We start from the raw sequence: 53,837 nt of genomic DNA, 5'->3' as shown, positions 1-53,837 counted from the left end.
CGCGGAACGCCGCGAGGTCCTCCAGCCCCATCTGGGAGGGCCCGTCCTCGCCGATCGACACCCCGCCGTGCGATCCCACCAGGCAAATGCCGGCCCGGCTCACCGCCGCCATCCGGACGAAGTCGTACGCCCTGGTGAGGAAGGCGGCGAACGTCGCGGCGTAGGGGGTCCAGCCGCGGGCGGCCATGCCGATGGCGGCGGCCACCATCTGCTGCTCGGCGATGTAGAACTCGAAGAACCGCTCCGGGTGCGCCTTGGCGAACGCCTCCAGCTTCGTCGAGTCGGCCACCTCGCCGTCGAGCGCGACGACGTCGCCTCGCGCGGTGCCGAGCGCGGCCAGCGCCTCGCCGAAGGCGGCCCGCGTGGCCACCCGCTCACCCAGCTCGTATCTCGGCAGGTCGAGCGTGCCGCCGGCATATTGGTACGGCGTGGCCGGGGCGTCCGGCGGGGTGACCTTGACGGTGAGGGAACGCGGCCCGCCGAGCTCGTCGAGCGCCTGCTCGGCGTCCTCAAGCGGCTTGCCGTGCTTGCCCTCGCGGTTCTCCACGGCCGACACGCCGCGGCCCTTGCAGGTCCTGGCGATGATCGCCGTCGGGCGGCGCCGGGTCGCCCGGGCGTCGGCGAGCGCGTAGTCGATCTGGCCGGGGTCGTGGCCGTCGATCTCGATGGTGTGCCAGCCGAAGGCGCCGAGCCTCGCGGCGTACGCGCCGAGGTCCCAGCCGTGCCGGGTGGGGCCGCGCTGGCCGAGCCGGTTCACGTCGATGATCGCCGTGAGGTTGTTCAGCCCCTCGTGCCCGGCGTGCTCGAACGCCTCCCACATCGATCCCTCGGCGAGCTCGCTGTCGCCGCACAACACCCAGACGTGGTAAGGCAGGCGGTCCAGCCTCCGCGCGGTCAGCGCCAGCCCCACCCCTACCGGCAGGCCGAAGCCCAGCGAGCCGGTGGCCACGTCGACGAAAGGCACCTGGGGCGTCGGATGGCCCTCCAGGCGGCTGCCGCGCCTCCGGAAGGTCAGCAACTCCTCCTCGGTGACGACCCCGGCGGCCTTGAGCATCGCGTACAGGAGGGGTGAGGCGTGGCCCTTCGAGAAGACGAGATGGTCGTTGGCGGGGTTGGCGGGATCCGCGGCGTCGACGCGCAGGTGACGCGCGAGCAGTACGGCCATCAGCTCGGCCGCCGACATCGAGGACGTGGGATGTCCCGAGCCGGCGGCCGCGGCGGCCCGGACCGAGTCCACCCGGAGCTGGGCCGAGAGTTCGCACAGGAAGCGGTAGTCAAGCTCGTCCATCGCCCTCGACTACCCCGGTACGCCCCTTCGTATCGCCGCAAAAGGTGCGTACCGCGATATGTCAGAAATGTGGATCGTCAGCGGCGGCGCAGGCCGAGACCGGCGACGGCGGCGAGCCCGAGGCCCGCGGCGATGATCAGACGGCGGTGCTGCGACATCCACAACTGCACGCTGCGGCCGTGCGACCGCCGGTCGAAGCCGCCGTGCGCGCCGTAGTCCTTGTCCTCGTCCGCCGGTTCCCACAGGTTGGACACCCCGGTCGGCGCCTTCTCGCCGGTGAGCTGCGACTTCACTCCGGTTCTCGCGAGGTAGCGGTCGAGCAGCGCGGGCACCGCCCGCTGGCCCATGATCGTGGCGGCGGTCATCCCGCCGACCCAGTACTCCTTGCGCTCCGGGTGCTCGGCGGCGTAGACGAGGGCGTCGGCGGCGATCTCCGGCTGGTAGATCGGCGGCACCGGCTGCGCGTGCCGCCGCATGCGGTTCAGCCCCCAGTCGAACTGCGGGGTGTTCAGCGCCGGGAGCTGCACCACCGTGATCTTCACGCCCGAGTCCTCGGCGAGCAGCTCGGTCCGCACCGACTCGGTGAACCCGACGATCGCGTGCTTGGCGCCGCAGTACGCCGACTGCAGCGGGATCGACCGGTAGGCCAGGGCCGAGCCCGCCTGCACGATGACGCCCTTGTCGCGTGGCTTCATCATCTCCAGGGCCACCCGGGTGCCCCAGACATAGCCGAGATAGGTCACCTTGGTCTCGCGCTCGTACTCCTCGGGGGTGATCTCCAGGAACGGCGCGAACACCGTCGTGAACGCGATGTTGATCCACACGTCGATCGGGCCCAGCTCGGCCTCGGCCCGCTGGGCGGCCTGGCGGACCTGGTCGTAGTCGGAGACGTCGGCGGCGAAGGTCTTCCCGATGCCGCCCTCCGCTCCGACGTCCACGGCCGCGCCGGCGAGGCCCGCCTCTCCACGCGCGATGAGCGCCACCTTCGCGCCCTCCGCTCCGAGCTGCCGGACCACGGCGCGGCCCACGCCGCCGCTCGCGCCGGTCACCACGACGACCTTGTCCTTCAGGCTCACCTCGTCATCCTCTCGATTGCGGCCCGCCGCCCAGCCTCTTCTGCTTGCGTACGGCGGACGCCATGTAGATCGCGATGACCGCCATGATCGCCACGACGACCGCGGTCAGCACCCAGATGCGCCCGACGAAGGAAAGCACCAGAACGGCGAAGCAGAAGACCAATGCGAACGACGCGATACGGACGCGGATCACGTCCATCGGCGTCGCCTCCACCATGGGCTTGCCGGTCGGAGAGCGTTGTTCTTCGGTCATGGGGCCCCCTCTACCCTCGAATCCGGTTCACTATCGCCGTTGTGGAGCGATCCGGGACATAGCCGAGCACCCGCACCTCTCCGCCGAGCTCCCTGACCAGCTCCGCCTCGGGCAGCAGGTCGGGGTGGTAGTCGCCGCCCTTGACGTACACGTCCGGCCGCACGAGCCGCAGCAGCTCGGTCGGGCTGTCCTCGTCGAAGACGGTGATGTAGTCCACGCAGCCCAGCGCCGCGAGCACCGCCACCCGGTCCTCGCACCGGTTGATCGGCCGCTCCGGCCCCTTCAGCCGGGCCACGCCGTCGTCGCCGTTGACCGCGACGACCAGCACGTCGCCGAGCCGGGCGGCCTCCTCCAGGCAGGCGACGTGGCCGCGGTGCAGCACGTCGAAGCAGCCGTTGGTGAAGACGATCCGCTTGCCCTCGGCGCGGTCGCGCTCCAGGCACGCGGCCAGCCGCTCGGGCGGCAGCGCGGTGCCGGGGCGCAGCGCCTGCAGCAGGTCCTCATGGGAGCAGGCGGCCGTCCCCTGACGGCGCACCACCACGCTCGCCGCCGCCTGGCCGATGTCGGCGGCGAGATCGGGCTCCGCGCCCGCCGCCAGGGCGAGCGAGAACGCCGCCGTGAAGGTGTCGCCCGCGCCGATGCTCATCGTGTCGGGCGCGGGGGTCGCGTACGTGCGGTGCGGCTGCCTGCCGCGCCGGTGCAGCAGTGTGCCCTCGCCGTCCAGCGTGGTCACCACGAGGTCGGCGCCGGTGGCCTCGATGAGGTCCTCCGAGCGCGCGGACAGGAAGGCCACCCGGTCGTGGTCGTCCCCCTCGCCCAGCAGCCGCCGCACCTCGGCGTAGTTGGGCAGCACGGCCGTCGGCCGGCAGTCCCGCCAGGCGGCCACGTCGTGGGCGTCCACCACGAGGATCGGCGCGCCCCGCGATCCCTCGCTCCGGTCGATGCTGAGGTCGCACAGCACCCGGCGGACGTTCGGGGTGCACACCCCGCCGCCGTAGTCGCAGGCGATGATGACGTCCGCGTCCGCGGCGAGCCGGGTGATCTGCTCGATGAGGTCGCGCTCGGCCGCCTCCGGCAGCGGCGCCGCGTCCTCCTCGTCGTAGCGCGCCACGATCTGGCCGTCGGTCAGCACCCGGCGCTTGACCGAGGTCCGCCAGCTCCGCACGATGACCAGGCCCTCGATGTCGAGCCGTCCCAGGGTCGCGTTGAGCGTCGCCCCGGCGGGGTCGGCGCCGGTGACACCCACCATGTGGACCCGTGCGCCCAGGGCGGCCAGGTTCACCGCGGTGTTGGCGGCGCCGCCCGGCTGGTCCTCGATCTGCTCGACGGTCACCACCGGCACCGGGGCCTCCTGAGCCATGCGCTTCGTGTGGCCCCGCAGCCACGAGTCGAGCATCACGTCCCCGACGACGACGGCCGTGACTTCACCGAAACGGTTGAGCGTCTCTTCCGCCATACCTCGGCGGCTACCCCCGCAGACGCTGGGGAAACAACAGGCACGGCAGACCCGGCCGCGCGGTTTGGGGCCGCCGCACCGGGGTAACCGGGATCAGACGTCGCTCCACACGAGTGCTTCGCCGGGGGTCAGCCGGCGGGCCGGACGAATGGGGGGTGTCCGATGCACGACGGGACGAAGCGGGTGGTCGTCCGTCCGCGGGGCGGCTCGCACCCATGAGCGCGCTGCTCGTGGAAGGAGTCGAACGGATCGCGGTGTTGAGGGCCAACGCCCTCGGCGACCTGCTGCTGGCGCTGCCCGCCATAGGGGCGCTCAGGCGGGCCTACCCCGCCGCCAAGATCACCCTGCTCGGCCGTGAATGGCACGCACGGTTCCTGCGCGATCGCCCGGGCCCGGTGGACGAAGTGGTGGCGTTGCCGCCCATCGCCGGCGTCTCCTCCCCGCACGACGGGTCCGCCGCTCCCGAGGAGCTGTACGACGACCTGCGTCGGCGCAGGTTCGACCTGGCCGTCCAGATGCACGGCGGCGGGCGCAACTCCAATCCGTTCATCCGCCGCCTCGGCGCCCGGGTGACGGCCGGCCTGCGCACCCCCGACGCCGCGCCGCTCGACCGCTGGGTGCCGTACGTCCACTACCAGCACGAGACCCTGCGCTACCTGGAGGTGGCGGGGCTGCTCGGCGCGGCCGCCACCGAGATCGAGCCGAGGATCGCGGTCGTCAGAAAGGACTGGGCCGAGTTGAACCGCACGCTCGGCAAGGTGCCCCGGGGACTGGTGGCGATCCACCCGGGCGCGGGGGACCGGCGCAGGAGATGGCCGCCGGAACGCTTCGCCGAGGTCGCCGACCGCCTCGGACGGCCGGTGGTGGTGACCGGCGTCGAGGAGGAGCGAGAGGTCGTCGAGAAGGTCGTCGCGCAGATGCAGACCCCCGCGAGGGCCGTCGTCGGAGAGCTGTCCCTCGGCGGGCTCACGGCCCTGTACGCCGCCTGCGACCTGCTCGTCTCCAACGACACCGGGCCGCGTCACCTGGCGGCGGCGACCGGCACCCCCACCGTGGGGATCTACTGGTGCGGCAACATGATCAACTGGGGCCCGCTGAGCCGGGGGCACCAGCGGCCGCTGATCTCCTGGACGTCCGGCTGCCCGGTCTGCGGGACGCCCGCCGACCCCAAGCTGGGCATGCGGGAGTGCGGTCACCAGGACGTCTCGTGGGTGGGTGACGTGAGCGTGGACGAGGTGCTCGACCAGGCGTGGGAGCTGCTGCGATGAGTGCGGTCGCCCACAAGGCTCCCGCGCGGAAGTCCCCTTCGGAGCTCGCCGAGAAGGCCAAGGTCTTCGAGACACCGCCCGTCGAGCTGCGGCCCAGCGACCCGGGCGAGCCGGGCATCCGCCGCAGGCGCCGCGGGCGCGGGTTCAGCTACACCTGGGCCTCCGGCCGTCCCGTGAAGGACCGCGCCACCCTGCGCCGGATCAGGGCCCTCGCGATCCCGCCGGCCTGGACCGACGTGTGGATCTGCGCCCAGCAGAACGGCCACCTCCAGGCCGTGGGCACCGACTCGGCGGGCCGGCGGCAGTACCGCTATCACGACGAGTGGCGCAGGCAGCAGGACGAGGCCAAGTTCGACCACGTGCTGGAGATCGCCCGGCGGCTCCCGCCGTTCCGCGAGCGGGTCGCGCGCGACCTGCGCGGCGACGAGCTGAGCCGCGAGCGCGTGCTGGCCGCCGCCGCGCGCATGCTCGACATCGGATTCTTCCGGGTCGGCGGGGAGGAGTACACCGACTCCTTCGGCCTGGCCACGCTGAAGACCTCGCACGTGAAGTGCGGCGACGGCGAGGTCGTGTGCCGCTACCTGGCCAAGGGCCGCAAGGAGCGGGAGCAGGTGCTGGCCGACGCCGACGTGTGCGCGGTGCTGACGGCGCTGTCGAAGGGGCACCGGGGCGAGCTGCTGCGCTACCGCACCGACGAGGGCTGGGTGGACGTGCGGAGCGCCGACATCAACGCCTACCTGAAGGAGACGTTCGGCACCGACGTCTCGGCCAAGGACTTCCGCACCTGGCACGCCACGGTCCTGGCCGCGGTCGGGCTCGCCGTCTCCCGCCCCGTACGCAGCGGCGCGGGGCGCAAGCGGGCCGTCTCCCGGGTGATGAAGGAGGTGTCGGAATACCTGGGCAACACGCCGTCGGTCTGCCGCGCCTCCTACGTGGATCCACGTGTCGTCGCGCTGTACGAGAAGGGACGGACGATCCCTCTCGAACGGCTGGGCGAGGACACCGGCGAGGGCCGGCTCGCCACCCACGGGCCGGTCGAGGAGGCCGTCATCGAACTCCTGCGCGGAGCGCCCGCACGGCGGCGTTGACCACCTGGGCGGCGGGGACGGCGCTGTCGAGATGCGGGCCGTCGAGATGCGGGCCGTCCACCTCGTGCAGGACCGGGTGCCGCGGGTCCGCCGTGGACACGAGCACCGAGGGCGTCCGATAGGCCGCGGCGAGCCGCGTCATCGCGACGTCGCCGCTGATGACCAGCCGAGCCCCGGCGACCAGCGCGCACAGCTCCCGGAGCGACGTGCGGCCCGCGAGCACGATCTGCGGCGGCAGCACCGCCCGGGTCGCGACCAGCAGGGCCATCGGCCGCTCCCGCGAGCTGCCGGTTATCACGACGGGCAGGCCCTCGTCCGTCAGCATCCGCGCCACCTCGGAGAACCGGTCGGCGGGCCAGCGCAGCGACGTGCCGCCCGCGCCGGGGTGGATCACGACGGCCCCCGGCGCGGGGCTCGCGGTCAGGGGAGTGGGCAGCGCCGAGTCCTCGGGATCGGCCGGCACGCCGTGCCACTGGAGCAGCCGGCACCACCGCATCACCTCGTGCTCGCCCGGGTCCCACCACGGCCCCCTGATCCAGGGGACGTCCGGGTTGGCGTACGCCCACAGGCGCCGCGTGCCGAGGTCCAGCAGGATCCGGTGGCTGTGCGGCCCGCGGCCGTGCAGGTTGACGGCGAGGTCCGGCAGGAGCGGCGGGTGATCGGCGGCCTCCTCGCCTGGCCCGGGCCACGACAGCGGCGCGAGCCCGCACGCGGGCAGGATCCGGTCCACCGCGCCGGTCAGCGCGGCGAGCTCGCTCAGCTCCGGCGGGCAGGCGAGGACGACGCGCAGCCCGTGGCGGCGCAGGGCGCGCAGCGCGGGCACGACGGTGAGCAGGCCCCCGATGCCGCCGGAACGCAGCACGAGGGCCGTCGACGTCACCGGCTCACCTCGGGGATCGGCAGGATCAAGAAGCGCTCCTTTCCAGCTCCCGGGTGGACAGAACCCGGTCGTAGGCGGCCAGGGTCTCGGCGGCGATGCGGCTCCAGGCGTACCTCGCGCGGGCGCGGTCGGCCCCCGCGATGCCGTACGCCGTGCGCCGCACCCGGTCGTCGAGCAGCTTGCGCAGCGCCTTGGCCAGCACGGTGGGCTTGCGCGGCGGCACGAGAAGACCGGTCACGTTGTTGACCACCGTCTCCTTCTGGCCGCCGACCGCGGAGGCGACGACCGGGACGCCGCAGGCCATCGCCTCGAGCGCGACCATCCCGAACGGCTCATACCAGGGCACGGACACGACGGCGGCGGCCGAGCGCATCAGCGAGGGCAGCGTGTCGCGCTCGACCCGGCCCAGGAAACGGACCCGGTCGGAGACGCCCGCCTGGGTCGCGAGCCAGCGCAGCCGGGTGACCTCGGGGTCATGGTGCAGTTCGGCCGCCGGGGGGCCGCCCGCGATGACCAGCTCGGCGTCCCGCAGGTACTGCAGCGCCCGGATGGTGGTCTCCAGGCCCTTGCGCGGCACGAGCCGGCCGACCGACAGCAGGCGCGGGCGCTCCGGCCGTTCCAGAGGCTCGACGTGCGGATGGAAGGTGGTGACGTCCACGCCGCAGGGGACGACCCGGGTCGCGCGGCGCGGCACCCGCATGCGGATCAGCTCGTCGACCTCCTCGTTGCAGGTCGCGATGACGCCGTCGACCCGCCGCGCGATGTCGGCCTCGGCCTGGATGCGCTCCCGCGGGCTGGTGTCCCCCGGACCCTGATGACGCCGCTTGACGCTGCCGAGCGCGTGGTAGGTGTGGACGACCGGGATGCGCAGCTTCTCCGCCGCGGCGAGCGCGGCCAGCCCGCTCATCCAGAAGTGGCTGTGCACGATGTCCGGGCGGTCGAACAGCCACCGGTCGTGCAGCCACTTCCCGAAGTGGGGGATCCAGGGAAGGATCTCGTCCTTGGAAATCTCGGAGGCGGGGCCCGCGGGAACGTGGACGACGTCCACGCCCGGGCCGAAGGCGACGGTTTCCGGCAGGTCCTCGCGGTCCCTGCGGGTGTAGACGGTGACCTCGTGACCGGCGCGGGCGAGCTCCCGGGCGAGGGCGGCGACGTGGACGTTCTGGCCGCCGGCGTCGACACCGCCGAGGGTGGCGAGCGGGCTGGCGTGCTCCGAGACCATGGCGATCTTCACTGGGGGTTCCTCCAAGAGCGGCAGTGGCGAATACCCGGCTCGGGGGTCAGGGAGTCCAGGTGAGCAGGCCCGGCGACCGGAACGGGGGCGGCGGCCGGCCGGGGCGTGCGGAGGCCGCGGGCGCACGCATGGCGAGCCGCGGCGGGACGGTGGAGGGCGGGTGCGCGGCCCGCGAGGACGGTGGCGCGTGACCGGCTGCGTGATTGGCTGCGTAAGTGGCAGGGGATGGTGGAGGCGGCGCGGGTGGCGACACAGGGACCGGTGCAGGGGCCGGTGAAGGGAGTGCCCGCGGTCCCTCGCCCAAGGGCCGGCTCAGGGCGGGGGGAAATCCGGTGGCTTGTTCCCAAGACGCTCCTCCATCACGGCATGCTCACGCCAAGGAGGTACCTGCGTCTTAGGCACCAGGAACACTGACAACCATATCCACGCTCGCGCCCGTCAAACCAATGGTTTCGCCCGGAAAGGGCCGGGCAGCGCTAGCGATACGGAACCGAGGGGGACACGAGGGGAAGAGATGGAGACGCCGCACTATGTCGCGGCCCGCGTCCAGCGGGCTCTCGCGGAGGACGATCGGACCACCGAGCTGGGCATTCGGGTGGACGTACGAGGAGAAGAGGTCTACCTGCGCGGACAGGTCTCCTGTGACGAGCGGCGGCACCAGATCGAGAACGTCGCCCGGGAGGCGGCTCCGGGCCTGCGGGTGCACAACGAGATCACCTTGGTGGAGGTGCGGGAGCCGGGAGAGGAGGAACATCTGTGAGGGAGCTGCGGATCGCCGCTGTCGCCGACATCCATCTGGGCGAGGATCTGCGCGGCCACTATCGCAAGAAGATCGAGGGCATCGAGCGTCGCGCGGATGTGCTGCTGGTAGGAGGCGATCTGACCAGGCACGGCACGATCCCCGAGGCCCAGGTGGTCGCCGAGGAGCTGAGCGGCCTGCCCATCCCCGTCGTCGCCGTGCTCGGTAACCACGACTACCACTCCGACTGCGATCAGGAGATCATCGATCTCCTCCGTGACGCCGGCATCGTCGTCCTCGACGACGAGGGCACGGTCGTCCCCATCGACGGCGTACGACTCGGAGTCGCCGGAGGCAAGGGCTTCGGCGGCGGTTTCGCCGGGAAGTGCGCGAGCGAGTTCGGGGAGCCGGAGACCAAGGCGTTCGTCCGGCACACGAAGGAGATCGCCGAGCGGTGGCGGCGCGCGCTCAAGGAACTGGACGCCGACCACAAGATCGTGCTCAGCCACTATTCACCGGTCAAGGACACGCTGATGGGCGAGCCGCCGGAAATCTATCCGTTCCTCGGCAGCTACATGCTGGCGGAGGCGGCCGACGCCGAGGGCGCCGATCTCTTCATTCACGGTCACGCGCACGCGGGCACGGAAAAGGGCGTCACTCCCGGCGGCATCCGGGTGCGTAATGTCGCCCTTCCGGTCATCAAGCACGCGTACACCGTTTACTGCCTGAACGGCGACCATTGCTGAGTGCCCGGCCGTGAGACGGCGGCCGGCCTCCTTTGGCCGGCCGCCGTCTCGGTGTCCGCGAATAGCGTTGAGTGAGGTTGCGGCTAGGGATTGAAGATGCTGACGCCCCCGGGGCCGACGAGGAATCCGAGGACGATGAGGACGATCCCCCAGAGGATGTCCCGACGGGCCAGGATGACGTAGATCCCGGCGATGACCAGTACCACGGCGATGATCCAAAGCAGAGTAGCCATGGCCCTCCACTGCCCCTGCAAAGGGTCTCGTAACATCATCGAGCACTGGCACCGATCGAATTTGCCGCTGAAGCACCCATTGTTACGTTTGCTTGACAATATTCGGGCATCTGGTGATACATGACCACTTTCGGATATTTCCTGTCCAGCGAGGAGCATGACCCCAAGGAGCTCGTACGTCAGGCGAAACTCGCCGAGGAAGCCGGCTTCGAGGCGTTGTGGATCTCCGACCACTTTCACCCGTGGCTGGACGAGCAGGGCGAGAGCTCGTTCGTGTGGTCCGTCATCGGAGCCATCTCGCAAGCCACGTCGCTGCCGGTGACCACCGCGGTCACCTGCCCCATCATCCGCATCCACCCGGCGATCATCGCCCAGGCCGCGGCGACCGCGCAGATCCTGCTGGACGGCAGGTTCCGCCTGGGGGTCGGCACCGGCGAGGCGCTGAACGAGCACATCCTGGGCGACCAGTGGCCTCCGGCCGAGGAGCGCCAGCGCATGCTGGAGGAGGCCCTCGACGTCATCAGGGAGCTGTGGACGGGCGAGTTGGTGACCTACCACGGCGAGTTCTACGAGGTGGACACGGCCCGGCTGTACTCGCTGCCCGATCAGCCTCCGCCGATCTACGTCTCGGGTTTCGGGCCCAAGTCCGTCGAGCTCGCGGGACGGCTCGGCGACGGTTACATCCACACCGCGCCCGCGGCCGACATGGTCGAGGCGTTCCACAAGGCGGGCGGCGAGGGCAAGCCGTGCGCGGCCGGGCTGAAGGTGTGCTGGGCGCACGACGAGGCCGAGGGGCGCAAGACCGTCCACAGGCTCTGGCCCAACCAGGGGATCCCGGGCGAGGCAGCCCAGCTCCTGCCGCTGCCGCGGCACTTCGAGCAGCTCTCGCAGCTCGTCACGGAGGAGGCCGCCACTCAGTCGACGCCCTGCGGGCCCTCTCCCGAGGCGCATCTGAACGCGATCCGCGAGTACGTGGACGCCGGATTCGACGAGGTCTACATCTCGCAGATCGGCAAGGACCAGGAGGGGTTCTTCGAGTTCTACTCGACGCAGATCCTGCCCCGCCTCCGGGAACGGCACTGACGGGAGGCGCGCAGGAGCGCGGCCGCGGGCACCGCGGTCGCGCTCTTCTCGTCTTCAGTCCTGGTTCTTGACCAGGCGCAGCGACAGGAGCGGCTGGACGAACCACAGCCAGGCGCACAGCAGCGCCACTCCCGCGCCGACCAGCGCGGCGGGCCCCGGGCTGGTCAACGCGTCCAGAACCAGGGCGGTGGAGCAGGTCATCGACACGGCCAGGGCCAGCCCGCCGGCCACGCCCAGCCGGTTGGCCCGGCGCAGCAGCAGCTCCTTGAGCCCCGACCGGAACAGGATCCGGTGCTGGGTCGCCGGGGCGATCGTGCAGATCGACGCGACCGCCGCGCTGACGACCGCCAGGTAGAACAACCAGTTCCCGGTCGTGTCGATCTTGCCGAAGCCGGAGGAGAACGGCAGCGTCAGCAGGAACGCGAACAGCACCTGCACGCCCGTCGCGGCCACCCGCAGGCCCTGCAGAAGCTCGCCGAGCTCGCGGTCGACGCGCTCCTTGCGGCTCTCGCCGGTGTTCTCCAGAGGCTCGAGCACCTCGCTCATGCCTCCCCCCTCGCCTGGCTCATTCCGCGGCCTTCATCAGGCGCGCGTAGGCGAGCTGGAGCCAATCGGAGATCGCCACGGCCGCCATGGTGGCCCCGGCCAGCCGGGTCACCCTGGGGAAGAACACGGTGCCCGCCGCGTATCCTGTCGCGACCCACTGGGACAGGCAGAACGGGCAGGTCAGCAGCTCGCCCACGGCGTGCTGCAACCCGTGACCGCGGACCTTCTCCTTGAGCTCCGCCGGGCCGGAGAGGCCCTCGTAACGGGTGAAGGGAGCGCGGATGGGGCTGGTGACCGGGTCCTTCGCGAGCGTGCGCGAGAGCCGGTGCGTGAACAGCCCCATCAGCATGAGGTCCATCACCTTGATCTTCTCTGGGGGCCTGCGGCCCGTGAGCTTCGCGGCGGCGAGCAGCGCCGTGACGGCGCCGCCGTAGACCGCGAGAACCCGTGTGTACGAGGCCAGCGGACGGTTGTCCTCCCCCTCGTACTCGCGCTTGATCTCCTGGAGGGTCTCGGTCATGAGCGCGCCCTACCCGGGATTGTTTGCGGCGAACATGGCTGGGCAAGCGACGTGAGTGGGTAGTCACAGTCACGAAGTCACCGACGCGATTCTTGAGACGCTCAAGCGCGCCGGGGCCGGTCTCAAGGAGGCCGGGGTGCGGTTCGCCCTGGCCGGAGGCTGCGCCGGCTATGCGAGGGGCGCCGCGCCATCACTGCATGACGTCGACTTCGCCCTGGTCGAGGAAGACGTCCCGCTCGCGCTGAAAACCCTGGAGAGCCTGGGTTTCCGGACCGCGAAACCACCGGAGGACTGGCTGGTCAAGGCATTTGACGAGGAGGGGATCCTCGTCGACCTGATCTTCTCGCTGGCCGACAGGCCCGTGACCGAGGCCATGATCGCCCGAGCCGAGTCGATCAACACCGCCGCGTTGAGCCTGCCCGTCCTCGAAGCCACCGACCTTGTGATCTCCTGGATATTGCCGCTGTCCGAGCACGCCTGCGACTACGGCTCGCTGCTTCCCATGGTCCGCGCCATGCGGGAGCAGGTGGACTGGGACCGGGTCGCCTCGGTCGCCGCGCCGTCGCCGTACGCCTCGACGTTCGTCACGCTCCTGGAGCGGCTGCGCATCATCGCCCCTACGACACCGCGGCCGGACAGCACCTGGCCCTGAACGCCGCACTCCCGGATCCGCGTCCGGTCCGCGTTCCGCTCCGGTCCATGCGGAGGAGGGGCCGGGCGGGGTTCGGCTCGCCCGCGCAGAGAGGGGGCCGCGCTGTGACGGCGCGGCCCCCTCACACATGTCGCACGCGGGGACTGTCACTCACATGGACGAAGTGCGGGGGAAACGTCCGTAGTACTCCCCGACACGGTCCCGATAGCCCGGGTCGCTCATCGCCGTCTCGTGGAACTCCGGCGCATTCTTGATCTCCTGTTTGGTGCGGCTGACGAAGACCTTGCGGTCCTGGAAGTCGATCCTCGTCACCACACTCGCGGGAAGCATGACCTTCTTGCCGAAGATCCACGGGCCCGTGTCCACGACGATGTAGCTCTGGCCTGCCTCGTAGGTGGCCTCGTCCACGGATCCGATCTTCCCGTCCACGGCCTGCACGTCGTATCCGGCGATGTCCATCTGCTGTCCCGTGCCCGACACGGTGTCGGAGTACGACCAGAGATCGGGTGTCATGGTGGTCACTCCCTTCGTCGTCACTCCACGTACCCGAAGGGGAGAAGGGGAACATCCCGGACACGTAACGGCAGGACATGATCTGGTCGCGCCGTTTTTCCGGGCGCGGAGTCGCACATGGCGCGGAACACCTCCGGGTGCCGCTACTCTTGTGGTGCGGGCGCCGCTAGCTCAGTTGGTTAGAGCAGCTGACTCTTAATCAGCGGGTCCGGGGTTCGAGTCCCTGGCGGCGCACCAGATCCATCCTTCGCGACCTGCGGTTTCCCGGCGGCGACGCCTCGGGGGCCGCAGGTTTCGTTTTTCCCGGGTGGCCGGTGACGCGTGGACGTCGTGCCGCCGGAGCCGAGCGGAGCTGCCGCGCCCGGCGTCCGGGGTCACGGTGCGTGAGGGCCGAAGCGGGCTTGGCCCTGCAAGGGTGCGGTGCTGCAGGAACGAACTGCCTGCCACGCCTGCCCTGCTCGCCCTGCTTACCTTGCTCGCCCTGCTCGCCCGTGGGCTCCGGCAGGGTGAGCTGGCCGCGGACAGCGAATCGGACCTGCTGATCGGCCACGCGCGCCGCTGGACGACGCCGTGGCCGCCCGGCCGGCCCGTACGGTGATCCTGGCGGGCTGAGCGGCGCCGCCGGCGTCAGCGGGAGATCTCGTACCAGTGGTAGGGGATCGACCAGTCCCAGTGCTCGGTCTCCTCCTCCTGCTCGCGCGCCGGATCGGGCGCGTCGGGACCCCAGGTCAGCGCGTAGGCGACGCCGAACTGGGCGGCCCAATACCGCCCGAGCCGTACGAATCCCCGTCCAAGGGCGAAGATCATCCGCTTCGCCAGCGAGAACAGCATCGGGCACCACTCCTCGCACGTTCAGGCACGGCACCATGTGGCCCAGATCACTTGCATCTGGAAATAAAGATTTAATCTGGCTGAATCCCCCATGTAAATGGCCAGAGCGGTACGTCACCCAGTGCAGTGGCGTCCGGTCGTATGCGTGACCATCTCGCGGGAGGATGTCGGTCATGGCACCCTTCGAGATCGGTGAGACCGCCCTGGTGGTGGAGGTCCCCTCGGCCGAGCCCCTGGTCCGGGGCCTGCGGGAACGCTACGACCCCTCGGCGGCGTACGGCATGCCCGCGCACGTCACCGTCCTGTATCCGTTCCTCCCGCGCGAACGACTCGACGACGGTGTGCTCCGCGCGCTGCGTGACCTGTTCGCGGCGCGGCGGCCGTTCGAGGTCGTGTTCGGGGGAGTCGGCCGCTTCCCGGGTGCGCTCTACCTCGCACCCGAACCGGACGGCCCGCTGCGGGAGCTCACCGAGGCGGTGACGGCCTGCCGGCCGGAGGCGCCGCCGTACGGGGGCCGGTTCGGCGACATCGTGCCGCACCTCACGGTCGCGGAGGGCCTCGACGGCGAGGCCGCGGCCGGGCTCGCCGCGGACCTGGCGGCCGGGCTGCCCATGACGACGTTCGCCGGCGGTGTGACGCTGCGGGTCTTCGACGGCGAGGGCTGGAGAGCGGAGGGCTTCTTCCCCCTGGGGGAGCCGCCGGTGGCCGAGTTCGCCTTTCCCGGGCCGCTGCGCGACCGCCTCGTGGCCGCGATCCTGAACGGCGGCAAGACGGCCACCGCGGGCCTGCTCGCGGACTACGAGCACTGCGGCGATCCCCTCCCGGTCGCCGGCCGCTGGACGGCGCTGGCCGACTCCGCCGGGCGGCGGGTGGCGCTGCTGGAGACGACGCAGGTGCGGGTGGTGCCGATCCGGGAGATCGACGAGGCGTTCGCCCGTGACGAGGGCGAGGGGTACGAGACCGTCGCCCAGTGGCGGGCCGCGCACGAGCGCTTCTGGACCGGCCCGGAGATGTCCGCAGTCCTGGGCGGACCGCCGGTGATCGACGACGACACGCCGATCGTGGCCGAACGCTTCCGCCTGCTCGGTCTCCTCTGACCACCGTTCCCGCCCGCCTGTGGATAACGTCACGGCGGCGGCGGCCGGGGCTGACAGAATCGCTCGCACGACCGATCGGGGGAGGGCGAGCGGATGAGCGGCGGAGAGCGGGAGGGCGCGCGGCGGCGGTGGAGCCTCGGGCCGCCGGGCGGAGCCGCCTGGAGCTTTCCCTGGTCGTCGTCGGGCTCTGCGGGCCAGGCGGCGGAGGAGTTGGTGACCGGTCTGCTGTCCACGGCGCTGGAGGCGCGGCACCGCCACGACGAGATCGAGTTCCGGCGATGCGTGAAGATCCTCGCGCAGGGCCAGGGGCTGCGCGAGGTCGTGGACCGCACCCTGCTCGACGCCCTGAACCGGCATGTGACGCTCGCCTGGCAGGGCGGCTGGCAGCCCGCCGACGTCGTCCGGCTGGCGGGCCGGCGGCTGGAGGCCCGGCACGTCCGCCTCGTGACCGACGCCGTCGCGGCCGAGATGCGCGCCTACGCCGCGGCGACCGTGGACGACCGCTGGCTCGACCAGCTCGACGCCGTCGGCGCGACGGTGTGGTGGGGCCGCGACGAGGAGTACCTCCGTGACGACGGCGACAGGACCGCGATGGTCGCCTGCGCGCTCCGGGTGATCCATCTGCTGGCCATGCTGCCGCCGTTGGAGCGGCTGTGCCCCGTGCCGGGAACGGACCGCCGTACGCCCGGCGCCCGGGGCGGCGCCGTCGACGAACGGACGCTCGCCCGGGTGCGGGCCCTGCTGGCCAAGGCCGAGTCGACCGGGTTCGAGGCGGAGGCCGAGACGTTCACCGCGGCGGCGCAGGCGCTGATGGCCCGGCACAGCATCGACGCCGCGCTGCTCGCCTCACGGACGCCCGGCCCGGGAGGAGCCGGCCGTCCGGAGGGGCGGCGGCTGGGAGTCGACGCGCCCTACGAGGGCCCGAAGGCGATGCTGCTGGACGTCATCGCCTCGGCCAACCACTGCCGCTCGGTGTGGAGCCGGCATTTCGGGTTCGCCACCGTGCTCGGGTTCCCCCCGGACCTGGCCGCGGTGGAGGTGCTGTTCACCTCCCTGCTGGTGCAGGCCACGACCGCGATGAGGCTGGCCGGATCCCGCCGGGACGGCTTGGGCCGTTCCCGCACGCGGTCGTTCCGGCAGTCGTTCCTCGCGGCGTACGCCCAGCGGATCGGCGAGCGGCTGCGGGAGGCGACGGGGGAGGCGGTGCGGGAAGCGATGCGGGAAGCGGCCGCCGATGCCGGGCGCGACCTGCTGCCGGTGCTGGCGGCCAGGGAACAGGCCGTCGAGGCGAGGGTCGAGGAGCTCTTCCCGACGCTGACCCTGGTCGGCGCGGGCGCGGTCAGCAACCGGGACGGCTGGATCTCCGGCCGTGCCGCCGCCGACCGGGCCGTCCTCGACGTACGCCGGAAGCTCGCGGAGGGAGGAGGTTGACGGAACCCCACACCTGGGACCCCACACCTGGGACCTGGCGCCTGGGACCTGGCACCCTCCCGGTCGGGGCGCGATGGGTCGCGCAGGCGGCGGTGCGAGCAACCAACGCCCTGCCGCGTGACGGGGGGCGCTCAGACGACGGATCCCGTGGCGCCGTCGGTGAGCTCCCGGAGGATGTCCGCGTGCCCGGCGTGCCGCGCGGTCTCCTCGATCATGTGGATGTAGATCCAGCGCAACGAGAGTGCGGCGATCTCCTCGTGCGGCACCTCGTGGTCGAGCGGCAACCGGGCGGCGATGCGCCGCGATTCGGCGCACGCCTGCTCGTACGCCGCGATCAGGGACTCGATGGTGTCGTCGTCGCCGACCGCGAAGCTCCTTTCGGCGTCCTCCTCCGTGGGCGGCGCGGTGGCCTGATCCTGCGTCAGCACCCGGCCGAACCAGTTCCGCTCCACCACGGTCAGGTGCCTGACCAGCCCGGCCAGCGTCGTCGACGACGGCACGTGACGCCGGCGCACGTCCTGCTCGGACAGCCCTTGGGCCTTGCGGACGACCATCGCGCGGAGGAAGTCGAGGAACGCCTCCAGCACCTGCCTCTCGTCGGCGGTGGCGGCACGCACCACCGCCTGCGCCGGCTCGGTCGAAGGAAGAGTGGCCATGCCCGGACCGTACGGAGTGCGCCGAGACCCCGGCAAGAGCCCGTGCCCACGCTCTCAGCGAACCCGCGTCCCCGCGGGGACGGGCTCCGCGCTTTCCGGCACGGCCATGCCGCGTCAGCCGGAGGTGTCGTCGAAGTGGAGCTCTGAGGTGATGCGGTAGCGGTCGCCGCGATAGATGGAGCGGGTGAACTCGACGACCCGGCCGCCGGCCTCGCGGGCCGTGCGTTCGATGAGCAGGGCCGGAGCGTGCTGGGGGACGCCGAGCAGTTCGGCCTCGGTCTCGTCGGTGACGGTCGGCTCGATGCTCTGGGTGGCGCGGCGGACGTCGATGCCGAACCTCGTGCGCAGGAACCGGTAGAACGAGCCGGACACCATGTCGTCGGGCCGCAGGGACTCGACCAGACGGTGCGGCAGGTGGATGCGCTCGATCGCCATCGGCTCGTCGTCCACCAGGCGGAGCCGCACGACGCGCAGGACCGGGTCGGCGGGGGAGACCTGCAGGCGGTGCGCGAGCCGGGCGGTGGCCGGGGCAGAGTCGAACTCGAGGATGCGGCTGAGCCAGTTCCCCTCGGCGGCGGGGGCGTGGAAGGAGTCGTCGCCGGCCGCGAGGGGCTGGGTGACCTTACGGCGGCCGGTGAACGTCCCCCGCCCGTGCTCCCGCACGAGCATGCCCTGCCGTACGAGTACGTCGATCGCCGCACGGAGGGTCGGGCGGGAGACCCCGAGCTCCCGCGACAGGTCGCGTTCCGAGGGGATGGCGGTGCCGGGCTCCTTGTCGGAGATCAGGTCGAGCAGGACGTCTCTGACCCGGTCGCGCTTGAGGCCCGCTGGAAGTCTCTGCACGTCCTCGACCTTACCAGTAGTTGACCACTCCTCCGGTCAATGTGCCTGGGAATACCCCGAAATTTCGCCTCTTGACAGTCCAACTGGTTAAGACCACTCTCCTCTCAACGGTTTACCAATAACTGACCACTGGGAGGACCGATGAGGTACCGCCTCCTCGCCGCGGCGGCCGCGTTCAGCCTCGTGCTCGCCGGATGCGGTTCGGCGTCCGAGCCCGGGACATCCGGAGAGACCGGCACGACCACGCTGACCGTGTGGTTCATGCGCGACAGCCTGTCGGACGCGATCGTGAAGCGGTTCACGGACGACTTCCGGCGGTCGCATCCCGGGATCGCCCTGAACGTCCAGATCCAGGAGTGGGACGGCATCGGGCAGAAGGTCACCAGCGCCCTGGCCAGCAAGGACGCCCCCGACGTCATCGAGGTCGGCAACACCCAGGTCGCCGAGTACGCCGCGAGCGGCGGGGTCAGGGACCTCACCGGCAAGGTCGCCGATCTGGGCGGCTCCGACTGGCTGCCCGGCCTGGCCGAGCCGGGGAAGATCGACGGCAGGCAGTACGGCATCCCCTGGTACGCCGCCAACCGGGTGGTCATCTACAACAAGGACCTGTTCGCCAAGGCCGGCGTCACGGCCCCGCCGAAGACCCGCGACGAGTGGATCGACGTCACCGCCAAACTGAACAAGGGCGGTGTGCAGGGCATCTACCTGCCCGGCCAGAACTGGTACACCCTCGCCGGATTCGTCTGGGACGAGGGCGGCGACCTCGCCGTCAAGGAGGGCGACCGCTGGAAGGGCGTGCTCGACACGCCGCAGGCGCTCGCCGGGATGGCGTTCTACCGGCGCCTCCAGGCGCTCGGCAAGGGACCCAAGGACTCCGACGAGGCCAGGCCGCCGCAGGCCGACGTGTTCGGCAAGGGCGACGTCGCGCAGATCGTCTCCGCTCCCGGCGGCGCGGTCGCGATCGAGAAGGCCAACCCGGACCTCAAGGGCAAGCTCGGCTTCTTCCCGATCCCCGGCAAGACGGCGGACACGCCCGGCGCCGTCTTCACCGGAGGGGCCGACCTGATCGTCCCCGAGGCGTCCGCCCACCCGGACGAGGCGTACGAGGTGGTCAAGGCCCTGGCCGGGGAGAAGTTCCAGCTCGACATGGCCAAGGAGATGAGCTACGTGCCCAACCGCACCTCGTATGCCGGGGTGCTGAGCGGTGACGAGGCCACCGCGGCGATGGCGGCGGGGGCCGCGGCCGGGCATGCCACGCCGAACTCGCCCAACTGGGCGGCGGTGGAGGCCAGGAACGTCATCAAGGAGTACATGACCAAGGTGCTCACCGGAGGCGACGCGGCCACCGAGGCGAAGGCGGCCTCCGGGGTGATCACCACGATCCTCAACACCACGTCCTGACATGGTGCGCACCCTCGCCCGTACAACGGCCCGTCCCGCTCTCGTGATCGAGGCGAGCCCCCGCAGGAAGGGCGCGCTCTGGCCCTACCTGCTGGTGGCCCCGGCCGTGGCCGGCTTCGCGTGCCTGCTCGTCTACCCGCTGGCCCGCAGCATCGTGATCTCCTTCCAGCACTTCCGGCTGGGCGAGCTGATCAGGGGCGGAGCGGACTTCGCCGGGCTCGCCAACTACGCCGAGGCCCTCGGCGGGCCGGAGTTCTGGGCGGTCGTGCGGCGAACGTTCCTGTGGACCGCCGCCAACGTCGTGCTCATCATGGTGATCGCCACGGCCGTCGCGTTGATGCTGCCGCGCCTCGGGCGGCGGATGCGGCTGGCGGTCATGAGCGGGATGGTGCTCACCTGGGCCACGCCGGTGCTCGCCGCGACCACGATCTTCCAGTGGCTCTTCCAGTCGCGCCTGGGGGTGGTCAACTGGCTGCTGGTCCGCCTCGGATTCGACTCCTTCCACGACTACACGTGGTTCGCCGACGGCGGTGCGACGTTCGCGATCCTGGTCGCGCTGGTCGTCTGGCAGTCGGTGCCCTTCGCGGCGCTCACCCTCTACGCGGGGCTCACGACCATCCCCGGCGAGCTGTACGAGGCGGCCAGGATCGACGGGGCCGGGCCCTGGCAGGTCTTCGGCCGGGTCACGTTCCCGATCCTGCGCCCGCTGTTCGGCCTGATCACGTCGTTGGAGGTCATCTGGGTCTTCACCTGCTTCGCGCAGATCTGGGCGATCAGCAAGGGCGGCCCCGGAGGAGCCACGGCCACGCTGCCGGTCTACGCGTTCCAGATCGCGCAGTCGCTGCACCGGTACGACCTGGGGTCGGCCGTCTCCACGCTCACCGTGCTGATGCTGCTCGCGGTGCTGGTCGTCCACCTGCGCCGCATGTTCCGGGAGGAGGGAGCGTGAGGCGGGTCGCGTTCAACAGAGTCGCGCTCAACAGGGCCGCGCTGAACAGAGCCGCACTGAACGCCGCCGCCCTGGGTGTGCTGGCGGTGTCGGTGTTCCCCGTCTACTGGATGGTGATCACCGCGTTCAAGCCGACGGTCGACATCCTCACCGAGACCCCGGCGTTCTGGCCCGCCCGGCCGACCCTCGACCACTTCGCCACGGCCGTACGGGCCGCGGGGTTCTGGACGTTCTGGCGCAACAGCCTGGCCGTCACCGTCAGCGCGGTGCTGCTCGCGCTGGTCGTGGCGCTGCCGTCCGCCTTCGCCGTGGCCCGGTTGCGCTGGTCCGGACGACGCGGGTTCGTCCTGATGGTCTTCGTCGCCCAGACCGCCCCCTGGTCGGCGCTGCTCGTGCCGGTCTACATCATCGCCCGCGACGCGGACATGCTCGACCGGCTGCCGACGCTGACGCTCGTGTACTTCGTCACGACGCTGCCGTTCACGATCGTGACGCTGCGCGGCTTCATCGCGGGGGTCCCGCCCGAGCTGGAGGAGGCCGCCCTGATGGACGGGTGCGGCCGCGCCGAGGCGTTCCGCCGGGTGGTGCTGCCGCTGCTCGCGCCGGGCCTGATGTCCACGTCGCTGTTCGGGTTCATCACGGCCTGGAACGAGTTCGCCTTCGCCAACGCCCTCATGATCAAGGACCAGGGCGACCGTACGCTGCCGATCTGGCTGTCCGGGTTCAGCAACGTCTTCGGCACCGACTGGGGCGCCACCATGGCCGCCGCCACGCTGTTCATGCTTCCCGTCCTGCTCGTCTTCCTCGTGCTCCAGCGCCGCGTGTCCGCCGGGATGATCGCGGGCGCGGTGAAGGGATGACCCAGATGATGATCCCGCGGCCCCGCGAGGTGGCCGTGCTCGGGGGAACCGTCGCGCTCCACGACGGCCTCGTACGGCACGCGCCCGACGATCCCCGGCTCGGGGAGGAGGGGTATCGGATCGACGTCACCCCCGACGGCGCCGAACTCGCCGCAGGGGGGCCCGCCGGCCGCTTCTACGGCCTGCGCACCCTGGCGGCGCTCGGCCCCGAGGCGCCGCTGTGCCGGATCGCCGACCGGCCCGCGCACTCCTGGCGCGGGGTGATGCTCGACGTCGCCCGGCACTTCATGCCGAAGGACTTCGTGCTGCGGCTGATCGACCTGCTCGCGGTGCACCGGCTCAACCGGCTGCACCTGCACCTGACCGACGACCAGGGCTGGCGGCTGCAGATCAAGCGCTATCCCCGGCTCACCGAGATCAGCGGGGAGCACTACACCCAGGAGGACATCCGGGAGATCGTGTCGTACGCCGCCGACCGGTTCGTCACGATCGTGCCCGAGATCGAGATGCCGGGGCACGCCCAGGCGGCCATCGCCGCCTACCCCTGGCTCGGCAACCAGCCGTCGCGCCGCCTGCCGGTGCGGGACTCGTGGGGGATCAGCCCGCACGTGTTCAACCTGGAGGAGGCCGCCGTCGGCTTCTGCCGGGACGTGCTCGACGAGGTCATGGACCTGTTCCCCGGCGAGTACGTCCACCTCGGCGGCGACGAGTGCCCGCCGGACGAGTGGGAGCGCAGCGAGGCGGCGCTGCGGCGGATCGCCGAGCTCGGGCTGCCGGGCCCGGACGCGGCGCGGGCGTGGTTCACCGCCACCGCCGGCGCCCACGTGACCTCCCGCGGCCGGCGCCCGATCCACTGGTACGACGGGCCCGGAGGGGCTCGCGACGTGACGGCGATGACCTGGCTCGACCACGAGAGCGGCCCGCGGGCGGCGCTCGAAGGGTTCGACGTTGTGCTGGCCCCGCACACCAGCACCTACTTCGACTATCCCGCCGACGCCCCCGGGCCGCACGGGCGGATGCTCTCCCTCGCCGACGTCTACGGGTTCGCGCCGCCCGCGGCCCCGGAGGGGGCCGCCGGCCGGATCCTCGGCGTGCAGTGCCAGCTCTGGACCGAATACATGCCCACGCCCGAAGACGTCGAGGCGATGGCCTTCCCCCGGCTGTGCGCCTTCGCCGAGGTGGCCTGGGGCACGGCGGGGGACTACCGCGATTTCCTGCACAGGCTCACCCCCCACCTGGAGTCCCTGGGCGTCCGGCCGGGGCCGGGCATCCCCTGACTCCGTGACCACCCCCCACGAAAGGAAGACTGCGGTGTCACGAAAGCTCTTATGGGGCGGTCTCGCGGCCGTCCTGCTGGCCGCGCTGGTCGTGGCCCTGCCCGCGGAGGCGGCCCAGTCGCTGCGCCTGCGCTACAAGACCAGCGCCACCGGCGCCACCGCCGACCAGGTGGAGCCGTGGTTCGACCTGGTCAACAGCGGGACCACGGCGGTGCCGCTGAACACCGTGAAGATCCGCTACTACTTCACCGCGGACTCGCCGGCCCAGCAGTACCGTTTCGCCTGCTCATGGGCGGTCGTCTCCTGCTCGACCGTCACCGGCGCCTTCCAGACGATCTCGGGCACGGCCGCCGCCGACCGCTACCTGGAGGTCGGCTTCACCTCCGGCAGCCTGGCGGCCGGCGCCTCGACCGGCGACATGCAACTGCGCTTCTACCGGTCCGACTGGCAGACGATCCGGCAGAGCGACGACTACTCCTTCGGCCCCGCCCGGACGACGTACGGCGACTGGGACAAGGTCGCGGTCTACCAGGGCGGCACGCTGGTCTGGGGCGTCCCGCCCGCGGGCGTGACCGACCCCTCGCCGTCCCCGTCACCCTCCGCCTCGCCCTCCGCCTCGCCTTCGCCGGGCGGGCCCGGCGGCGGCAGCGGGGTCGTCTTCGACGACTTCGCCTACGCCTCCTCGTCCGATCCGCAGATCACCGCGCACAACTGGACCGTGCGGACCAACAGCGGCGGCCCCGGCGTCCCCGGAGCGAGCTGGCCGGCGTCCAACGTGAGCTTCCCCGTCGTCACCGGGAGCAACAAGGCCCTGCAACTGCGGGCGGCCACCGACGGCACCGCCGGGGGCACCTCGCAGGCCGAGTTCCTGCACCAGCGCAAGTTCTTCGAAGGCACGTACGCCGCGCGGGTGAGGTTCGCCGACGCCCCCGACAGCGGCCCGGACGGCGACAACATCGTCGAGACGTTCTTCACCATCACGCCCCTGGCGTACGACCTCGACCCGGACTACAGCGAGCAGGACTTCGAGTATCTGCCGAACGGCGGCTGGGGCGCGCAGGGCCCGATCATGTACACGACCACCTGGGAGACCTACCGCAACGAGCCCTGGCTCGCGGTCAACACGCACACCGAGCGGACGGCGAGCTACGCCGGCTGGCACGACCTCGTGCTTCAGGTCTCCGGCGGCTCGGTCCGTTACTACATCGACGGCACGCTGTTCGCCGAGCACGGCGGCGACTACTACCCCGAGACCCCGCAGTCGGTGAACTTCAACCTCTGGTTCATCGGCGGCGGGCTGCTGGGCAGCGCCACCCCGCGCGTCTACACCCAGCAGGTCGACTGGTTCTACTTCAGCAAGAACGAGGTCGTGGCTCCGGCCGACATCACCTCCAGGGTGAACGCCTTCCGGAGCGCCGGCACCACGTGGAAGGACACCGTGCCGATGCCGTAGCCGACGTCGCCCGGGCCCCGGCGTCCGGGGCCCGGGCCGTTCAGCCGAGCAGGTCGGGGTCGGAGGCGAGGATCTGGTCCAGCAGGGGCTGGAAGTTGATCCAGCCGACGACGTCGTTGCCGATCTGGCCGTGGGTGAGCTTGGCGTTCTCGTGCGAGATGGGCACCGTCGGCCCGGCGGCCTTGGCCGCGAGCTGCGCCTGGCAGCTTCGTTCCATCGTGATGAACCACCAGGCCGCCGCCTCCACGCTGTCGCCCACGGTCAGCAGCCCGTGGTTGCGCAGGATCACCGCCTTGTGCGAGCCCAGTGCCTGCGCGATGCGGCGGCCCTCCTCGGTCTCCACCACCACCCCGGTGTAGTCGTCGAACAGGGCGTGGTCTTCGTAGAACGCGCACGCGTCCTGCGTCAGCGGTTCGAGCAGCGTGCCCAGCGCCGACAGGGCCTTGCCGTACACGGAGTGGGAGTGGGCGGCCGCGACCACCTCGGGCCTGGCCTGATGGACCATCGAGTGGATGGCGAACGCCGCCTGGTTGACGTGATAGCGGCCCTCCACCACCTGGCCCTCGTGGTTGACCAGGATCAGGTCGCTGACCGTGATCTGCTTGAACGACATCCCGAACGGGTTCACCCAGAAGTGATCGGTGTGCTCCGGGTCCCGGGCCGTGATGTGTCCGGCCACGCCCTCCTCGAAGCCGAACCTCCCGAACAGGCGCAGCGCCGCCGCGAGCCGCTCCTTGCGGTGGAGCCGCTCCTCCTCCACGGTCTCGAACGTCGGCGGCAGCCGGAAGGCGAGCTGGTCGGCGGGCACCGGCTGCAGGTCGGACAGGCTCATCGCGGCTCCCAGGCTCGTGAGGCGTACCCGTCCAGCCTGTCTCCGGCACCGTCTCCTGTCCATGGCGAAACCGAATCGTTTTCGGTCTTCTCGTGGGTTCGGCCCTGTCCAATGGGGCAGTGGAGCCCGACCGAATCCGCGTAAGGTGCAGGCAACGCGAGAGTCAGGAGGTACCGATGCGGCTGGAGGCGGTCTTCTTCGATGTCGGAGAGACCCTGGTGGACGAGACCCGCGAGTACGGCACCTGGGCCGACTGGCTGGGGGTCCCGCGGCACACCTTCTCCGCCGTCTTCGGCGCCGTGATCGCACGCGGCGGCGACTACCGGGACACCTTCCAGCATTTCCGGCCCGGGTTCGACCTCGACACCGAGCGGGAGCGCCGGGCCGGGGAAGGCCAGGCCGAGACGTTCGGCGAGGAGAACCTCTACCCCGACGCCCGCCCCTGCATGGCCGAGTTACGGGAGATGGGGCTGAGCGTCGGCCTCGCGGGCAACCAGACCGCCCGCGCCGAGACCATCCTGCGCGCCCTCGACCTGCCCGTGGACGTGATCGGCACCTCCGACGGCTGGGGGGTGGAGAAACCGGACGCGTCCTTCTTCGACCGGGTGGTGACGGAGGCCGGCTGCCCGGCGGAGTCCGTCCTCTACGTGGGCGACCGCCTCGACAACGACATCCGGCCCGCTCAGAAGGCCGGGCTGCGCACCGCCCTCGTACGGCGGGGTCCCTGGGGCCACATCCTCCGCGACGAGCAGGCGGCCCGGGCGTGCCTGTTCCACGTCGACTCGCTGGCCGAGCTGCCCGCCCTGATCCGCAAGCACAACGGCGACTGATCGCTCAACCGGCCTCGGTGAGGTCGATCGAGGCGGCCAGGCCCGCCGCCACGTCGAGCAGGTTGCGTACGGCCTGCCGGTCGCGGGCGGGGTGCCAGGCCATGACGGTCTCGGCCTGTTCGCCGGCGATCGGCACGAAGGCGACCCCGCTGCGCCGGAGGCTGTGCGCGGACCGGGCGAGCCGCGTGACGCCGACACCGGCGGCGACCAGGCCGAGCAGGCTCGGCACGCCGTCGGCCCGCTGCACCACCCGCGGCTCGAAGCCCGCCGCGCGGAAGTCCTCGTCGTACTTGCGATGCCACGGCTCCCACGAGCCGCGCGGGGTGAGCACCCACGGCTCGCCGGCCAGATCCGCGAGCCGCAGCTCGGGCCGCCCGGCGAGCGGGTGGCCCGCCGGCAGGACCGCGCAGACGGGCTCGGCGACCAGCGTCGCGGTCACCAGGTCGTCGACCAGCGGTGGCCGGGTGAAGGCGGCGTCATACCGGTCCTCGCGCAGGCCCGCCACGAGGTCGGCGATCGCGACGGCCTCGGCGAGCAGCTCGACGTCCGGATACCGCTCGCGGAACGCGCGGACGACCGGCGGCATCATGTAGTTCGCGGTGGAGACGAGGAAGGCCACCCGGAGCCTGCCGACCTCACCGCGCACCGCCCTGCGGGCGGTCTCCAGGGCCGCGTCCGCGTGCGTCAGAACGGCCCGCGCCTCGGGCAGGAACACGCGGCCGACCTCGGTCAGCCGCGTGCCCCGGGTGTCGCGGTCGAACAGCCGTGCGCCGAGGGCGTGTTCGAGCGCCGCGATCTGCTGCGAGAGCGACTGCTGGGCGATGTGCAGCTCCCGTGCGGCGACGGTGAAGCTCAGTTGCTCGGCCACGGCGACGAAATACCGCAGATGACGCAGCTCTGGGGTCACAGGCTCCGACTGTAACCCCGCAGGGAACGTGTGTTGGCCGCGCGGGGCACGCTCCGGGGAGAGTGGTCGCACTGATCACGAGAACACGAGGAGTGGACCATGACCGGACGGGTGTGGTTGATCACCGGATGCTCGGCGGGCTTCGGCCGGGAGCTGGCCGAGGCCGCTCTGGCTGCGGGGGACCGGGTGATGGCGACCGCGCGACGGCCTGAGACGCTGGCGGACCTGGTGGAAACGGGTGGTGACCGTGTGCGCGTGGCGCGGCTGGACGTCACCGACACCTCGTCGATCGACGTCGCGGTGGCCGAGACCGTGTCGGCCTTCGGCCGGATCGACGTCGTGGTGAACAACGCCGGCCACGGGTCGGTGGGGGCCGTCGAAGAACTCGACATGGCCGACCTGCGTGCGCTGATGGAGGTCATGTTCTTCGGGGCGGTGGCCGTGACCAAGGCCGTCCTGCCGCATCTGCGCAGGCAGGGGAGCGGGACGATCGTGCAGATGAGCTCGATGGGCGGGCAGCTCAGCATGCCGGGGTTCGGCGCCTACTGCGCCGCCAAGTTCGCCCTGGAGGGACTGTCGGAGGCGCTCGCCGCCGAGGTCGCGCCCTTCGGCGTACGAGTGCTGATCGTGGAGCCGGGGGCGTTCCGCACCGAGTTCGGCGGCCACCGCATGCACCGCTCGGAGCCCATCGACGCCTACCAGGCGTCGGCGGGCGCGACCCGGGCGGTGGTGGACCAGATGGACGGCACCCAGCCGGGAGACCCGGCCAAGGCGGCGCAGGCGATCCTCCAGGTCCTCGACCACGCCGACCCTCCGCTGCGGCTCGCTCTGGGCGACGACGCGGTGGACGCCGTCCGCGCCCACCACGAGACGCTCCGCGCCGACCTCGACCGCTGGGAGAAGCTCAGCCGGGCGACGAGCCTCTAGAGTTGCCCGGGTGACGGCTGATCACGACATCGATCTCGTGCCGCTGCTCGGCCGGGCATGGGAAACGGTGGACCACCGGGATGCGCTGGCCGAGATCGTCAGGCTCGGCTGGACGCCGTGCGGGGTGGGCGACTGGGCCGTCGGGCTGCGTTCGCCGCGGGGCCTGCTTGCGGCGCGGATATGCCCCTTCGACCCTGCGTACCCGGCATTCCTGGAGTTGTGCCGCCGCTGCCCCGGCAACCCGTACCTGCCGCGGGTGTCGCTCACCGAGGCGCTCGACGGCGGCGGCTCGCTCACGGTCCTGGAGTTCCTGGCCCCCGCCGAGGAGGCCGAGGCGGCGGCGGTCGCCCGGCGGTGGCGCGAGGGGACGGGCGACGAGGCGTTCGACGCCGTGCGGACCACCGCCCACGCCGTGGACGAGGAATGGCGGGCACGGATGCCGTGGTGGGACGGGATCGACCTCAACAGCGGCAACGTCCGCCGGGCGGTGGACGGGAGGATCGTGCTCGTCGACGTGTTCTGCATGGACGGGGCGTCGCTCTACCGCCAGGTGCTCGACGACTCCGCCGTAGTGCGCGAGCGCCTGTCCGCCGCCGCGACGCGCCACCTGTTGGACATCCCGTTCATCGCCCGCGAGAGCTCCCCGGCCGAGATCGAGGCGCTGCGCGCGGCGTGGCGGGCCGGCGATCACCCCGTCTCGGGGATCAGAGGCGGGAGACCTGGTAGTGGCCGATGCGCCAGCCCTCCTCCGTCCGCTTCACCAGCACACTGAGGTAGACGTTCAGAGTGGGGCGATCGGCGAAGGAGAAGTCGACGGCCAGGTAACCGAGGACGAGGCCGTCAGCGGGCGCCGCGGTTTCCAAAATGCGGTACGCGGCCGTCAGTCCGGGTGGCTGGGAGTCGTAGTAGGCCGCCACACCCGGCCTCCCGACGGTGTAGGGGCGCAGCCCCTGGAAGATCGCGTCCTCCGTGAACAGGGCTGCGACCTGCTGCGGTCGATGGGCGTCGATCCCGGCCTTCCACCGGTCGAGGACGTCCCTCAGGATCGTTTCTCTGTCCTTGTCGCTGGTCATCAGGCGTCTCCTACCGGTGGGGCCGGGGTGTGCGGATCAGTGGCCGGCGCTCATGCCGCCGTCGACGTGGAGGATCTCGCCGGTGATGAAGGGGGCGTTCTCCAGGTAGACGACCGCGTCCGCGACGTCGCTCAGCTCGCCCATCCGGCGTACCGGGTGCAGCGCTGCGAGGGCCTCGTGGGTCTCCTCGGGGTGCATAGGGGTCTTGATGGAGCCCGGTGAGACGGCGTTGACGCGGATGCCGCGCGTGGCGTACTCGATGGCGAGCGACTTGGTCGCGGACTGCAGGCCGCCCTTGGTCAGCGAGGCCAGCACGGACGGGACCCGGGAATCGGCGTTGTCGACCAGGCTGGTGGTGATGGTGACGACGTGGCCGCCTCCCTGGTTCAGCATGCGCGCGATGGCGAGCTGGGTGAGGTGGAAGAAGCCGTCGAGGTTCACCCTGGTCACCGCGCTGTAGTCGTCGAGGGTGTAGTCGGTGAACGGCTTGGCGACGAAGATGCCCGCGTTGTTGACCAGGGTGTCCACCCGGCCGAACCGCTCGACGGCCGCGGCGATCGCGCGTTCGGCGGTGGCGGGGTCGGCGACGTCGCCCTGGACGGTGAGGACGTAGGGGTCGTCGGAGGGCGTGATGGTGCGCGAGACGGCGACGACGGCGTAGCCCAGCTTGCGGTAGGCCTCGACCAGCGCGGCGCCGATGCCCTGCGAGGCACCGGTGACGAGGGCGACCTTCTGCTGCTGAATGCTCATGATGATCCTTCTCCAGTGGGAGCCGGTCGACTTACTAGTCAACCGGTCGTCTATTTCTTCCTGTGAACCTAGGCCCACTGGAGAGGTGCAGTCAAAGGTTGGACAGGCATCATCCGGAACCGGAATGCTCTCAGCTGGTAGGAGAAAACTCCTACAGTTCCGGCAGCTGGATCAGCTACGGTGCGGATCGCCCTCGGGCAGCCAGGCGTCCGGGCTGTGGATCCCGAAGTGGCCGTCGGCGCGGAGCGCCTCGACGACGGCGAGCACCGAGGTGCGGACCTCGCCGCGGCGCCACACCAGAGACCAGGTCCAGTAGATCTCCGGCGCGATGACCGGCCGCCGGACGAGGTCCGGCGGCAGCGGGGTGGTCTGGCCCTTCGGCGAGTTGATGATCGGACGTCGGCAGCGGCGCACGTGGTCGAAGAACGCCGGGCCGGTGATGCCGCCGTCGGAGATGCGGACCGCGCCGGCCCCGGTCTGGTCGGCCAGCTCCTCGGCGTACGCGTTCCAGGACGACCAGGAGGTGGCGTCGCCGTCGAGGAGTACGCCGGTCTCGCGGGCGGGAACCGGGGTGGTGTCACGGCCGGTGGCCACGGCGTAGAGGCGGTCGGCGCCGATGAGCTGAGCGTCCAGGCGGAGTCGCTCCAGATCGCCGGTGCGCAGCCAGCAGATGGCGAGGTCCAGGCCGCCTTCGGCGACCCGGGCGGCCTGGGTGTGCGAAGGCGCGACCCAGGCGTCGACATGGACCTGCGCCACCGCCGCCGTACGCGCGATCAGGTCCGGTGGCATCCAGTTGACGTAGCCGAGCCGGACCGGTTCTGATCCGGCCAGCCGGCGGGCCCGGTGCCGGAGGTCGTCGGCGCGTTCCAGCAGGGCACGGGCGTCGGGAAGCAGGGCGAAACCGGCCGGTGTGAGGGACACCGAGCGGCGGTCCCGGTCGAACAGACGCACGCCCAGGTCGCGCTCCAGCGCCTTGATCTGCTGGGACAGGGAAGGGCCGGCGATCAGCAGACGCCTGGCGGCGCTGCCGAAGTTCAGTTCCTCGGCGACCGCGACGAAGTACCGCAGCTGGCGCAGCTCCACACTCGCCATGCTAGGCCGGTGAGAGGTTGCGCCTACCAGCCCCGGCCATCAAGGCAGGCTCAGAGACCGCCGGCCATCTCTGCGCGGGCACCGAGCAGCGCCAGGCAGTTGGCCCACAGGGGGCCGAGCCGCTGCGTGTCGTTGTAGAGCTTGGCGAACAGGACGTGCCCCTCCAGCTGGGCCACCACCGACCGCGCGGCTTCCCTGGTGTCGGCCACGGTGACATCCCCGCGCGCCAGAGCCTCGACGACGACCGCGTCGATCATGTCGACCTGCGCGTCGAAGATCTCCTGCAGCCGTCCGCGGATGGCTTCGGTCTGGTTGCTCATCTCCAGCGTGAGATTCCCGAACAGGCAGCCCGAGACGGTGCCGCAGTCCCGCTGTCCGGCACGTTGGACGGCCTGGGTCGCCTCGAACAGCCGGCGCAGGCGGTCCAGCGGCTCCCCCTCGCCGGCCAGGATGCGCTTCCATGTCCGCTCCTGGTCGGCCCAGTGCTCGTCGATGACCGCCAGGGCGAGAGCTTCCTTGGTGTCGAAGAAGTAGTAGAAGCTGCCCTTGGGCACGCCGGCCGACTTGCAGATCTCCGCCACGCCCAGGGCGGAGTAACCGCGCAGCTCGATGAGTGTCCGGGCAGCGCCGAGGATCTTCTCCTTGGCATCGCTGGTCCGTCCCATACGATCAGTATACGACCGGTCGTATAAACGCCGCCCTCGTCACATCGTGAGCTCGGGGTGCCTGGATCGGCCGAGGTCGGTCAGCCGTTCGTCCAGCGCCCGCGTCTGGGCGGCGGGCGGCAGGACCTTCAGCACGCGGCGTACGCGGTCGTGGCCGATCGCGTACCACTGGTCGTCGAGCGCGTCGACCGCCTGGTTGAGGTGTTCGGCGGCCTGGTCGTCGTCGGTGGGGGCGTGGGCGGCGGCGAGGTCGGCGAGCAGCACCGAGCGCTGCTTGCCGCCGTTCGGGCCCAGGTCGTCGAGCGCCTTGCGCAGCCGGCGGGTCGCCTCCTCGTGGTTGCCCGCCGTCAGCGCGCTGTAGCCGGCGAACCCGTCGAGCCTCGCCCGCTCGAAGAAGTCCAGCCACGCGGGGTCGTCGCCGCCCGCGTCCACCATCTGGTCGGCGCGGTCGATGTGGCGCATGCACTCCTTCGGCTCGCCGCAGCGGGCCGAGATCTCCGACGCCACGCAGTGCAGCCAGGCCCTGGTGAGCGGGCCGACGCCGTGCCAGGCGTGCGCGAACGCCGCGTCCAGCAGACCCAGGGCGTCCGTACGGTTGCCCTCGAACCCCGGCACGAACGCCGCGTGGGCGAGCACGGCGGCGGCGAGCGGATGGTCGCCGCACTCCCGGGTGGCCGACAGGGCCATCCGGTACAGCCGCGCCGCGGTGGGGCCGTCGTCGAGGTCGAAGAAGGCGACCCGGCCCGACAGCAGGGCCGAGCGCGCGGCCGCCTCGGCGAGCGTCTGCCTGACCGCACCCTCCGGCGCCGCCCGCAGCAGGCTCATCCCGAGCCGGGTGTGCGCGACCGACGCCTGGAAGATGTCGTCCGGCGGCGAGGTCCAGTAGAGGGCGGCCTGCTTGTCGACGACCCGGGCGAACGCCTCGGCCGACTCGGCGTCGACCCCGCGCCCGCGTTCCACCGCCGCGGGAAGACGCTCGCCGCCCTCGCCGAGGAGCGGAGCGAGCACGCCCGCGCCGAGAAGCCCCCGCAGGAACGTGGAGCGGTCGATGCCTTCTGCGACGATCATGCTCAGCAGCCTCCGTATCTCGTCCACCACCTCCGTGACCGGCCGCATGGCCATCTCGTCGGGGGTGAGCAGTCCCAGCTCGCTCGCGGGCTTGTCGAAAATCGTCACGATGTGCTTGCGGTAGCGCGGATCCGGCCACCGCTCACCGGTCTCCCACCGTCGAACGGTGTTGGCCGTCAGGCCGGTGTCCTTCTCGTCGCACGACCGCATGGACGCGCGGATACGCTCGCACAGCTCCTCGTAGGACCACCCGCGCTGCAGGCGTTCCCACGCGAGCCGGCGGTTCGGCGGATGGCGGTGGTTGGCCGGCATGTCGCACCCCTCCTCGCACGACCGCAAGCACGCTGTGTCAGCGTGACACGCTGACACTACGGGAGATTCTGTGTTCGTGCGGCTACTGGCTGTGATTGGACGTCCTCTGGCTGATACTCCAACCACTTCATAAGCGCTTAGCTTGGCCCACTTCCGCGAGCAGCCGTTGGAGATGGGTGACATGACCACGTTGGAGGACATCGCACGGGTCCATACCGGCTGGATCATCTGGCGGTCGGACGTCGGCCGCTGGTGGGCGACCAGGCGCGGGCCGGTAGACCTCGAAGCGATCCGCATGGGATGCGCGATGACGCTCGACGCCGACGATCCCGAGGCCCTCGACGCCGCTCTGGCCGCGCAGGCCGAGTTGACCGCCACCTTCGCCGCCGACCCCGCCGCCGCCGGGTGACCGGGGGCCGCCGGTGCGGTCGGCGCCCGCACCGGAGACGGTCCTTCACGGAGTCGACGACGTGAACCGCGCAGGCGCCGTTGCCGGTGCCTGCGCGTCGATTTGCCTACCCCTCGCCGCTCTCGTTCACCGCGTACATCTGCACCTGCCGCAGGTGCTTGACGCCCAGTTTCTGCGTGCACCGCTTGGCCTCGGGTCTTGGTGGAGGGTCCTGCTTGCGCCGGGTTCGTACCGGGGCTTTCCGCTTTGGATGCATATCGCTATAGTGCAAAGTGCAATAAAGCGATGGGGGAGCGATGGCGCGGGGACGAGCGGACAGGGATCTGGTCGGGCTGACGGTGCTCGCCCTGCTGTCCGTACGGCCCGCCCACCCCTATGAGCTGCACCGGTTCGTCATCGACACACACAAGGACTACATCGGCGGCCTGCCGCGCAGCCTCTACCACGCGGTCGACCGGCTGGCCCGCGAGGAGCTCATCGTCCCCGCGGAGACCAGCAGGGAGGGCCGGCGGCCGGAGCGCACGGTCTACCGCGTGACCGAGGAGGGACGGGCCGAGCTGAGCAGCCGGCTCCGCCGCCTCCTGGAGCAGCCGGACGGCGACACCAAGGTCTTCCTGGCCGCGGTGTCGCTGATGGGATGCCTTCCGGTCCCCGAGGCGGAGCGGGCGCTGAGCACCCGCGTCGCCACGCTGGAGGGCGCCATCGTCTCCGCCGACGCGCACATCGCGGCGCTGGCCGGCTCCGGCCTGCCGCGCGTGCTGGTCCTCGAAGTGGAGTACGACCGGGCGATGAAGGCGGCCGAACTGGAGTGGGTCCGCGCGACTCTCGCCGAGATCCGGTCCGGCCAGGTCTCCTGGAACGTCGATTCGAACGCCGGGCAGCTCGACCGACAGTGACGCGCCGGCCGGATGCGCCAACATCCGGCCGGCGCCGGACCCGACCACCGCGAAGCGGCCGATCAGGACTCGCACCCCAGAGGATAGGCGGCTTCGCGGTCATCCGAGAGGAGCCGCACGACATGTCCGACGACATCCACCGCCTGCTCGACGCGCTGACCGCTGCCTGGAACGACGGAGACGCCGCCGCCTTCGCCAACCTGTTCACGGAGGACGCCGACTACGTGACGTACTTCGGGGCCCGCATGGAGGGCCGGCAGGCCATCGAGGACAGCCACCGGGCGCTGTTCGAGGGACCGCTGAAGGGATCCCGGCTGGGCGCACCGGCCGCCGCGCCGCCGCTGCGGAAGATCCGCTCGCTGAGCCCGGACGTGGCACTGGTCGTGACCACCGGGGGCTCGGGCCTGCCGGACGGCACGGCCGACCCCGGCCGCGACTCGATCATGACCTTCACCGCGGTCAGGGAGGGCGACGGCTGGCGCTTCGCGTCGTTCCACAACACGCGGATCGGCACGCCGTGACGTCCGCGGGAACCCTCCTGTGCGAGGTACGCGGCGTCGTCGAGGCTCCGGTCGAGCGGGTGGCCGGCCTGCTCCTGCGCGTACGGCCGGGGCCGGTGGGGCGGGACAACTGCTTCCCGTTCGCCGACCACGGCGGGACGCTCACGGGCGGGCCGGACCGCTTCGTCCTGGCCGCGCCCGGCCACGCGATGACGGTGGAGGTGGGCCGGGACCTGCTGGCCGCGCAGGGCGGCTGGTGGTACCGCGGCGAGTACCGCCTCGCGCCCGATCCGGCCGGCACGCTGCTGGTCCACCAGGTCCGCAACGTGGCCGAGAGCCTGCGCTGGGGAGTGCCCCTCGTCAACGGGTTCTTCCGGGGGCTCGGGCCGCGGACGCGCGACGGCTTCGCCGTGCTGCTCGACCGGGTGGGCGCCGAGCTGGGCTGCCGGGTGAGCCTGCTGGACGGACGCTGAAGGAGGACACCGGACCGGCCCGTGAAGGGCCGGTCCGGTCAGCCCTTCTCCGCGCCCTCGTTGGCGCCGCGTACGAAGTAGCGCTGGAACACCACGAAGATGACCGCCACCGGGATCGTGGCGAGCACGGCGGCGCCGAGCTTGAGCGGATACTGCGTGCCCTTGCCGAGCGAGCCGCTGACCAGGTCGGCGATTCCTCGCGGCAGCGTGAACAGCTCCGGGCTCTGCACCGCCACGAGTGTGTGCGCGAACTCGTTCCAGCTGCCCTGGAAGGAGATGATCGTCAGGGTGATCAGGGCCGGTCGCGCCATCGGCAGCACCACCGACCAGAACGTCCGCCACACCCCCGCGCCGTCGATGCGCGCGGCCTCCTCCACGCTCACCGGGACCGACTCGAAGAACTGCTTCATCATGAAGACGCCCGCGGCGTCCACGATCAGGGGCAGGACCAGCGCCGTGTAGCTGTCGTATATGCCGAACTGGTTGAGCACCAGGAACTTCGGCACGAACAGCACCACGGGCGGCACGGCCATGACCCCGATGACGGCGGAGAACAGCGCCTTGCGGCCGCGGAAGCGGACGCGCGCCAGCGCGTACCCGGCCATCGAGCACAGCAGCACCCGCCCGGCGGTGACCAGGATCGTCACCAGCATCGAGTTGCCCAGCCAGAGCGGCAGGTCGGTGTTGAGGAAGACCTTCTCGTAGCCGCCGGTCGTGAAGGGATGAGGGAGGGGCGACAGCGCGTTCGCGGCGGCGTCCGGCTCGGTCTTCAACGAGTTCGCGACCTGGATCACGAACGGATAGAGGAAGACCAGCGCGAAGAAGACCAGCACGAAGTAGCCCGCGAAGGTGGAGGCGAGCGAGCGGGAGTCCCGGCGTTTCACGGTCACGACCTCCTCGTACGGCGGGCGGGGTCGCGGTCGCGCATGATCCACCGCTGGAGCAGCGCGAGCACGACGATGATGGCGAACAGCACGAACGAGATGGCCGTCCCCGAGCCGTACTCGAAGCTCCGGAAGGCCGTCTGGTACGACAGGAAGGCCGGGGTGAGGGTGGTCTTGGCGGGGTTGCCCTGGCTCATCACGTAGACCTGGTCGAAGACCTGCCAGGTCGCGATGAGGCCGAGCGTCAGCACCAGGAACAGCGTGGGCTTCAGCAGCGGGAGCGTGATGTGCCGGAACTGCTGCCAGCGCCCGGCGCCGTCGAGCATGCCGGCCTCCTCCAGCGTCACCGGGATGTCCTGGAGCGCGGCCAGGAACATCAACATGAACGTTCCCGACGTCGTCCAGACGACCAGCATGATGATCGTGCACATCGCCACGCTGGGCCCGGACAGCCACTCCCACCACGAGAGCCCGAACGGCCCGCCGCTTGTCAGCGCCGCCGGCGGATCGGCGGGATCGACCAGGCCGAGCCCTCCGAGCAGCAGGTGGAGCACGCCCCGCGAGTCGGAGAACCACTGCGGGCCGTCGATCCCGAACAGCTTCAGCAGGCTGGTCACCGCGCCCGAGTTGGCGAAGATGAACAGGAACACCACGCTGATCGCGACCGAGCTGGTGACCGAGGGGAAGAAGAACGCGGCGCGGAAGAACGTCTTCCCCTTCAGCATCCTGTTGTTCACGATCACGGCGAGGCCCAGCGCCAGCACCGTCTGGGCGGGCACGACGATCGCGACGTAGTAGAAGTTGTTCCGCACGCTGGTCATGAAGTCCTGGCGGGCCAGGCCGTCCTCGGTGAACAGCCGGGTGTAGTTGTCCAGCCCCACGAACGGCACGCCCGAGCGGAACGGGCTGCCCTGGCCGTTCCAGTCGGTGAGGCTGACCCACATCGCCATCAGGATCGGCAGCAGCAGGAACAGGCCCAGGATCACCACCACCGGTGCCACGAACAGCCAGCCCGCGATGTTCTCCCGTACGGCCGCGCTCAGCCGGGGCCCCGGCCGCGCGGCCCGTGGGGAGACGGGCGCGGGGGCGGGTGCGGTGTCGGCCACGGTCACTCCTTCCGGTCGGCGGGGTCCCGGCCGTGACCGGCCGGGACCCGCACCGTCTCGCGTCAGCCGAGGGCGGCCTGGGTGTTCTTCTGCACGCGCTCCAGCAGCGCCTTCGGGTCGCTGGAGGCGAGCTTCTGGATACCGGTGTCGAAGTCGGCCAGGACGCTGTCCATCTTCGGCGCGTTGACCGGGCCCTGGGCGTAGTCGGCGCCGTTCACGAACGGGCCGTCGGCGGGGAACTCCTTGGTGTAGACGTCCTTCGCCGACTGCCGCGAGGGCATGACCCCGAAGGCCCGGGCGAAGGTCATCTGCTGGTCGACGGTGGTCATCGCCTCGACGAAGTCGATCGCCTGCTGCTTGTACTTGCTCTTCGCCGAGATGCCCCAGCAGTTGGTGAACGACAGGGTGCCCTTGCCCTTGGGGCCGGCCGGAAGCTCGTGCACGCTGTACTTCACGTCGGGGAAGTCGGCCTTCAGCGCGCCCTTGATCCAGTTGCCCTCGACGGTCATCGCGGCCTTGCCCTTGCCGAAGGCCTCACCGCCCCAGCCCGCGTCGAGCTGGCTCGGGAACTGGGCGAGCTTGTCCTTGAGCAGCGACTGGACGTACTGCAGGGCCTTGAGGTTCTCCGGGCTGTCCGCCGTCGCCTGCTTGCCGTCGGGGCTGGTGATCCAGCCGCCCGCCTGCACCAGGAACGCGCCGACCCGGTCGCGGGTGTCGGCGATCGCGAGCGGCGTGACGCCCTCGGCCTTGAGCTTCTCGCTCACCGCGGTGAGCTGGTCCCAGGTCGTCGGCACGTCGCCCTCGCCCAGCCCGGCCTTGGCCCACAGGTCGTCGTTGATCACCAGGGCGAGGGTGGAGAAGTCCTTCGGCGCGCAGTAGAACGTGCCGTCGTAGGTGAACGTGGTGCGCAGGCTCGGGTAGAAGTCCGACGCCCCGGACAGCTTGTCGGCGTACGGCTCCAGGGCGCCCACGCTCGCGTAGTCGGCGAACCGGGAGGCGTCCACGTAGAACACGTCGGGCGGGTTGTCGCCCGCGAACGCCTGGCCGAGCTGCTGGGCGAGGTCCTGCGCCGGGGTCACGGTCGCCGTCGAGCCGGACTTCTTCGCCCAGGCCGCGGCGGCGTCCTTCACCGCGGTGGTCTCCGCGTCGCCCGAGGAGCCGATGAGGATCTGCAGGTGGGCCGGGCCGCCGCTCTGCTGGGCGGGAGCGGCCGCCTTGTCGTCGTCGAAACCGCTGCCGCAGGCGGCCGAGGAAAGGAGCGCGGCGCAGGCGGCGCCGAGCACCGCCGTCCGCACGGTTCTGTTCTTCATGAGCATTCCCGATCTTCGTTGAGGGGAAGGACGCGCCGGTTCACGCCGACTGGCGGACGACCAGCGAGGGTTCGAGCAGCACGTTCGCCGGCGGTTCGCCGGGGTCCGCCTGGCCGTCGAGGAGTGTGGTGAGGAGCGCCACGCAGTGCGCGGCGGCCTGCGCCAGCGGCTGGCTCAGGCTGGTCAGGCCGACGGCCTTGGCCACCGGCGTGTCGTCGAAGCCGATCACCGCGACCGGCCGTTCCGCCGCGCCGCCCCCGGGCCCCCTGCCGGGCTGCCAGGCGAGGCCGGGGGAGCGGGCGGCGTGCAGCGCGCCGAGCGCGAGCGAGTCGCTGACGCAGACGAGCGCGGTCACCCCGAGGTCCGACCGCAGCAGGTCGTGGGCGGCCTTCTCGCCGTCGGCCACCCCGTCGCTGGTGGCCCGGCTCAGGCCGGCGGGGTCGACGCCCGCCGCGGCGAGCGTGCGCGCCCAGCCCTCGCGGCGGTCGTCGCCGACCCCGGAGCCGGACGGCCAGCCGAGGAAGCCGATCACGCGATGGCCCGCGTCGAGCAGGTGACGGGTGGCCGCGGCCGTGCCGGCCGCTCCGTCCACGTCCACCCACGCATGCGAAGCACTCGCGGAGTCCGCGCTCCAGGGGCGTCCGAAGGTGACGAACGGCACCTTGTGGTCCAGCAGCCAGGCGGTGCGCAGGTCGCCGTGGTGGGTGCTGGTCAGCACGAACGCGTCCGGCTCGTACGCGCCGAGCAGGTCCTCGAACGTGTCGACCTCGGCCTGGTCGTCGTCCGCCGTGTAGAGCAGCACCCGGTAGCCGGACCGCGCGGCCGACTCGGTCAGGCCGTGCAGGAAGCGGTCGAGCACCGAGCCGTTGATGCCGTCGCGGTCGGGCTCGATCCGGATGGCGATCAGCCGGGACCGGCCCGTACGCATCTGGCGGGCGGCCTGGTTGACCCGGTAGCCGAGTTCCTCGACCGCCCGCAGCACCCGCTGCCTGGTCTCCTCGCGGACGACGTCCGGGCTGTTCAGGGCGTTCGAGACCGTCTGGCGTGATACGCCGGCGAGCCGGGCCACGTCGGCGATTGTCACCTTTTCGGTCATGATCCGCCCTTCTGGGGGTTTGAACGTTCAAGGAGGAGTAAGGCATGATTAGATCGATCAAAATAAACTGAATGTTTCGCAATGTGCACCCCCGGCGACCACATGTCAAGGTCAAGGCCGGGACGATTCGATCCAGGAGGGCCCATCGGTGCTCGTCGGAGCCACGCCCGGTCCGGGCGGCGAGTTCGCCGCCGGCGCGGCGTACCGCCTGCAACCGCCACTGCACGAGCTGGTCAGCACCGTCATGGCGCCGACCGGAGCGCTGAGCGGCGCTGACGGCCAGATCCGCCCCTTCGGCGTCCAGGGGCTCTTCCACGCCGACCATCGGGCGCTGTCGCAGGCGACGCTGCTCGTGAACGGCCGCGAGCCCGAGGCCATCGGCCACGTCCACGAGGAGGCCGGGCGCACCCGGTTCGTCTCGCTCGCCCGCTGGCTCGGCGACCCGCACCCCGACCCCACCGTGCGGCTCGAACGCGTCCGCGTGGTCGGCGCGCGCGGCATGAGCGAGCACGTGGAGATCATCTCAACCGCCTCTGTGGCCGTGACCGCATCGGTCACCGTCGAGCTGAGCTGCGACTTCGCACCGATCGAGGTGGTCAAGTCGGGCGGCGACACCGTCCCGGCCGAGCCCGGCGGTCCCGATCCGGGTTCCGGCGGCCTGTCGTGGCGGAGCGGCGGCATCCGGGTCACGGCCGTGGGCGAGGACGCCCGCGCGGAGACCGGCGGCGGCGCCCGGTTGCGCTGGGACCTGTTCCTGCCCCCGGGCGGGACCGCGACGCTGCGCTGGGAGGTCGTCGTGGACGACCCCGCCGCCGTCGTCGTCGCGCCGGCCAGGACGCTGGAGTGGAGCAAGCCCGAGGTCACCGCCGCCGACCGGCGGCTGACCCGGCTGCTGCACCAGTCGCTGGAGGACCTGCGGTCACTGCGGCTCGCGGAGACCGGCGCTCCCGAGGACACCTTCCTCGGCGCGGGGGTGCCGTGGTTCCTCACGCTCTTCGGGCGCGACAGCCTGTGGGCCGCCCGGATGCTGCTGCCGCTCGGCACCGACCTCGCCGCGGGGACGCTGCGGGTGCTCGCCCGGCGGCAGGGCAGGCGGTTGGACCCGGCCTCGGGCGAGGCGCCTGGGAAGATCATGCACGAGTTGCGGCGGCGCGAGTTCACCGTCGAGGGCAACGGCCTGCGGCTGCCCGCGGCCTACTACGGCACGATCGACGCCACCCCCCTGTGGATCAGCCTCCTGCACGACGCCTGGCGGTGGGGGATGCCCGAGCGCGAGGTGGCGGCGCTGCTGCCGCACATGGAGGCCGCGCTCGGCTGGCTCGCGGACTACGCCGACCCCGACGGCGACGGGTTCGTGGAGTACATCGACACCTCCGACCGCGGCCTGGCCAACCAGGGCTGGAAGGACTCCGGCGACTCCATCCGGTTCCACGACGGGAGCCAGGCCAAGCCGCCGATCGCGCTCGTCGAGGTGCAGGGCTACGCGTACGAGGCGGCCAGGAACGCGGCGGCGCTGCTCGACGCGTTCGGCCGCCCCGGCGCCGAGCGATGGAACGCGCACGCCGACGCGCTGGCCGAGCGGTTCCGCGCCCGGTTCTGGGTGGACGGCCCGCACGGACGCTTCCCCGCGCTCGCGCTCGACACCGACAAGCGGCCGGTGGACGCGCTGACCAGCAACATCGGCCACCTGCTCGGCACCGGCCTGCTGTCGGAGGCGGAGTCGGCCCAGGTCGCGAGGCTGCTGGCCGCTCCGATGATGAGCGGCGGCTACGGGCTGCGCACGATGTCGTCCGGCGACGCCGGCTTCAGCCCGCTGTCCTACCACTGCGGCTCGATCTGGGCGCACGACACCGCGATCGTGCTCGGCGGACTGGCCAGGGCCGGGTTCGCCGGGCAGGCGGCCGGGCTCGCCGAAGGGCTGCTCGCCGCCGGGGAGGCGTTCGGCTACCGGTTGCCCGAGCTGTACGCCGGGGACGGCGCCGGCCCGCACCCGGGCGTCGGCAGGCCCATGCCCTACCCGGCGGCCTGCCGTCCCCAGGCGTGGTCGGCCGCCGCGGCGGTGGCGATCGCGCACGCGGCGCTGGGCCTGTATCCCGACGTTCCGGCGGGGCGGGTGCTGCTGCGGCCCATGGCCGGGGCGCCCCTCGGCGCACTGTCGGCCCGTGGGCTGCGGGTGGCGGGCGCGGAGGTGAGCGTCGCCGTGGACGCGGCGGGCCACGCCACCGTCACAGGGCTGCCGCCGGGCCTCACCCTCGACGTGCGGTGACGAGCTCGGCCGGCCATCCGGACAGACGGCGGAGTAGAACATGATCGAATAGATGTTCTAATATGATGGCCGCATGACGGCTTTTCAGGCTTCGCTACTGGACTGGGCTGAGGATGTCCGCGTCGGCCCGCTCGGTTCGTCGGTGCGGCGCACATCCCTGGAGCGCGGCGCCTGGATCGACGTGCGGCCGCACTGGATCGAGGGGGCCGACGCGCTCTTCGACCGCCTGCTTGGGACGGTGCCCTGGCACGCCGAGCGCAGGCACATGTACGACCGGGTCGTGGACGTGCCGCGCCTGCTGAAGTTCTACGACGAGGACGAGGAGCTTCCCGACCCCGTGCTGGCCCGGGCGAAGGACGCGCTCAACGCCCACTACGAGGAGGAGCTCGGCGAGCCGTTCCGCACGGCCGGGATGTGCCTCTACCGCGACGGCAGGGACAGCGTCGCCTGGCACGGCGACACCATCGGGCGGGGGAGCACGCACGACACGATGGTCGCGATCGTGTCGGTCGGCACCCCGCGCCCGCTGCTGCTGCGCCCCCGCGGCGGGGGAGGCCCGGCGCTGCGGCATGAGCTGGGCCACGGCGACCTCATCGTCATGGGCGGGAGCTGCCAGCGCACCTGGGAGCACGCGATCCCCAAGTCGGCCAAGGTGACCGGCGCCCGCATCAGCGTCCAGTTCCGTCCGCGAGGCGTGCGCTGAGCGCCCGAGCGCGCACCGGGCGGAGGCGGGTGGGCGGACCGTAGGCATGTGCGGTTTGCTGGTAGTCCTTGAGTAAGGCCGCGGCAAAGGACCGGCCCAGTCGCGCAAGAAAGGCCACGGATGATCCCGCACCCCTACGTCCCCGCCCCCGCTCGATACGACGACATGCGGTATCGGCGCAGCGGAAGGAGTGGCGTGCTGCTCCCCGAGATCTCCCTCGGGCTGTGGCACAACTTCGGCGACGGCCACCCGCTCGACGTGCAGCGCGCCGTCCTGCGCCGGGCCTTCGACCTCGGCATCACCCACTTCGACCTGGCCAACAACTACGGCCCGCCGTACGGCTCGGCGGAGGAGAACTTCGGCCACCACCTGCGCGCGGACTTCCGGCCCTACCGCGACGAGTTGTTCATCTCGACGAAGGCGGGTTACGACATGTGGCCCGGGCCGTACGGCGAGTGGGGGTCGCGCAAGTATCTGCTGGCGAGCCTCGACCGGTCGCTGAGCCGGATGGGCCTCGACTACGTCGACGTCTTCTACTCCCACCGGCCCGACCCGGACACTCCGATCGAGGAGACGATGGGCGCCCTCGACACGGCGGTGCGCTCCGGTAAGGCGCTCTACGTGGGCATCTCGAACTATTCGGCCGAGCAGACCGAGCGGGCCGCCGCCGTGCTGCGCGAGCTGGGCACGCCGCTCCTGATCCACCAGCCGCGTTACTCCATGCTGGACCGCTGGGTGGAGGAGGACGGCCTGCTGAACGTGCTGGAGCGGGCCGGGGCGGGGTGCATCGCCTACTCGCCGCTCGCGCAGGGCCTGCTCACCGGTCGCTACCTCGGCGGCGAGGTGCCGGCCGACTCCCGGATGGCGATCGGCCACTTCCTGAAGCGCGACCGGCTCACCCCCGATCTGCTGGAGACCCTGCGCGGCCTCGACAAGATCGCCCAGGAGCGCGGCCAGTCACTCGCGCAGCTCGCGCTGGCGTGGATCCTGCGCGACCGGAGGGTCACGTCCGTGCTGATCGGGGCGAGCTCGGTCGGGCAGCTCGAGCAGAACGTGGCGGCCCTGGACGCACCGGCGCTCACCGCCGAGGAGACGGCCGAGATCGAGAACCTGCTGTAGCCCTCTCGCCGGCCCTCTCTTCGGCGCGGTGCCCGCCTGACCCGAGGGCGGGTTCAGGCGGCGCCGGAACTCCTCAGTCGACCTCGGCGCTGCCGTTCACGCGGAGCTTGCGGCGGGCCCGCTCGTAGAAGGTCGTCGTGCCGAGCCGCACCACGCGGGCGGCGGCGCGCAGCGCGGTGATCGTGAGCCGGTCGCCGGGACACAGGTGACCGCCGATGGTGCCGTCGACCTCCAGCGCGAGCTGGCCGCTGGTCGGGAGCACGTCGAGCGTCACCTCCTCGTCGGCCGACAGGACCAGCGCCCGGTTGAACGCCGAGTGGGCGGCGGCCGGGACGACGAGGAAGCCCTCGACCGTGGGGGAGACGATCGGGCCGCCCGCCGAGAAGTTGTACGCCGTGGACCCCGTGGCCGTGGAGACGATCACGGCGTCGGCGGCGAAGCGGACGAACGGCTCGCCGTAGACCGAGACGGACACGGCGGCGAGCCCGTCGCCGGGGATGCGGACGAGGGCGATGTCGTTGAACGCGGTCACCATCCGGCCGTCGTGGCTGGTCGCCCGGACCGCCATGCGCGGCTCGACCGTGTATCTGTGCTCGTCGATCGCGGACAGCGCGGGCGCCAGCTCGTCCACGTCGATCTCCGCGAGGAAGCCGAGCCGTCCGAGGTTGACCCCGAGGACGGGGGTCGGCCGCCCGGCGATCAGGCGCATCGTGCGCAGCATCGTGCCGTCGCCGCCGAGGCTGACGAGGAGGTCGGCCCGCCTCACCAGGGTCTGGGCGTCCACCGCGATGGCACTGCAGTCGATGCGCCCGACCTCGTCGGGCAGTCCCAGCACCGTGCAGTCTCGCTTGCGCGCCCACTCGACGATCGTGTCGATCGCCTCTTTGGAGTCGCGTTGCGGGTGCAGGACGAGACCCACGGTGCTGACCATGCCCATGTCCACACTGTACGGCCAGGCCGTACAGGCGGCTTTATCGAACGGCCTCCGGGGCCGCCTGGTCCACGGGAAGGTAGACCCGGAACCGGGTGTCGCCGGGACGTGAATCCACCCGGATGTCCCCGTGGTGCTTGTTGACCACTATCCGATAGGAGATGTCCAGGCCCAGGCCGGTGCCCTCGCCGACGGGCTTGGTGGTAAAGAACGGCTCGAAGATGCGGGGACGGACCTCGGGCGGGATGCCGGTGCCGGTGTCGCCGACCTCGACGATCACGTGGCCGTCCTTTCGCCGGGTGCGGAGGGTCAGCGTGCCCGTGCCGTCCATCGCGCCGAGCGCGTTGTCGATGAGGTTGGTCCACACCTGGTTCAGCTCGGCCGCGTACGCGGGGATGGGTGGCAGCGACCGGTCGTACTCCTTGACCGTGCGGACGCCCGCGGGCATCTTGCCCTGCATCATCGTCAGCGTGGCGTCGAGCAGGTCGTGCACGTCGACCGTCTGGTGGGGGGCGCGGTCGAGCTGGGAGTACTGCTTGGCGGCGGCGACCAGGCCGGAGATCCGGTTGACCGCGTCGTCGATCTCGCACATCAGCAGCTCGGTGTCCACCGTGTAGGTGAGCCATCGGACCGCGGACTCCAGGTTCTCCTCGCCCACCGCCCCGGCGATCTGGTCGAGCCAGCACGCGTCGAGGCCGCCGGCCACCAGCGTCGCCGCGAGTTCCCAGCCGCCGACGATGTCGTGGTCGTCCAGCCAGTCGGCGACCGCGTCCTCGGCGTCGGAGCGCGCCAGCGGCGTCAGGTCGGGGGCGGAGGCCGACCGCTTGACCGCGTCCTCCTGGAGCTCCACGAGGTCGTGCAGCTGGCTGCCGTCCAGCCGCCCGTCGGCGATCATCGCGAGCTTGTGCCGCATGCCCGCCACCCGCTCGCGCAGCGCCGACGTCGCCCGTACGGCGGCGGCCGCCGGGTTGTTCAGCTCGTGCGTCAGGCCGGCCGACAGCGAGCCGAGCGCGAGCAGCCGCTCCCGTTCGCCGACGATCGTCTGGGTGGCGCGCATGCCGAGGAACAACCCCTCCAGCAGGTGCATCGCCATCGGGAACCACTCGCGCACGCACGTGGCGATCACCTCGGCCGGCACCACGAAGAACTCGGCCTCGGTGACCGCGGTCAGCGTGTTCATGTAGAGCTGGGAGAACTCGCCGGTGATGTACGCCTGCGTGGCGCCGCCGTACACGCCGCGCTGGCCGGTGCGGCTCACCTCGACGTCGTCGCCCTGCACCCGCCTGCTCATCGCGACCGTGCCGCTCAGCAGCACGAAGAAACAGGTGGCGGGGTCGCCCTCCTCGTAGACGCGGGTTCCGGCGAGCCGTCGCTCCACCCGGCCCGCCTCCGACAGCCGGGCGAGCTGCGCGTCGTTCAGCGACTCGAACAGGAACAGCGTGCGCAGCTCGTCGGGGGGCAGCGTCGGCTCATGGGGATGGTCGGTCATGGAGCCTCCAGATAACGGTGGACGAGCGAGACCGCCATGGCGCCCTCGCCCACGGCTGAGGCGACGCGCTTGACCGACCCGGCCCGCACGTCGCCCGCCGCGAAGACGCCGGGCATGCTCGACTCCAGGTGATAGGGGTCCCTGGACAGTGCCCACCCGGCCGGGCGGCGGCCGTCGGCGAGCAGGTCGGAGCCGGTCAGCACGTAGCCGCCTCCGTCGCGGGCGACCACGTCGCCGAGCCAGTCGGTGCGCGGCTCCGCCCCGATGAAGACGAACAGCCACGACGCCGGCACGGCGGTCGTCCGGCCGGTCCTTCCGTCGCACAGGACCAGGCGCTCCAGGTGGTCGCGGCCCTCGCCGCCGACCACCTGCGTACGCGGATGGACCTCGATCGAGGGAATGGCCTCGATCTGATCGATCAAATACCGCGACATCGACCGGGTGAGGTCCTCTCCCCGGATGAGGACGTGCACCTTGCTGGCATAGCGGGAGAAGTACACCGCCGCCTGCCCGGCCGAGTTCGCCCCGCCGACGATGTAGACCTCTTCTCCGGCGCAGCTCGGGGCCTCGGTGGCGGCCGCGCCGTAGAAGACGCCCCGGCCGGTCAGGTCGGCCAGGCCGGGCGCGTCCAGGAGCCGGTAGGACACGCCGGTCGCCAGCACGACCGTGTGCGCCGTCACGGCGGTGCCGTCGCCGAAGTGCAGCAGGGTGGCCGAGCCGCTCCGTTCGAGGCCGACGACCTCCCGGGTGGTGAGCAGTTCGGTGTTGAACTTCAGCGCCTGTCTGCGGGCGCGGTCGGTGAGCTGGGCGCCGGAGACCCCGTCGGGGAAGCCCAGGTAGTTTTCGATCCGGCTGCTCTGGCCGGCCTGGCCGCCGGTGGCCCGCTGCTCCACGAGCAGGGTGCGCAGCCCCTCGGACGCGCCGTACACGGCGGCGCCGAGGCCGGCGGGTCCCGCGCCGATCACGGCGAGGTCGTAGACATCCGAGGCGGGGGTGGTGGCCATGCCGACGTGCGCGGCGAGGTCGGCCTCCGTGGGCCGTGCCAGGGCCTTGCCGTCCGTGGTGATCACCACCGGCACGTCCGCCTCGCTCATGCCGGCGGCGGTCAGCAGGCGCACGCCCTCGGACTCGTCGGCCCGCAGCCAGCGGTACGGCACGAGGTTGCGGGCGAGGAAGTCGCGCACCGTGAACGAGTGCGCCGACCAGCGATGACCCACGACCTTGGTCTCCGGCATCGTCACCGCGGGGGTGGCGAGCCACGCCTCCAGCAGCGCGTCCAGCACCGGGTAGAGCTTCTCCTCCGGCGGGTTCCACGGCTTGAGCAGGTAGTGGTCGAGATCGACGATGTTGATCGCGCTGATGGCCGCGTCGGTGTCGGCGTACGCGGTGAGCAGCACTCTGCGCGCCAGCGGGAAGACGTCCATGGCCGCTTCGAGAAACTCGATGCCGTTCATCTGCGGCATCCGGTAATCGGCCAGGAGGACGGCGACCTGCTCGCCGCGCAGCTTGATCTCGCGCAGCGCGTCGAGCGCGCTGGGGCCGGACTCGGCTCGGATCACCCGGTAGCGGTCGCCGTATCGGCGGCGGATGTCACGAGCCACGGCCCGGGAGACGGAAGGGTCGTCGTCGACGGTGAGGATCGCGGCATTCTGCACAACTCACACCGTACTGGCGGGTCTTCGCTGATCGGCACCCCCGCGTGCTGGTGCGCTGGCCCGGCGCCGACGGCGGCACCGACGCCTACCACCCCGACCGGCTGGTGCGGGTCGAGCGGGACGCCGACGGCATCCCCCGCCCCGCCGCCTGACCACCCGACCGCCTGACCGCCGAGAACGGAGCTTGTGATGTTGAAGAGGATCGACGCCGACACGCTGCGCGCCCACTGCGCGGACGTGGCGGCCCGCACCGCCGACCCGGCCGCCCTGGCCGGACAGCTGACCGCCGACGGCACCGCCCTGGCCGACCGCCTGCACCGCGGCGACGACCTGGACGACGCCGACGCCGCCCGCCTGGCCGTGGCCCTGCACATCATCCGGGTCCGCGACGTGGCCACCGCCCGCATCACCCGCCTGAACGCCGCCCGCCTGGCGGTGCAGTGGTCCCGGTTCGGGGTGCGGGTGCCGCCGGTGTTCGTCGCCCCCGCCGCGTTCCTCGCCGCGCACGCCTGCCAGCTGTACGGCAACCTGCCCGGCACGTACGCGGCGCTGCGCGTCGCCCTCGACGCCCAGCCCGGCTACCGGCTCGCCGCCATGCTCCACGCGGGCCTGTTCTTCCAGGAAGACGGCGGGTTCGACGTGTCCGACGTGGCCCTGCCCCCGGCCGAGCCGGCCGCCGAATGGCTGGACCCGCTGCGGGAGCGCCTGGACCTGTTCGACCTGTTCAACCGCGCCGGTGCGGTCGGCTGACACCCGAAGGAGGGCAGCACCGTGGACCTGTTCGACCTGGGCGAGGAAGTCGAAGCGATCACCGCGTGGCGGGACGCCGGCGCCAAGCTCAGCCCAGCGGGAAGACGCCGGGGAACGCGTCCGCACCGCCGAGTGGGACGACAGCGACGCCAAAGGCCTGGACCTCCCGCAGGCGGGGCCGGGCTTGCCGTGCGCGTGCAAGCGGGGCCGCCGCCTGGCCGAGCTGCACCAGGCGGCCCGCAGCTGCTAGGTCGACCACCACGACGACGAGCCGCTGCCGCCGTACGGCGGGGCGGTGGCGTCCCGGTTCAACCCGCTGCAGCTCGGCACGCTGGCCCACGCCGCCGCGGACGTCACCACCTGGGAGGTGTGCACGTTATGACCACACCGCGCGTGACGGATGAGGAACCGGCCGCGTGGGTGGAGCAGCGCGGGCGGCCGGGGACGCCGCCCGCGCCGAGCACCTGCGCCGCTGCACGGTGGGCCTGGCTCATCTGGTGCGGGAGCACTTCCCGGGCGCGGTCACCGTCACGGTCGGCCTGGCCAAGTGCACCGCGCGGCGACCTGCGCCCGAACCTGGTGCGCATCGGCGAGCCGGCCGAGGTGGTGTGGGACTGGGACGACCCCGACATCAAGTGGCGGCTGACTCTGCCGGAGACGCAGGAGATCGAGGGGCTGCTGTTCGACGCGCTGGCGTTCGACGTCACCCACGAGGTGCTGGCCGAGGCGGGGTGGGTGCAGACCGAGGACGACTGCGAGGAGTACACGATCACCCTGCCGGAGGTGGTGGTGCCCGCCGCGCGGGTGCCGGTGGTGCGGCTGCTGCACCACGACGACGACGCCTGCACCACCGGGGAGGTCACCGTCCACCCCAGCGAGAAGGCCCGGGTTCGCGCACCTGGCGCCGAAGGTCCGCCAGACGTGGCACCTGGTTGCCCGACGAGCCCAGCGTGCCGCAGGTGCCGCCCGCCTACGACATCACCGCATTCACCGACTTGCCCCAGCAGCACTGGAAGAAGATCTGGTCGACCAGCCCACTAGAAAATGTCATCACCACCCGGCGGGACATTACCCAGGGGACCGGTGGAGACGATCAGCGTGATCGTAGGGCCCGGCGTGAGCTCGGCCCGCGACTGCGGCACCTGATCGATCACGGCACCCTGCGGGACGGCGTCACTCGGCTGCTCCACGGTCTTGACCTTGAAACCGGCACCCTGGAGCGTGTCCTTCGCGTCCCTCAGAGTGAAGCCGACCATGTTGGGCACCCCCGTAGTCGGCCCCGGCGTGTCCTTCGCCCTAGGGGAGATCTGTCGTGGTGACGGCGACAAATTTGGTCCCAGGGACACCCGCAATGTCACCGATTCGCCCGAGCGAATGAACTGCCCACTGGCGAGATCCGTGCCGATAACGATGCCGGCGGAGATCGTGTCGCTGTTCTCCTCAACCAGTGTCGGCGTCACGCCGAGACTGCTCAGCTTGCTGATCGCGGCCTGCTTAGCCATTCCGCCTAGCAAGGGCACAACGACCACGAACGGATCATGTCGCCGCAAAGGGGTGGCGGCTTGCGTGACCTCTTCTGGCGACCCCCACAGCCCTTCACCGATCTCAATCCGAGGCGAAACAGGCCCCTCGCGAGGCCTACGTTCTTCCACCGAGCAAGACTCCTCAACGGGGATGTCGAAATACTAAATACTAAAAGTCCACCTCTGAGCTTATCCGGCGGCATGCCCGAGTGTCAGACGGTGACGAGTGATGTCAACTTTTCCCGCTCAATCGGGCGGAGGGGCCCAAGGCTGTCCGCGGCTTGAGATCGCCTGGTGAGCCGCTCAGGGGATAACTCCACAGTGACCGCCCACGCGCCGCGCCTCGCCCGCCCACCCGCCGCGACGGACGCGGCGCTGAACCTGCACGGGCTGGTCCGCGACCGCCTGGCCGCCACCCCGCAGGCGCGCGGCGAAGGCGTCACGAAATCAGGCAGGGCGCGAACGCCGTGGACGGCCGCCACGCTGGCGGCCCGAGCTGGCGCCCGCACCGGGGAGGTGCTGGCCGCCGCCCGCCGCGCCGCCGAACTGGCCGCCAGGGCGGACACCAGCCAGGTGATGGCGGCGCCGCTCGACGCCGCCGCCGAGGCGGCCCTGGTAGCTGCCGCGCCCCGCTGAACGGCGCTGTTCACATGCGGCGGCCCCGGCTTCCGATCGAAAGCCGGGGCCTAACTCAGGGCAAAAGGCGTACAGTGGTGACTTTGTCAGCTAGACAGGCGTTCACCTCCATCCGGGGCGGGTGCGGGGAGGACGACGTCGATGCGGCACTGCGGCGGGTCCTCCTGCGAAGAGGACGTCGCCGCGTTGTAGATGATGCAGGCTCCTGCTGCGAACAGGAGCACCACGCCCAGCCGGGCGGTCTTGGACCAGGTACCGATCGCGTCCCGGACCGTCCGGCCGCCCTCCCGCACCGCTTCCACCGCGAGGGCTTCGCTGCTGTCGTCCACCCCTGATGGGTGCGGCTCTTCGCTGGACAGAAGTGCATTCCCCTTCCCGGAAAATAAAAAAGCGCCCACACGTCGCACCTACGGTGAAGCGGGTCTCCTGTAACCCGCGTGTAGGCGCAGCGCATGAACGCAGCGGAATATTCAGTTGTCACGCCGGGTGCTGCCCGTCGGCCGCACCCAACGCGTCGTGTCACCAGCCCCAGGCAGGGCCGGCAACAGCCAATCCATGGTCTCCCAGGAAAGAGATCGGCCCCTGGCGGCCAGAAGCCAGCCAGGGACGCCACGAGGGGTCAAGTGGCGTGTGGTGTTTCCCTTCGCGCTGCGTCCCGCGAGCCTTGGGGCGCTCGTCGGGGTGGCGTGCAGCAGATATGAGTGTGCCACAGGTCGCCCCACAATGCGTCACGAATTGGGTGGCAAGACGGGGAATTCGTATGGCTGCGGCGAGATGCCCCGCTTTTCCTGGTACCCCGCCGCCCCCGCGAGGGGTATTCACCTGGCGAAATCCCTGAGGCCCGTCCGCCGGTCGGCGTGATGCCCCAGTTCTGCCACCCGCAACCGGCGCGAAAAACCCCGGGCAGTCTCCGCAAACCGCCCGGGACATAGGTCCCACCGCGGGAGGACGTTCGCCGGTCGCCCCCGCGGCCGGTCGTGGCGAAGGCTGGGGGAGACGAGGGAGGCCGCCATGCCGATGACCGTACGCGACGTCATGAACAGGTTCGTCGTCGCCGTCGAGGCGACGGCCTCGTTCGCCGACGTGGTCACCGCGATGTGCCGGTTCCATGTCGGGGCCGTCCCCGTCGTGGACGGGGAGCGGCGCGTCATCGGCATGGTGAGCGACAGCGACCTGCTGCTCAAGGACCTCGACAGGCGGCCCGGCGATGTGATCATCGAGGGGCCGTCCCGGCGCAGGGAGCGCAGGAAGGCGAGCGGCCGCACCGCCGCCCAGATCATGAGCAGCCCCGCGATCACGGTCACCGAGGACACCACGCTGCGGCGGGCGGCCAGTCTGATGCAGCGCAACAGGATCAAGGAGCTGCCGGTCGTGGACGGCGAGACCGGCCGCATCACCGGGCTGGTCAAACAGTCGGACCTGATCAGAGCCTTCTGCCGGCCCCCGGAGGACATCCGCGACGACGTCGTCGAGGTGGTGTCGCGCTACTCCCGGCGCTGCGCCGTACGCGTCGAGGACGGGATCGTCCACCTCGTCGGCGGCGTGGCGCGGCGTTCACAGCTCTTCGCCATGATCGAGGAGGTCTGGCAGGTGGACGGCGTGGTGGACGTCGACTCCTCCATCACGTTCGAGACGGACGACGTGGACCGGGCCGTCTCCGCGGGCGCGCCCCGGCGGACCGGCCCGGTGGAGAGCGGGGAGGGCCAATGAGCGCCGAGACCAGGAGCACCGAGACCATGAGCGTCGTCACCCGTCCATGAGCAGGACGGCGGCCCCTTCGACGCGGTCGGCCGCCAGGTCGGCCAGCGCCTGGTCGGCGTCGCCGAAGGAATAGGGCGTCGTCGTGACCCGCGGGTGGTGGAGGGCCGCCAGCCGCAGGAACTCCCGTCCGTCGTCGCGGGTGTTGGCCGTGACGCTGCGCAGCGTCCGCTCCTGGAACAGGTGGCGCTGGTAGTTCAGCACCGGGATGTCGGTGAGGTGGATCCCCGCCACCGCGAGGGTGCCGCCCCGGTCGAGCGCGGCCAGCGCGACCGGCACGAGATCGCCGACCGGGGCGAACAGGATGGCCGCGTCCAGGGGCTCGGGCGGCGGGTCGGCGCTGCCCGCCGCGGAGGCCGCGCCCAGCCGGAGCGCGAGCTCCCTGGCCGCCGCCGACCTCGTCATCACGTGCACGGTCGCACCCTCGGCGATCGCGACCTGGGCGGTCAGATGGGCCGAGGCGCCGAACCCGTAGATGCCGAGCCGTCCGCCCGGGGGCAGGTCGGCGCGGACCAGCGCGCGGTAGCCGATGATCCCCGCGCACAGCAGCGGGGCGAGCGTCTCGGCCGGGGTGTCCTCGGGCAGCGGGTAGACGTACGCCGCGGGGGCGGTCAGCAGTTCCGCGTACCCGCCGTCGGCGTCCCAGCCCGTGTAGGTGGACGCCGGGCACAGGTTCTCCGCGCCGCGCAGGCAGTAGCGGCACCGGCCGCAGGTCGAGCGCAGCCAGGCCACCCCGACGCGGGCGCCGACCGGCGGCCCCGGCGTGTCCGGGCCGAGCCGGGCCACGCGTCCCACGACCTCGTGCCCGGGAACCGTACGGGGGCGCCTCGGGGGGAGGTCGCCCTCGGCGAGGTGCAGGTCGGTGCGGCAGACCGCGCACGCCTCGACGCGGACCAGCAGTTCCCCCGGCCCGGGCACGGGGTCCGGCAGCACGGCCCGCTCCAGCGGCCGCGTCGCGACCGGTCCCGGCCGGGCCACGACCCAGGCCTCCATCACGCGTGCCGGATGCGCCGGCCGCTGATCTCGTTGGGCGAGATCCGGATGTAGAGCGGACGGTCGCCGCCCGGCCACGACTCCACGGCGTTCTTGTTCACGTCGCCGGTGATGTGGTGGGCCCCGCCGCGCACGAGCACGCTCCAGCCCTCCCGCGTGCTCTCGTCGATGTGGTCCACCTCGAAGGCCACCATGAAGTCGGCCCCCTCGATCCCCGTACGCAGGTCGGCGTCCATCGGGCCGCCGAGAGCGGTGCGGAACAAGACGGCGCCCTGCTCGATCGTGTAGTTGACCGGCAGGATCACGGGCCCGGTCGGATTGTTGAAGGCGACCCTGCCCACGCCGCCCGGCGAGATCAGCCGCAGGCACTCCTCGTGGTCGAGCTTCTCCAGGCGCGGCATGCCGGCGGGAGCCGTGTCTTCGGTCATTCGGACCTCCACAATGATCGTCAAGGGCATCGGCGATCAGTCTGCCGTCCCCGTCCCTCCGGCGGCACCGACGTCCGTCGCAC

The 53,837-nt window shown here is 71.4% G+C and carries 61 protein-coding genes and 1 tRNA gene (1 of these 62 running past the window's edge); 30 read left to right on the top strand and 32 right to left on the bottom strand.

Annotated elements, in window-relative coordinates; all coding sequences use genetic code 11:
- The 4 genes from BXA11_RS26920 to rfaE2 form a co-directional block, all read right to left on the bottom strand.
- On the bottom strand, positions 1-1,288 hold the 5' portion of the coding sequence (locus tag BXA11_RS26920; protein ID WP_076438964.1) for a transketolase. It extends 551 nt beyond the left edge of the window; only the first 1,288 of its 1,839 coding nucleotides appear in the window; its start codon is at positions 1,286-1,288; its stop codon lies beyond the left edge, outside the window.
- 77 nt (positions 1,289-1,365) lie between these two features.
- A complete protein-coding gene (locus BXA11_RS26915) occupies positions 1,366-2,358 on the bottom strand; it encodes an SDR family oxidoreductase (RefSeq protein ID WP_030505972.1) in 993 nt (330 codons plus the stop codon).
- Between the two features lie 10 nt (positions 2,359-2,368).
- Positions 2,369-2,617, bottom strand: a complete 249-nt coding sequence (locus BXA11_RS26910; RefSeq protein ID WP_143734538.1) for a hypothetical protein — start codon at positions 2,615-2,617, stop codon at positions 2,369-2,371.
- 10 nt (positions 2,618-2,627) lie between these two features.
- On the bottom strand, positions 2,628-4,073 hold the full coding sequence (gene rfaE2 / locus BXA11_RS26905) for a D-glycero-beta-D-manno-heptose 1-phosphate adenylyltransferase (RefSeq protein ID WP_076438962.1): 1,446 nt from the start codon (positions 4,071-4,073) through the stop codon (positions 2,628-2,630).
- Positions 4,074-4,288: 215 nt separating this feature from the next.
- Between rfaE2 and BXA11_RS26900 the strand changes: the two genes are divergently transcribed.
- Both BXA11_RS26900 and BXA11_RS26895 read left to right on the top strand, forming a co-directional pair.
- On the top strand, positions 4,289-5,341 hold the full coding sequence (locus BXA11_RS26900) for a glycosyltransferase family 9 protein (RefSeq protein WP_076438960.1): 1,053 nt from the start codon (positions 4,289-4,291) through the stop codon (positions 5,339-5,341).
- Positions 5,338-6,429 (top strand): DNA topoisomerase IB, encoded by a 1,092-nt coding sequence (locus BXA11_RS26895; protein WP_083744605.1) that lies wholly within the window; start codon positions 5,338-5,340, stop codon positions 6,427-6,429. The genes BXA11_RS26900 and BXA11_RS26895 overlap by 4 nt, the downstream gene beginning before the upstream one ends.
- Here BXA11_RS26895 and BXA11_RS26890 read toward each other — a convergent pair.
- On the bottom strand, positions 6,389-7,309 hold the full coding sequence (locus tag BXA11_RS26890; protein ID WP_076438958.1) for a glycosyltransferase family 9 protein: 921 nt from the start codon (positions 7,307-7,309) through the stop codon (positions 6,389-6,391). The two genes, BXA11_RS26895 and BXA11_RS26890, sit on opposite strands and share 41 nt — an antisense overlap.
- 25 nt (positions 7,310-7,334) lie before the next feature.
- A complete protein-coding gene (locus BXA11_RS26885; RefSeq protein ID WP_076438956.1) occupies positions 7,335-8,543 on the bottom strand; it encodes a glycosyltransferase in 1,209 nt (402 codons plus the stop codon).
- A 59-nt stretch (positions 8,544-8,602) separates the two neighbouring features.
- Between BXA11_RS26885 and BXA11_RS45470 the strand changes: the two genes are divergently transcribed.
- From BXA11_RS45470 to BXA11_RS26875, 3 genes are all read left to right on the top strand, one after another.
- On the top strand, positions 8,603-8,734 hold the full coding sequence (locus tag BXA11_RS45470) for a hypothetical protein (RefSeq protein WP_275409723.1): 132 nt from the start codon (positions 8,603-8,605) through the stop codon (positions 8,732-8,734).
- Between the two features lie 323 nt (positions 8,735-9,057).
- Positions 9,058-9,303 (top strand): BON domain-containing protein, encoded by a 246-nt coding sequence (locus BXA11_RS26880; RefSeq protein ID WP_030505965.1) that lies wholly within the window; start codon positions 9,058-9,060, stop codon positions 9,301-9,303.
- Complete coding sequence (locus tag BXA11_RS26875; RefSeq protein ID WP_204053792.1) at positions 9,300-10,028, top strand: metallophosphoesterase family protein; 729 nt, start codon at positions 9,300-9,302, stop codon at positions 10,026-10,028. The genes BXA11_RS26880 and BXA11_RS26875 overlap by 4 nt, the downstream gene beginning before the upstream one ends.
- Before the next feature lie 83 nt (positions 10,029-10,111).
- Here BXA11_RS26875 and BXA11_RS43720 read toward each other — a convergent pair whose 3' ends face one another.
- The gene (locus tag BXA11_RS43720; protein WP_167530303.1) at positions 10,112-10,261 is read right to left on the bottom strand and encodes a GPGG-motif small membrane protein; all 150 of its coding nucleotides are present in this window, start codon (positions 10,259-10,261) and stop codon (positions 10,112-10,114) included.
- Between the two features lie 120 nt (positions 10,262-10,381).
- Here BXA11_RS43720 and BXA11_RS26870 point away from each other — a divergent pair, with 120 nt between their 5' ends.
- Entirely contained in the window at positions 10,382-11,344 is a 963-nt protein-coding gene (locus BXA11_RS26870) for an LLM class F420-dependent oxidoreductase (RefSeq protein ID WP_076438954.1), read from the top strand.
- A gap of 54 nt (positions 11,345-11,398) precedes the next feature.
- On the opposite strand, the gene BXA11_RS26865 is transcribed toward BXA11_RS26870, so the two are convergent.
- Positions 11,399-11,890, bottom strand: coding sequence for a DUF6328 family protein (locus BXA11_RS26865; RefSeq protein WP_030505962.1), 492 nt, complete (start codon positions 11,888-11,890; stop codon positions 11,399-11,401).
- A 19-nt stretch (positions 11,891-11,909) separates the two neighbouring features.
- Entirely contained in the window at positions 11,910-12,410 is a 501-nt protein-coding gene (locus BXA11_RS26860; RefSeq protein ID WP_030505961.1) for a DUF1360 domain-containing protein, read from the bottom strand.
- Positions 12,411-12,465: 55 nt separating this feature from the next.
- Between BXA11_RS26860 and BXA11_RS26855 the strand changes: the two genes are divergently transcribed.
- Complete coding sequence (locus BXA11_RS26855; protein WP_030505960.1) at positions 12,466-13,062, top strand: nucleotidyltransferase family protein; 597 nt, start codon at positions 12,466-12,468, stop codon at positions 13,060-13,062.
- A gap of 150 nt (positions 13,063-13,212) precedes the next feature.
- Here the strand turns inward: BXA11_RS26855 and BXA11_RS26850 are convergent, their stop codons facing one another.
- On the bottom strand, positions 13,213-13,575 hold the full coding sequence (locus BXA11_RS26850) for a hypothetical protein (RefSeq protein WP_036405185.1): 363 nt from the start codon (positions 13,573-13,575) through the stop codon (positions 13,213-13,215).
- Between the two features lie 160 nt (positions 13,576-13,735).
- Between BXA11_RS26850 and BXA11_RS26845 the strand changes: the two genes are divergently transcribed.
- Positions 13,736-13,812: transfer RNA gene (locus BXA11_RS26845), tRNA-Lys, on the top strand.
- A 178-nt stretch (positions 13,813-13,990) separates the two neighbouring features.
- A complete protein-coding gene (locus BXA11_RS26840) occupies positions 13,991-14,173 on the top strand; it encodes a hypothetical protein (RefSeq protein ID WP_076438952.1) in 183 nt (60 codons plus the stop codon).
- A 29-nt stretch (positions 14,174-14,202) separates the two neighbouring features.
- On the opposite strand, the gene BXA11_RS26835 is transcribed toward BXA11_RS26840, so the two are convergent.
- Positions 14,203-14,406: a hypothetical protein gene (locus tag BXA11_RS26835; RefSeq protein ID WP_076438950.1), complete on the bottom strand. Its 204-nt coding sequence runs from the start codon at positions 14,404-14,406 to the stop codon at positions 14,203-14,205.
- A 173-nt stretch (positions 14,407-14,579) separates the two neighbouring features.
- On the opposite strand from BXA11_RS26835, the gene BXA11_RS41555 reads away from it, so the two are divergent.
- Together BXA11_RS41555 and BXA11_RS26820 are read left to right on the top strand one after the other, a co-directional pair.
- Complete coding sequence (locus BXA11_RS41555) at positions 14,580-15,503, top strand: 2'-5' RNA ligase family protein (protein WP_083744604.1); 924 nt, start codon at positions 14,580-14,582, stop codon at positions 15,501-15,503.
- 93 nt (positions 15,504-15,596) lie between these two features.
- Entirely contained in the window at positions 15,597-16,934 is a 1,338-nt protein-coding gene (locus BXA11_RS26820; protein WP_083744603.1) for a DUF2786 domain-containing protein, read from the top strand.
- Positions 16,935-17,065: 131 nt separating this feature from the next.
- Here the strand turns inward: BXA11_RS26820 and BXA11_RS26815 are convergent, their stop codons facing one another.
- The gene (locus tag BXA11_RS26815; RefSeq protein ID WP_076438946.1) at positions 17,066-17,590 is read right to left on the bottom strand and encodes a DinB family protein; all 525 of its coding nucleotides are present in this window, start codon (positions 17,588-17,590) and stop codon (positions 17,066-17,068) included.
- 114 nt (positions 17,591-17,704) lie between these two features.
- A complete protein-coding gene (locus BXA11_RS26810) occupies positions 17,705-18,433 on the bottom strand; it encodes a GntR family transcriptional regulator (protein WP_030505954.1) in 729 nt (242 codons plus the stop codon).
- A 141-nt stretch (positions 18,434-18,574) separates the two neighbouring features.
- On the opposite strand from BXA11_RS26810, the gene BXA11_RS26805 reads away from it, so the two are divergent.
- Genes BXA11_RS26805 through BXA11_RS26785 form a run of 5 tightly spaced genes read left to right on the top strand, consistent with a single transcriptional unit; the run spans position 18,575 to position 24,373 of the window.
- The gene (locus BXA11_RS26805; protein ID WP_076438944.1) at positions 18,575-19,834 is read left to right on the top strand and encodes an extracellular solute-binding protein; all 1,260 of its coding nucleotides are present in this window, start codon (positions 18,575-18,577) and stop codon (positions 19,832-19,834) included.
- A 1-nt stretch (position 19,835) separates the two neighbouring features.
- Positions 19,836-20,783 carry a carbohydrate ABC transporter permease gene (locus BXA11_RS26800; RefSeq protein ID WP_083744602.1) on the top strand — a complete coding sequence of 316 codons (948 nt, stop codon included), beginning with the start codon at positions 19,836-19,838 and terminating at the stop codon, positions 20,781-20,783.
- On the top strand, positions 20,780-21,643 hold the full coding sequence (locus tag BXA11_RS26795) for a carbohydrate ABC transporter permease (RefSeq protein ID WP_239105105.1): 864 nt from the start codon (positions 20,780-20,782) through the stop codon (positions 21,641-21,643). The genes BXA11_RS26800 and BXA11_RS26795 overlap by 4 nt, the downstream gene beginning before the upstream one ends.
- Positions 21,640-22,920 (top strand): beta-N-acetylhexosaminidase, encoded by a 1,281-nt coding sequence (locus BXA11_RS26790; protein WP_076438942.1) that lies wholly within the window; start codon positions 21,640-21,642, stop codon positions 22,918-22,920. The genes BXA11_RS26795 and BXA11_RS26790 overlap by 4 nt, the downstream gene beginning before the upstream one ends.
- Before the next feature lie 34 nt (positions 22,921-22,954).
- Positions 22,955-24,373, top strand: coding sequence for a cellulose binding domain-containing protein (locus BXA11_RS26785; protein WP_076438940.1), 1,419 nt, complete (start codon positions 22,955-22,957; stop codon positions 24,371-24,373).
- 40 nt (positions 24,374-24,413) lie between these two features.
- Here the strand turns inward: BXA11_RS26785 and BXA11_RS26780 are convergent, their stop codons facing one another.
- A complete protein-coding gene (locus BXA11_RS26780; RefSeq protein WP_076438938.1) occupies positions 24,414-25,205 on the bottom strand; it encodes a class II aldolase/adducin family protein in 792 nt (263 codons plus the stop codon).
- Positions 25,206-25,381: 176 nt separating this feature from the next.
- Here BXA11_RS26780 and BXA11_RS26775 point away from each other — a divergent pair, with 176 nt between their 5' ends.
- Positions 25,382-26,035, top strand: a complete 654-nt coding sequence (locus tag BXA11_RS26775) for an HAD family hydrolase (RefSeq protein ID WP_076438936.1) — start codon at positions 25,382-25,384, stop codon at positions 26,033-26,035.
- Between the two features lie 4 nt (positions 26,036-26,039).
- Here the strand turns inward: BXA11_RS26775 and BXA11_RS26770 are convergent, their stop codons facing one another.
- On the bottom strand, positions 26,040-26,942 hold the full coding sequence (locus BXA11_RS26770; protein ID WP_076438934.1) for a LysR substrate-binding domain-containing protein: 903 nt from the start codon (positions 26,940-26,942) through the stop codon (positions 26,040-26,042).
- Between the two features lie 99 nt (positions 26,943-27,041).
- Here BXA11_RS26770 and BXA11_RS26765 point away from each other — a divergent pair, with 99 nt between their 5' ends.
- The gene (locus BXA11_RS26765; RefSeq protein WP_076438932.1) at positions 27,042-27,869 is read left to right on the top strand and encodes an oxidoreductase; all 828 of its coding nucleotides are present in this window, start codon (positions 27,042-27,044) and stop codon (positions 27,867-27,869) included.
- 10 nt (positions 27,870-27,879) lie between these two features.
- The gene (locus tag BXA11_RS26760; RefSeq protein ID WP_076438930.1) at positions 27,880-28,641 is read left to right on the top strand and encodes a hypothetical protein; all 762 of its coding nucleotides are present in this window, start codon (positions 27,880-27,882) and stop codon (positions 28,639-28,641) included.
- Here BXA11_RS26760 and BXA11_RS26755 read toward each other — a convergent pair.
- The 5 genes from BXA11_RS26755 to BXA11_RS26735 form a co-directional block, all read right to left on the bottom strand.
- Positions 28,574-28,942, bottom strand: coding sequence for a YybH family protein (locus tag BXA11_RS26755; protein WP_076438928.1), 369 nt, complete (start codon positions 28,940-28,942; stop codon positions 28,574-28,576). The two genes, BXA11_RS26760 and BXA11_RS26755, sit on opposite strands and share 68 nt — an antisense overlap.
- 36 nt (positions 28,943-28,978) lie before the next feature.
- Positions 28,979-29,692, bottom strand: a complete 714-nt coding sequence (locus tag BXA11_RS26750) for an SDR family NAD(P)-dependent oxidoreductase (RefSeq protein WP_076438926.1) — start codon at positions 29,690-29,692, stop codon at positions 28,979-28,981.
- A gap of 171 nt (positions 29,693-29,863) precedes the next feature.
- Entirely contained in the window at positions 29,864-30,775 is a 912-nt protein-coding gene (locus tag BXA11_RS45465; protein WP_204053791.1) for a LysR family transcriptional regulator, read from the bottom strand.
- Between the two features lie 59 nt (positions 30,776-30,834).
- Positions 30,835-31,449 (bottom strand): TetR/AcrR family transcriptional regulator, encoded by a 615-nt coding sequence (locus BXA11_RS26740; RefSeq protein WP_076438922.1) that lies wholly within the window; start codon positions 31,447-31,449, stop codon positions 30,835-30,837.
- Between the two features lie 39 nt (positions 31,450-31,488).
- Positions 31,489-32,829, bottom strand: a complete 1,341-nt coding sequence (locus BXA11_RS26735) for a helix-turn-helix domain-containing protein (protein ID WP_076438921.1) — start codon at positions 32,827-32,829, stop codon at positions 31,489-31,491.
- Positions 32,830-33,010: 181 nt separating this feature from the next.
- Here BXA11_RS26735 and BXA11_RS26730 point away from each other — a divergent pair, with 181 nt between their 5' ends.
- The 4 genes from BXA11_RS26730 to BXA11_RS42425 all read left to right on the top strand — a co-directional run bounded on the left by BXA11_RS26730 (position 33,011) and on the right by BXA11_RS42425 (position 35,107).
- The gene (locus BXA11_RS26730; protein ID WP_030505938.1) at positions 33,011-33,238 is read left to right on the top strand and encodes a hypothetical protein; all 228 of its coding nucleotides are present in this window, start codon (positions 33,011-33,013) and stop codon (positions 33,236-33,238) included.
- A gap of 296 nt (positions 33,239-33,534) precedes the next feature.
- Positions 33,535-34,134, top strand: a complete 600-nt coding sequence (locus tag BXA11_RS26725; protein ID WP_076438920.1) for a PadR family transcriptional regulator — start codon at positions 33,535-33,537, stop codon at positions 34,132-34,134.
- Between the two features lie 122 nt (positions 34,135-34,256).
- On the top strand, positions 34,257-34,655 hold the full coding sequence (locus BXA11_RS26720; RefSeq protein WP_076438918.1) for an SgcJ/EcaC family oxidoreductase: 399 nt from the start codon (positions 34,257-34,259) through the stop codon (positions 34,653-34,655).
- The gene (locus tag BXA11_RS42425) at positions 34,652-35,107 is read left to right on the top strand and encodes a hypothetical protein (RefSeq protein WP_143734536.1); all 456 of its coding nucleotides are present in this window, start codon (positions 34,652-34,654) and stop codon (positions 35,105-35,107) included. The genes BXA11_RS26720 and BXA11_RS42425 overlap by 4 nt, the downstream gene beginning before the upstream one ends.
- 38 nt (positions 35,108-35,145) lie before the next feature.
- Here BXA11_RS42425 and BXA11_RS26710 read toward each other — a convergent pair whose 3' ends face one another.
- The 4 genes from BXA11_RS26710 to BXA11_RS26695 form a co-directional block, all read right to left on the bottom strand.
- Complete coding sequence (locus tag BXA11_RS26710) at positions 35,146-35,997, bottom strand: carbohydrate ABC transporter permease (protein WP_239105104.1); 852 nt, start codon at positions 35,995-35,997, stop codon at positions 35,146-35,148.
- On the bottom strand, positions 35,994-37,097 hold the full coding sequence (locus BXA11_RS26705; RefSeq protein ID WP_208865580.1) for a carbohydrate ABC transporter permease: 1,104 nt from the start codon (positions 37,095-37,097) through the stop codon (positions 35,994-35,996). The genes BXA11_RS26710 and BXA11_RS26705 overlap by 4 nt, the downstream gene beginning before the upstream one ends.
- 62 nt (positions 37,098-37,159) lie before the next feature.
- Positions 37,160-38,407 (bottom strand): extracellular solute-binding protein, encoded by a 1,248-nt coding sequence (locus BXA11_RS26700; protein WP_076439072.1) that lies wholly within the window; start codon positions 38,405-38,407, stop codon positions 37,160-37,162.
- A 40-nt stretch (positions 38,408-38,447) separates the two neighbouring features.
- Positions 38,448-39,503 carry a LacI family DNA-binding transcriptional regulator gene (locus BXA11_RS26695; RefSeq protein ID WP_076438914.1) on the bottom strand — a complete coding sequence of 352 codons (1,056 nt, stop codon included), beginning with the start codon at positions 39,501-39,503 and terminating at the stop codon, positions 38,448-38,450.
- Between the two features lie 148 nt (positions 39,504-39,651).
- On the opposite strand from BXA11_RS26695, the gene BXA11_RS26690 reads away from it, so the two are divergent.
- The 3 genes from BXA11_RS26690 to mgrA all read left to right on the top strand — a co-directional run bounded on the left by BXA11_RS26690 (position 39,652) and on the right by mgrA (position 43,591).
- Positions 39,652-41,769 (top strand): amylo-alpha-1,6-glucosidase, encoded by a 2,118-nt coding sequence (locus tag BXA11_RS26690; RefSeq protein WP_076438911.1) that lies wholly within the window; start codon positions 39,652-39,654, stop codon positions 41,767-41,769.
- Positions 41,770-41,842: 73 nt separating this feature from the next.
- Positions 41,843-42,472, top strand: a complete 630-nt coding sequence (locus BXA11_RS26685; RefSeq protein ID WP_076438910.1) for an alpha-ketoglutarate-dependent dioxygenase AlkB — start codon at positions 41,843-41,845, stop codon at positions 42,470-42,472.
- 120 nt (positions 42,473-42,592) lie between these two features.
- Positions 42,593-43,591 (top strand): L-glyceraldehyde 3-phosphate reductase, encoded by a 999-nt coding sequence (gene mgrA / locus BXA11_RS26680; protein ID WP_076438908.1) that lies wholly within the window; start codon positions 42,593-42,595, stop codon positions 43,589-43,591.
- A 73-nt stretch (positions 43,592-43,664) separates the two neighbouring features.
- Here mgrA and BXA11_RS26675 read toward each other — a convergent pair whose 3' ends face one another.
- The 3 genes from BXA11_RS26675 to BXA11_RS26665 are packed head-to-tail and all read right to left on the bottom strand — an operon-like array spanning position 43,665 to position 47,666.
- A complete protein-coding gene (locus BXA11_RS26675) occupies positions 43,665-44,528 on the bottom strand; it encodes an NAD(+)/NADH kinase (RefSeq protein ID WP_030505927.1) in 864 nt (287 codons plus the stop codon).
- 34 nt (positions 44,529-44,562) lie between these two features.
- The gene (locus BXA11_RS26670) at positions 44,563-46,011 is read right to left on the bottom strand and encodes an ATP-binding protein (RefSeq protein ID WP_076438906.1); all 1,449 of its coding nucleotides are present in this window, start codon (positions 46,009-46,011) and stop codon (positions 44,563-44,565) included.
- Complete coding sequence (locus BXA11_RS26665; RefSeq protein WP_076438904.1) at positions 46,008-47,666, bottom strand: NAD(P)/FAD-dependent oxidoreductase; 1,659 nt, start codon at positions 47,664-47,666, stop codon at positions 46,008-46,010. The genes BXA11_RS26670 and BXA11_RS26665 overlap by 4 nt, the downstream gene beginning before the upstream one ends.
- Before the next feature lie 189 nt (positions 47,667-47,855).
- Here BXA11_RS26665 and BXA11_RS26660 point away from each other — a divergent pair, with 189 nt between their 5' ends.
- On the top strand, positions 47,856-48,416 hold the full coding sequence (locus BXA11_RS26660; RefSeq protein WP_076438903.1) for a DUF4192 family protein: 561 nt from the start codon (positions 47,856-47,858) through the stop codon (positions 48,414-48,416).
- Between the two features lie 88 nt (positions 48,417-48,504).
- Here BXA11_RS26660 and BXA11_RS42420 read toward each other — a convergent pair whose 3' ends face one another.
- Positions 48,505-48,756, bottom strand: coding sequence for a hypothetical protein (locus BXA11_RS42420; RefSeq protein ID WP_143734535.1), 252 nt, complete (start codon positions 48,754-48,756; stop codon positions 48,505-48,507).
- 38 nt (positions 48,757-48,794) lie between these two features.
- Between BXA11_RS42420 and BXA11_RS26655 the strand changes: the two genes are divergently transcribed.
- On the top strand, positions 48,795-49,457 hold the full coding sequence (locus BXA11_RS26655; RefSeq protein WP_143734534.1) for a hypothetical protein: 663 nt from the start codon (positions 48,795-48,797) through the stop codon (positions 49,455-49,457).
- On the opposite strand, the gene BXA11_RS26650 is transcribed toward BXA11_RS26655, so the two are convergent.
- Positions 49,454-49,945 (bottom strand): PASTA domain-containing protein, encoded by a 492-nt coding sequence (locus BXA11_RS26650; protein ID WP_143734533.1) that lies wholly within the window; start codon positions 49,943-49,945, stop codon positions 49,454-49,456. The two genes, BXA11_RS26655 and BXA11_RS26650, sit on opposite strands and share 4 nt — an antisense overlap.
- 315 nt (positions 49,946-50,260) lie before the next feature.
- Between BXA11_RS26650 and BXA11_RS26645 the strand changes: the two genes are divergently transcribed.
- Entirely contained in the window at positions 50,261-50,575 is a 315-nt protein-coding gene (locus tag BXA11_RS26645; RefSeq protein ID WP_076438897.1) for a hypothetical protein, read from the top strand.
- A gap of 86 nt (positions 50,576-50,661) precedes the next feature.
- On the opposite strand, the gene BXA11_RS26640 is transcribed toward BXA11_RS26645, so the two are convergent.
- Positions 50,662-50,904 (bottom strand): hypothetical protein, encoded by a 243-nt coding sequence (locus BXA11_RS26640; RefSeq protein WP_076438896.1) that lies wholly within the window; start codon positions 50,902-50,904, stop codon positions 50,662-50,664.
- A gap of 682 nt (positions 50,905-51,586) precedes the next feature.
- Here BXA11_RS26640 and BXA11_RS26635 point away from each other — a divergent pair.
- Entirely contained in the window at positions 51,587-52,285 is a 699-nt protein-coding gene (locus tag BXA11_RS26635) for a CBS domain-containing protein (RefSeq protein ID WP_076438894.1), read from the top strand.
- A 36-nt stretch (positions 52,286-52,321) separates the two neighbouring features.
- On the opposite strand, the gene BXA11_RS26630 is transcribed toward BXA11_RS26635, so the two are convergent.
- Both BXA11_RS26630 and BXA11_RS26625 read right to left on the bottom strand, forming a co-directional pair.
- Positions 52,322-53,326, bottom strand: coding sequence for a zinc-binding alcohol dehydrogenase family protein (locus BXA11_RS26630; protein WP_076438892.1), 1,005 nt, complete (start codon positions 53,324-53,326; stop codon positions 52,322-52,324).
- On the bottom strand, positions 53,326-53,754 hold the full coding sequence (locus tag BXA11_RS26625) for a pyridoxamine 5'-phosphate oxidase family protein (protein WP_076438890.1): 429 nt from the start codon (positions 53,752-53,754) through the stop codon (positions 53,326-53,328). Before BXA11_RS26625 ends, BXA11_RS26630 begins: the two co-directional genes overlap by 1 nt.
- Positions 53,755-53,837 lie beyond the last annotated feature (83 nt).

This window comes from Microbispora rosea, assembly GCF_900156315.1.
GTDB lineage: Bacteria > Actinomycetota > Actinomycetes > Streptosporangiales > Streptosporangiaceae > Microbispora > Microbispora rosea.
This window is presented reverse-complemented; position numbering and strand designations above follow the sequence as displayed.

Excerpts from the sequence above, each read along its gene's own strand:
- BXA11_RS26635 (WP_076438894.1), top strand. The coding sequence starts at position 51,587 with ATGCCGATGACCGTACGCGACGTCATGAACAGGTTCGTCGTCGCCGTC.
- BXA11_RS41555 (WP_083744604.1), top strand. The coding sequence starts at position 14,580 with ATGGCACCCTTCGAGATCGGTGAGACCGCCCTGGTGGTGGAGGTCCCC.
- BXA11_RS26630 (WP_076438892.1), bottom strand. The coding sequence starts at position 53,326 with ATGGAGGCCTGGGTCGTGGCCCGGCCGGGACCGGTCGCGACGCGGCCG.
- BXA11_RS26835 (WP_076438950.1), bottom strand. The coding sequence starts at position 14,406 with ATGCTGTTCTCGCTGGCGAAGCGGATGATCTTCGCCCTTGGACGGGGA.
- BXA11_RS26880 (WP_030505965.1), top strand. The coding sequence starts at position 9,058 with ATGGAGACGCCGCACTATGTCGCGGCCCGCGTCCAGCGGGCTCTCGCG.
- BXA11_RS26755 (WP_076438928.1), bottom strand. The coding sequence starts at position 28,942 with ATGACCAGCGACAAGGACAGAGAAACGATCCTGAGGGACGTCCTCGAC.
- BXA11_RS26730 (WP_030505938.1), top strand. The coding sequence starts at position 33,011 with ATGACCACGTTGGAGGACATCGCACGGGTCCATACCGGCTGGATCATC.
- BXA11_RS26695 (WP_076438914.1), bottom strand. The coding sequence starts at position 39,503 with ATGACCGAAAAGGTGACAATCGCCGACGTGGCCCGGCTCGCCGGCGTA.
- BXA11_RS26900 (WP_076438960.1), top strand. The coding sequence starts at position 4,289 with ATGAGCGCGCTGCTCGTGGAAGGAGTCGAACGGATCGCGGTGTTGAGG.
- BXA11_RS26720 (WP_076438918.1), top strand. The coding sequence starts at position 34,257 with ATGTCCGACGACATCCACCGCCTGCTCGACGCGCTGACCGCTGCCTGG.
- BXA11_RS26850 (WP_036405185.1), bottom strand. The coding sequence starts at position 13,575 with ATGACACCCGATCTCTGGTCGTACTCCGACACCGTGTCGGGCACGGGA.
- BXA11_RS26870 (WP_076438954.1), top strand. The coding sequence starts at position 10,382 with ATGACCACTTTCGGATATTTCCTGTCCAGCGAGGAGCATGACCCCAAG.
- BXA11_RS43720 (WP_167530303.1), bottom strand. The coding sequence starts at position 10,261 with ATGGCTACTCTGCTTTGGATCATCGCCGTGGTACTGGTCATCGCCGGG.
- BXA11_RS26660 (WP_076438903.1), top strand. The coding sequence starts at position 47,856 with ATGTTGAAGAGGATCGACGCCGACACGCTGCGCGCCCACTGCGCGGAC.
- BXA11_RS26780 (WP_076438938.1), bottom strand. The coding sequence starts at position 25,205 with ATGAGCCTGTCCGACCTGCAGCCGGTGCCCGCCGACCAGCTCGCCTTC.
- BXA11_RS26685 (WP_076438910.1), top strand. The coding sequence starts at position 41,843 with ATGACGGCTTTTCAGGCTTCGCTACTGGACTGGGCTGAGGATGTCCGC.
- BXA11_RS26790 (WP_076438942.1), top strand. The coding sequence starts at position 21,640 with ATGACCCAGATGATGATCCCGCGGCCCCGCGAGGTGGCCGTGCTCGGG.
- BXA11_RS26725 (WP_076438920.1), top strand. The coding sequence starts at position 33,535 with ATGGCGCGGGGACGAGCGGACAGGGATCTGGTCGGGCTGACGGTGCTC.
- BXA11_RS26860 (WP_030505961.1), bottom strand. The coding sequence starts at position 12,410 with ATGACCGAGACCCTCCAGGAGATCAAGCGCGAGTACGAGGGGGAGGAC.
- BXA11_RS26895 (WP_083744605.1), top strand. The coding sequence starts at position 5,338 with ATGAGTGCGGTCGCCCACAAGGCTCCCGCGCGGAAGTCCCCTTCGGAG.
- BXA11_RS26865 (WP_030505962.1), bottom strand. The coding sequence starts at position 11,890 with ATGAGCGAGGTGCTCGAGCCTCTGGAGAACACCGGCGAGAGCCGCAAG.
- BXA11_RS26910 (WP_143734538.1), bottom strand. The coding sequence starts at position 2,617 with ATGACCGAAGAACAACGCTCTCCGACCGGCAAGCCCATGGTGGAGGCG.
- BXA11_RS26820 (WP_083744603.1), top strand. The coding sequence starts at position 15,597 with ATGAGCGGCGGAGAGCGGGAGGGCGCGCGGCGGCGGTGGAGCCTCGGG.
- BXA11_RS26625 (WP_076438890.1), bottom strand. The coding sequence starts at position 53,754 with ATGACCGAAGACACGGCTCCCGCCGGCATGCCGCGCCTGGAGAAGCTC.
- BXA11_RS26735 (WP_076438921.1), bottom strand. The coding sequence starts at position 32,829 with ATGCCGGCCAACCACCGCCATCCGCCGAACCGCCGGCTCGCGTGGGAA.
- BXA11_RS26740 (WP_076438922.1), bottom strand. The coding sequence starts at position 31,449 with ATGGGACGGACCAGCGATGCCAAGGAGAAGATCCTCGGCGCTGCCCGG.
- BXA11_RS26775 (WP_076438936.1), top strand. The coding sequence starts at position 25,382 with ATGCGGCTGGAGGCGGTCTTCTTCGATGTCGGAGAGACCCTGGTGGAC.
- BXA11_RS26750 (WP_076438926.1), bottom strand. The coding sequence starts at position 29,692 with ATGAGCATTCAGCAGCAGAAGGTCGCCCTCGTCACCGGTGCCTCGCAG.
- BXA11_RS26805 (WP_076438944.1), top strand. The coding sequence starts at position 18,575 with ATGAGGTACCGCCTCCTCGCCGCGGCGGCCGCGTTCAGCCTCGTGCTC.
- rfaE2 (WP_076438962.1), bottom strand. The coding sequence starts at position 4,073 with ATGGCGGAAGAGACGCTCAACCGTTTCGGTGAAGTCACGGCCGTCGTC.
- BXA11_RS26815 (WP_076438946.1), bottom strand. The coding sequence starts at position 17,590 with ATGGCCACTCTTCCTTCGACCGAGCCGGCGCAGGCGGTGGTGCGTGCC.
- BXA11_RS26700 (WP_076439072.1), bottom strand. The coding sequence starts at position 38,407 with ATGAAGAACAGAACCGTGCGGACGGCGGTGCTCGGCGCCGCCTGCGCC.
- BXA11_RS26765 (WP_076438932.1), top strand. The coding sequence starts at position 27,042 with ATGACCGGACGGGTGTGGTTGATCACCGGATGCTCGGCGGGCTTCGGC.
- BXA11_RS26675 (WP_030505927.1), bottom strand. The coding sequence starts at position 44,528 with ATGGGCATGGTCAGCACCGTGGGTCTCGTCCTGCACCCGCAACGCGAC.
- BXA11_RS26800 (WP_083744602.1), top strand. The coding sequence starts at position 19,836 with ATGGTGCGCACCCTCGCCCGTACAACGGCCCGTCCCGCTCTCGTGATC.
- BXA11_RS26655 (WP_143734534.1), top strand. The coding sequence starts at position 48,795 with ATGACCACACCGCGCGTGACGGATGAGGAACCGGCCGCGTGGGTGGAG.
- mgrA (WP_076438908.1), top strand. The coding sequence starts at position 42,593 with ATGATCCCGCACCCCTACGTCCCCGCCCCCGCTCGATACGACGACATG.
- BXA11_RS26670 (WP_076438906.1), bottom strand. The coding sequence starts at position 46,011 with ATGACCGACCATCCCCATGAGCCGACGCTGCCCCCCGACGAGCTGCGC.